This is a genomic window from Paenibacillus sp. MMS20-IR301 (genome assembly GCF_032302195.1).
In the GTDB taxonomy this organism is placed as follows: domain Bacteria; phylum Bacillota; class Bacilli; order Paenibacillales; family Paenibacillaceae; genus Paenibacillus_AQ.
On record NZ_CP135275.1, the window covers coordinates 7,368,701 to 7,426,371 of the forward strand.

Genomic DNA, 57,671 nt, shown 5'->3' on the forward strand with positions numbered 1-57,671 from the left:
CGCTCCGATATGCGGGAGCTGCCGCTTGCCGGCGGTTTTGATGCGGTGGTCAATCTGTTCACCTCCTTCGGCTATTTCGAAGAGGATGAGGAGCAGATTAAGGTGCTGCGCGAAATCTTCAGGATGCTGAAGCCGGGCGGCAAATTTATTATAGATTTTCTTAATCCGGCCTATGTCATCCGTCACCTCGTACCGCACTCCACCCGCATAGACGGGGATATTCTGATTGATGAGTCCCGGAGCATCGAAGACGGCTATGTCAAAAAGGATATCGTCCTCACCTCCAAAGGGGATGATACGCCACGCAAATATCATGAGCGGGTAAAGCTCTACCCGCTGGATACGTTCAAACAGCTGCTTGCCGCCGCCGGGCTGCAGCTTGAGGCTGTTCACGGCAGCTATGATGAAGAAGAATATGACGAGGAGCATTCCAAGCGGATGATCTTTGTCGGTATCCGTCCGTAGATGGTATCAGGCAGAAGACTTGGAAGAGGCGGTGACGGCATTATGCGCAAGGCGGAGATTAAGGATTGGGAGGGCGGCATCCTGCAGGTGAGCGTGCCGATGGACCCGCCGCTGCGCTGGGTGAACAGCTATTTTGTCACAGAGCCGGAGGGCGGCATTACAGTCATCGACCCCGGCCCGCATACACTGGAGGCGGAGCTGGCCTGGCAGGGGGTGCTGGATGAGCTGGATCTCTCCTGGGATCATGTCCGGCAGATCATAGTGACCCATCACCATCCCGACCACTACGGGCTGGCGGGCTGGATGCAGGCCCGCAGCGGCAGCCGGGTCTGGATGTCGGAGCGGGCCCATGCAGAGGCCCGCATGTCCTGGGGGGCGGAGGCGACGCTCAATGAGTCGCTGCCGCTCTTGTTCCTCCGGCACGGCATGCCGGAGGAGCTGGTCCAGGGGGTCAGGGAGCATCTGGAGAGCTTCCTGGCCCAGGTCACTCCGCAGGCGGAGGTCAGCTATATCGACGCTGCGGTGCCTTTGGTGCTGGGCGGCCGGGAGTGGACGCCCGTGCTGACCGGCGGGCATGCGCCGGGCCATGTGTCTTTGTATGAGGCCGGCAGCGGGCTCCTGATCTGCGGCGATGCTGTGCTGCCGCAGATCTCGCCCAATGTCGGCCTGCAGCCCGGCAGCGATCCGCAGCCGCTGCAGACCTTTCTTGAGGGGCTGCGTATGCTGCGCAGCCTGCCTGTGCGCCGTGCGTTCCCGGGGCACCGGGAGCCGTTCACGGCGTGGGCGGAGCGGGCGGACAGCCTGCTCCGGCACCATGAGGAGCGGCTGGACACCGCCGCTCAGCTGCTGGCCGGCGGACCGCGAAGCGGGTTCGCCGTGTGCGAGGCGCTGTTCCGCGGCCGCGTGGCCAGCGCGCATCAGCTGCGCTTCGCCATGAGCGAGGCGCTCGCGCACCTGGAGGAGCTGGTGCGCCGCGGCCGGGCGGCTGTGCTGGCGGCAGAGCCGGGCGGGCCGCTGCTGTTCGCGGCGGCGGGGCATAACTGATGAGAGGGTTGGACCTGGGTTTTTCTGGCAGAAAGAGAACCACTCCGTTATAAACAGTAGTTGGATTTTCTATACTTAATTCTCATCAGCCAATTTGCGTCGAATTAAGTGTTGGTTATCCAACTGAAATAGATGTCATTTATCCAACTAAAATCACATATACAAACTATGAACCGAAAAGAAGGAGCAGCACATGGACAGAAGAATCGGTAAAACGCGGGAGGCTATTTTCACGTCTTTTATCAGCCTGATGGCCGGAAAAAATTTCGAGCAGATTACCATTAATGAAATTGCCGAACGGGCTAACGTGAGCAGGGGGACGGTCTATCTGCATTTCGTGGACAAATATGATCTGCTGGACCAATGCATTGAAACCCAGATGCAGCAGCTGTGTGAGAGCTGTCTGGCTGCCGGGGAGGATGAGCAGTTTGCCTCAGGGGAGGCGCTGCTGCGGACGGCCGAATACCTGGAGCGGCATGCGTTTGTATTCACAACTCTGCTGAATAATAAAGGGGTGCCTGCCTTCAGAACCCGTCTGCACGCGATTCTGCTGCAGGGGCTGAGCGGGCAAATCGAGATGGACGGGCTGAACAGGGGAATGAACAAGGAGCTGCTGCTGCAGTTTCTGGCTTCGGCTGTAGTGGGGGTCATGGAGTGGTGGATCACCCATTCGATGCCGTATCCTGCCAAGGATATGATTGCCGACATCCTGAATCTGATGGAGCGTAACCAGATGGTGCCCCGGCAGCCGGTCCCCTGATCCAGCCTGGAAGCCGGATCATTAGGGGCACTTCGTGCGTACTCACAGCCGGGGCCGCCGGACACGGTTCACTGCTTGCATGCTTCCGGATGCTGCAGCCTTTTTTATGAGGAAGGGTCTGTTTTTTTCATTTTGGAAGGGTTGTTAATTTTATATTTTACCGGATGCTGGGTCAGCTTCTTGGCGACAATCTTGGCTTCGAACGAAACTTTGTCGCCTACGTTCAGCTCAAGCTTCTTCAGCGTAGCGCTGTGGCTTGACCAGACCTCTTCTATACCCAGATCATGGCCCTCCACCACAACAGCCTCATATATAATAACCTCGTCATCATTATCCGAGAAATGATTGGGCACGGTGGTGAACTCTTTGATAACGGCGGTAACTGCAAGCTTGTCTTCAGGCAGCTGGACGGCTGGCTTTTTTTTGGAGGCGGCGGCCTTTTTCTGCGGAGGCTCCGGCGTTACCGTCTCTGCTGCAGCATTAGCCTCCGGCACAGCCGGAATTTCCCCGCTTATGGCTCCGCTGTCTGTTCCAGTTGTCTTATGAGGCAGTTCCTCCGGCGGATTCTCTGCAGCTGCAGGCTCATCCGGAAGCTCCGGTGAGTCATCAGTCCGGGCATCCGCTGCTGAAGCGCGCTGCCCGAAGCCTGCGGTCTGCATTTCTTTGAGATAAGCGGGATGAATGCAGTGCTGCTGCTTATTCTCGAACTGGATAACCACAGTCACATTATCCACGAATCCGACAATTTCGCAAGGCAGAATCAGGCCCTGGCGCTTGTACTGATAAGTCTTAACCCGGGTTGCTGTGGCGGGCAGAAGATTCCATTCCTTGCACCGCTCAATCAGCTCGTCCTCACTCTCAAACTCCTGTACGGCTACAGGTTCAATGATAAACGAATAAGTCATTTACGCTTCGCACCCTTCAAATCAAATGTAATCACGGCTCATTTCAACCCGTGTTTTATTCCGGTCTTGCCTTCTCCTCTGCCCTCCGCCGGGCTGCTTCCTCCACATCCTCAGGGGCGTGCGGCAATCCGAGCTCCTGCTCGCGTTCAGCCTGCTTGCGGTGGGCAATACGGCTGCTGGCGGCTGCGGCCACGGCACCGACGATATCGTCCAGGTAGGTGTGGATCTGGCCGGTTGTTTTGTCATTCAGCCGCTCCAGCACGCCGGGTTTCAGCTTGTCTACATAGCCGTAATTGGTGAACCCGATGCTGCCGTATACATTCACGATGGAGAATGCCAGAATCTCATCCACGCCGTACAGCCCTTCATCATTCTCAATCATATCCTGCAGCGGTGCAAACAGCTTGCCCTCTTCGGCCAGCACATCAAGCTGGATGCCAGTCAATACTGCGTTTTGTACCTCGCGTTTGCTCAGCACCATTTCCACGTTATGGACACATTCCTCCATAGTCAGGCCCGGGTAGTATTTCTTCTGCAGCAGCATGACGAGCTCGGCAATCTCAAGGATCGTTACCCCGCGTTTCTGCAGCCAGAACCGGGTGGCTTCGGCGACGGCTTTGCTGTTGAGGCTGTAAGGGATTTTGGCATCTGACATGGGAAGTCCTCCATTTATGAATTATTGGTGTAGTCGTCTATTCAAATTGTACGCAAGCAGCGGACAGAAGTCCAGAAACAGCCCGCTTGCCGTTCCGGGAGCAGCTGCAACAAATTTAGGATAAGCTGTTGTTATTTTTTGGACAAAGGGCTCGTATACATAGCAGTACAAACTGATCATAGCGTTGAAAGGGGTAATGATGCTTGAAGAAACCGATGAAACACCTCCGCGGGATGTCTGCGGCTTGTATGCTGGCCATTCCGCTTTTGCTCTCCGGCTGCAGCCTGTTTGGTTCCGAATCCGCTGCAGTAGATCCGCCGCCAAGTGAGGTTGAAGCGCAAATGCTGCGGATCAGCGGGGAAGGCGGACTGGACACGGGAGTTTTCGGCCCTGTCTCGGCGGATGAGGGTGCTCTGGCAGCGGGAGAAGAAGAGGCTGGAGCAGCTGCGGCGGCCGGAGAACGGACAACTGTCTTCCTGGAGGATCAGCATGGCCTGCTGGCTCCGGTATCGCTGGCTTTGCCGCAAGGGGACAGCATGGTCATGGTGAAGGATTCGCTTACCGCACTGGTCAGCAAGGGAGCGTATGCTTCAGTGCTGCCTGATGGCTTCCAGGGGGTATTGCCGGCCGGGACAGAAGTGAAAAGTGTATCGGTAGGCCAGGATAAGCTGGCGGTTGTTGAATTCAATGCCGCATTTAATGACTATGAGCCTGCGAATGAACGCAAAATCCTTGAGGCGCTCACCTGGACGCTCACCGGACAGGAGGATATCCAGGGTGTGCAGCTGTGGGTGGACGGCAAAAAGCTGACCGAAATGCCGCTGCAGGGCACACCGCTGGACCGGCCGCTCTCCCGCACAATGGGGATCAACCTGGCAAAATCGAATGCGCTCAAGATGAACTCTAGCGCGGTGACAGTCTACTTCTCGGCAGCTTCACCTGACGGTATTCACCAGTATTATGTTCCGGTTACCCGGTTTGTACCCGCCGGGGGGGACCGTGTTGAAGCGGCCTTGAATGAGCTCATAGCCGGCCCGCAGTCGGAGAACGGCCTGGAGATGGTAATGACGCAGGGGACCGTGCTTGATGCGGTGGAGGCCGGACAGAACGGGGTGGTTACAGTCTCCCTGACGGATGATATGTTCGAAGGCAGTACTACCATTCCTGAAGAAATGCTCGAATCCGTGGTGCTGACGGTTGCCCAGAATACGGATGATGCGCTGGTGCAGATCCGGCTGAACGGCAAGAGTACGGTGACAGGAACCAATGATGTAGATTACGGCCAGCCGGTCTCGGCACCGGAATATGTGAACGAGCTGCCGCTGTAGAATGCTTTTGCAAGGGCAAAAAGATGCTTTTGTGCCTACTCTTTGATAGAATGAAGTATCAATCATCCGGATATCGGGACAGAAACCGGCGGTGCCGTTCTCTTACATAGAGGATGGCACCACTTTCTGCGTAAGGAATGCGGATGAGTTCAAGGATACCCCAACTTAGGGCTATACAATGTAGGAGGCAGACAAAGATGAGATCAAACGGGCGCAACGAAGACCAGCTCCGGCCGCTGACAATAACGACCCAGACCAACAAATATGCAGAGGGCTCTGTCATCATTGAGATGGGAGATACCAAGGTCATCTGCACGGCAACCGTGGACGAGAAGGTTCCGCCGTTTCTGAAGGGGCAAGGCAAGGGCTGGGTGACCGCCGAATATTCCATGCTTCCCCGGGCTACCCAGACCCGTAACCAGCGTGAAGCGGCACGCGGCAAGCTTACCGGGCGGACGATGGAGATTCAGCGTCTGATCGGCCGGGCACTCCGTTCTGTCGTGAATCTGCAGGCGCTTGGCGAACGCAGCATCACCCTGGACTGCGATGTAATCCAGGCGGACGGGGGAACGCGGACGGCTTCGATTACCGGCGCTTTTGTAGCGATGGCCTTTGCGATCAACCGGATTGCGCTGCAGCATAAGCTGGCTGTATTTCCGATTACGGACTTCTTAGGTGCGATCAGTGTCGGTGTAGTCGGCGACCAGACGCTGCTCGATCTGAATTATGAAGAGGATTCCAAAGCGAAGGTTGATATGAACGTGGTTATGACCGGCGGCGGTGCTTTTGTTGAGGTTCAAGGCACAGGTGAGGATCGTCCGTTTACCCGCCAGGAGCTGGATCAGCTGCTGGGACTGGGAGAGAAGGGAATCTATGAGCTGATCGCTGTGCAAAAGGAAGTCCTTGGCACAATTGCGCTCAAAATCCCTTCCGGCCAGCCCGGACAGGAGGTATAGGATGGAGTCCGGCAGCGCTATCCTGATTGTTGCAACGAAGAACAAGGGCAAGGTGCGCGAATTTCAGCACGCGTTCGCACCGCTGGGGCTAACCGTCAAGAGCATGTTTGACTACCCGGACCTGCCGGATGTGGTCGAGGACGGGGTGACCTTTGCCGAGAATGCGTTCAAGAAATCCAAGGCGGTCGGGGATGCACTCGGATATCCGGTGCTTGCGGATGATTCCGGTCTATGCGTAGAAGCGCTGGACGGAAGCCCGGGAGTCTACTCGGCCCGCTACGCCGGTGAGCCGGCTGATGATGAAGCGAATAACCTGAAGCTGCTGAGCGAGCTGGAGGGGCTGAAGCAGGGTGAGGATACCGGCCAGCCGCTGCTGAGTCCGGCCCGGTTCGTCTGCGCGTTGTCGTTATATGATCCGGCGGATGGCCGGGAGCTGACGGCGGAAGGAACGGTGGAGGGCTGGATTACCTCTGAGCCGGCCGGTGCGGGCGGATTCGGCTACGATCCGCTGTTCTATCTTCCGCAGTTCGAGAAGACCATGGCAGAGCTGACGCTGGAAGAGAAGCAGGCGGTCAGCCACCGGGGAACGGCACTGCGGCTGCTGACCGGGAAGCTGGCTGAACGCCAGCATGGCAAAGAATAGGAAATGAAACCATACAAAAAGGCGCCCTTTCTGCAGGGCGCCTTTTTTGCAGAAAAAAGAGAGTCCGCGGCAGAGGGATATGTAGGGGCACTAGCTGCCGCGCAGGCAAGCGGGTTAAATGGGCCCTCCGTTAAGCAAAGCAGCCAGCCACGCAACGTTTGTTCAAGGGACTAGCTTAGCGTTACGGACATGAGAGACGTTAAGCTTGCGGAAAGGTACCTGAGTGCCGGTCTTACGGACATCAGCGCCGTTATTTCACCTCAAAAGCGGAGTTTATCCATGAAAAGCGGCGGATAAGGGCCGTCATGTCCGTAAGCCCGCCCAAATGACCTTTTTTGAGCGAATAAAGGCTGTGGTGTCCGTCCCTCGTATTTAGGGGATTTTCTCACAAATACTCACTCCTTCGCAGGATTTCATCGTAAAGAAACGGGAGTGAAAGTGGGGGGCGATAGAGAGGGCCCCGCCGAGCGGCTTACGGGCATGCAGGAACAAAAGCAGCGTAAGACGTGCTTTTAAATCCTCGCTATCCTGCACACTCCACTTGTCCCACGGAGGTTCACCCTCCCAGATCTCAACGGGTCTATGCCCTTTCATTCCTTCGTTTCACCTGTCCATGGCGTGGAGATCGATCGCGTTAAGGTAACGGGTCAAAGCCCTTCCGGACACCACCTTCGATTCTCTTGTGCACGTAATACGGTACGTTCCTGCGAATGAGTCAACTTTCGTGATTGCGGTTTATGCGGCTACGGGGGAGAAATCAGCACCACGGTAGGTTTCCCCTCGCTGCACCATGCCAATTAGGATGCGAGCCAGTTTGCCAATGAGCTTAAACAGCGAAGCTTGCTTCTTCAGGCCTCGTGCCTGGTTGTTTGCGTGCCAGCGCTTGAAGTCGGGGTTTTGCCGCAACAGACTCAGCATCCCCCAGTATAAGTGTTTGCGTAGCGTACTGTCGCCGCGTTTGGAGAGCTTGATTTTCCCTTTGGATGTACCGGAAGTGCACTCCGCCAAGTTCAGGCCGGCGCGCCTTAGCAATTGTCGGCCATGCGCATAAAGGCGCAAATCCCCGGCTCCGGCCAAAATGGCAGCCACCGTCAGATCTCCCAGCCCGCGGATGCTTCGCAACTGCTCAGCCAAGGGGATTTCCTCCAGCAGCGATTGGAGGGCTTCGTCCATTTCGTCGAGCATGGCCATGACGTTGTCGTAGGTTTGGAGGAGGTGGCCGAGGTCTTGCCTGGCTTCCTCCACCGCCCGGGTATCGCCAATACTGCGCGCGGCCGTCGCCAGCAAGACCGCCGCTTTCGCACGGCCGCTGACACCTGCCGCCCGTTTCATGCCTTGTTTGCGCCACAGGTCCATGACTTCCTCGACGCTGCGTCCCTTGAGGTCACACGGCAAAGGGCAGGCGCGAAGTGACGCCAGCGAGCGAAGCGTCGTCCAGTCCGGAAAGACTTGGCGGAATTCGGGGAAGTACAGGTCGATCCAGCGGACGATGCGATTGCCCAGGCTTATCCCTTGCTTGACCCAATACTCCCGGTTGCTCATTAGCGTCTTCAGCCGGTCGAAGACCGCCGCCTGAGCGAGGTAGTCGGTGTAATAGCCACGGCTGACGACATCCGCAATGACAAGCGCATCCTTAGGGTCGTTCTTCGATGGACTATTATCCCGGTTTTCCTTGTTGCGGTGGGTCGTCACCGGATTGACCAGTACCACCTCGATCCCTTGTTCAAGTAACCAGTTCGCGAAGTTAAACCAGTAATGACCGGTGGGCTCCAGACCAATGAGCAGGGAGGTCAGACGATGCTTCGACTGAGCTTCCCTTGCCCAGCGCAAGAACTTTTCGAAGCCTTCCAGCGTGTTGGAGAACGACAAGTGACGGGGCGTGAGTGAACGCCCGCGAAAGTCGGTCATCTGTGCGGCATGCACATCCTTGGCAATGTCGATTCCGACTACGGCATGCTGCATGGTAATTCGTTCAATGCGTTGATTCGTTATATCTTTTCGGTTAGACTTCATAGTAAGCGCCTCCTGATGGGTTTTAGGGCTCCAGACCCCGTACATCCCCATCTTAAGAGGCGCCCTTGTTTTTGTCTAAGTCCAAATCTTAGCGTATACAGGAATGTTAAGGGTCAGATTGGGACTGTATTTGAACCAGACAGATGGGATTGGCCCTCTATAACCTGCTCCACCCTGAATACATTAGAATGTATTTTGGCCGTTCAGCAAGAAGTTTCAGGACGGCGCAGCGTTTCTGTTTGTGTTTACTGATTTTCAAGCAGCATGGCATCCACTTTGCTTTGGAAATTATCCCGATATTGACGGAATGATTCGGTATCAAAATCAGTATTCGGATCTTTAGGCTTGGGCGGGTTCTCGAGGAGCTGGGCATACAAGCGGTCGATTTCTGCGGATAGCGGTGCCCATAATTGCTTCACTTCGTCGTATCCGTCATCCAGGCCTGCGATATAGCTGTCGGATTCTTGCTTATGTTTCATTGTAACGGCCAATTGATCCATGCTGGCCTGGACATCCATTTTTTCGCCGACACTGTTTTTGCCGTCTTTGGAATAATAATGGAAATCAGCGAAACCGTTGTTCCATACATCGACAATGATGAAATTGACCAAATCGTCCAACACGGTAAGGGGCGGCACCGTCACGGCAGGAACCGGCGCCTTGAACTTGCTGCGGATGTTGTCAAATCTGGCTTTTTCCACAGATTCCATGGCCCGGATCACTTTGTTGTCTGTAATCAATACGATGACCTCATTGTACAGTTTGTAACGTGTCTCACCTTGGATCAGCACCGCTTCCATCTGTGCCCCGTTTTCATCCGTGTAATCCACGGATTCGATGACATGGGGCCTGCGCACTTTAAGCTCGGGCTCGGTCTCAGACAGTTGGGCTGTTTTGAATAAAGACTGCACATCGGGATGGAGATGTTCGGCAACAAACTGTTTTTTCGCCTCCAAATCCGAGTTGTTCACATATGTAATGATATAGTCCAAAGCCAGTGCTTCCGCCGCAGACGGCTCCTGGGATTCTGCCGCAGGGGTTGCGGCGGGCACCGCTGCCGGGGTGGCGGCAGCCGTTGCAGTTGCCGTTGCCGTTGTACTGGACGGGGAGCTGGAAGGCCCGGCCGTATCGGTGTCAGAAGCGCAGCCCGATAGCACGGCACAAGCCACAATAAGGCTGAGCGCCAGTTGTTTGTTCATGTGATATTCCTCCTTTTATGGGTTGTATATGTCAGGGCTTATTCTTTCTATACCCGCCAGATGAGGGCTTAAAGCCGTAAAATTACCCGCAATGAATAATCAGGCCGTCTTGTAACAGTGATTCTAGGCTATTGCCAGTATAAGCGTCTGCTTTGCTAATAATGCCAGGCATCATTAGCGGTGTAACCTTAAGTATCCCGGGAGCATGACCCGAAAATGGAAAATGGATAATATTACCCCTTTATTATGGAAATTTATCCCTGGTCTACCGGTGTATTATGTATGAGAATAGAAGTTGACTCCACCCCTTCTGCAAGCAAATCTTCTTCCTTCCGCCAATTCATCCCTTCCACAGGTTCTGTGAACAGCGGCTGTCAGCCGGGCCTGCCACATAACTTACCGCACAAGTACATACAGGAATTGTAACATCCGGCAAGTAGCCTGCATGCAGGTGAACTGTGCCTTTTTGCGCTCCATCAATCTAGCAGTCTGCCAGCTATGAAATTAGTAGTTTTACAGGGGGAAGGTCAATCGGGTCAGGGAGGTGAATGCTGAGGCTTTCGGCATTTCTGTTCATGGCAGGAGTATGGGTTACGCATTGAACCGGGGAGGTAACAATGAAATGGCCTTTATGAAAAGCAAATCCCGTAAAACCTTTGTGCTTGGCCTCATAACCGTTCTTATCCTGACGCTATTTCCGGCTCTGGGGGCAAATACCAGAACGGCTAATGCAGCCGGAGATTACAAGCTGGTAGGATACTATGCCTCATGGGCCGCATACGGCCGGGCATTTAATGTCACAGATATTGATCCGGCGAAAATGAATGTCATCAACTATGCCTTTGCCGACATCTGCTGGAACGGGATCCATGGCAATCCGGACCCGACCGGGCCGAATCCGGTAACCTGGTCCTGCCAGAATGAGCAGGGGCAGACGATCAGTGTCCCGAACGGGACCATTGTCCTGGGTGATCCCTGGATTGATGCCCAGAAGAGCTTCGGCGACGATAAATGGGATGATCCGATCAAGGGCAATCTGAAGCAGCTCTGGAAGCTGAAGGAGAAGAATCCGAACCTGAAGACAGTTATCTCCGTCGGCGGCTGGACGTGGTCAAACCGCTTCTCGGATGTGGCGGCTACTGCCGCGACCCGTGAGGTGTTCGCGAATTCCGCTGTTGATTTCATCCGCAAATATAAGATGGACGGCGTAGATCTGGACTGGGAATATCCGGTCAGCGGCGGACTTGCCGGCAACAGCTACCGTCCTGAGGATAAGCAGAACTATATCCTGCTGCTCCAGACAATCCGGGAGAAGCTGAACGCCGCCGGAACCGCAGACGGGAAGAGCTATCTGCTGACCATCGCATCCGGTGCAGGACCGGCTTATATCCAGAATAACAATCTTAGCGGAATTGCTTCTGTGGTCGACTGGATTAACATTATGACCTACGATTTCAACGGAAGCTGGAATACGACTACCGGACATAACGCGCCGCTCTACTATGACCCTGCGGCAGCTTCATCGGGACTTACAGAGCCGGCGAATTACAATATCGATAAAGCGGTCACCAGCTATTTAAATGCCGGAGTGCCGGCCAATAAACTGGTGCTCGGCATGCCGTTCTACGGCCGGGGCTGGGGCGGCGCGCCAAGCAGCGGCAACGGGCAATACCAGGTATCCGCCGGAATCTCCTCAACCGGAACCTGGGAGAAGGGCAACTATGATTTCAGTGACCTGGAAGCCAATTACATCAACAAGAACGGCTACACCCGATACTGGAACAACACTTCCAAGGTGCCTTATCTTTATAACCCGTCCAACCAGACGTTCATCAGCTATGATGATGCGGAATCCATTGGCTACAAGGCAAGCTATGTGAAAAGCAAAGGCCTGGCCGGGGCCATGTTCTGGGAGACCAGCGGCGACCGTAACAAAACGCTGCAGAATAAATTGAGTGCCGAGCTTGGCGGCGGAGTTGTAACTCCAACCGCTACACCAACCGCAACCCCTGCGGCCACGCCAAGCCCTACACCAACGGCCATAGTGAAGCCGACTGCTACACCGTCGGCAACGCCAACCGCTACACCGACAGCTACGGTCAAACCATCGGCTACTCCAACGGCCACCCCGACCGCAACCGTCACGCCGACACCGACTCCGGGCCAATGTACGGCAGCGGCATGGAGTTCATCTGCCGTCTACACGCAAGGGCAGCAGGCCTCCTATGGCGGAGTGCTCTATGAAGCCAAATGGTGGACGCAAGGCGAGCGGCCGGATCTCAGCGGCGCGTATGGGGCCTGGAAGGTTATAGGCAGCTGCGGCAATACTACACCTCAGCCTTCAGTATCCCCGACCGCTACAGTAGCCCCTTCGGCTACGCCGACAGCGACACCGGTGCCGACAGTGACACCGGGAACCCAGGCCTGGGCGGCTGGAGTTGCCTATAAAGCTGGTGATGTTGTCACCTACAGCGGCAAATCCTACACTTGCCTGCAGGCACATACCTCGCTGGCAGGCTGGGAGCCGTCTGCTGCAGCTGCACTCTGGAAGCTGAATTGAACTGATCTATATTCAATTAACGGTGCCGGTATATTGCCGGCGCCGTTTTTTGGCGTGCTGCCCCTGTCCTTTGGACTGAAATTTATTTATGAAAAAACCGGATGAGCGCCGAGATCTCTTCCAGGCTTTCCTTCTGTCCATTTTTGATCCACATCACCCAAATTTCAAAGACCCCCGCACTCATAAAGTCAATCCAATAGCTGCGTTTCGGGCCCGTCCAGTCCGGGAAAGGAATGAGCTCATCATAAAATTGCGTAATATGCGACTTGAAAATCTGATAGAACAGCTCTTTATATTCACTTTCAAAGGCCAGATGAAAATCACCCGATAAGGCAAGGAAAAAATTCGTCAAATCAGCCACCTTCTGTTCGTGGCTCTGCTGATGGGCAATTTTATTAAATATATCTGCAAATTTGGGTTCGTAATATTCCTTCAATACCTGTTCGAGGCTTTCGTAATTTCTGTAGAAGGCCATCCGGCTGACGCCTGCTTTTTTGACGACCTCTGAAATGGTTAATTTGGATAATTGCTTTGTCTGCAGCAGCTCCAGCAGGGCCAAAGAAATCCATTCTCTTGTATCTTTTTTTATGCTTTGGGCATGTTCAGTTGCTGCCATAACAGTTCCTCCATTGTGTCACAGATGTTTGTCAGCCCCTTGTTTTGGGTCAGGCCAGGTTTTAATATAATGTACATCCGTTACACATGTAACGTCAACGGGAAGGAGTTTTCATTATGCCGGATAATAATAATCCTCTAGTGCTTGTGACCGGAGGTTCAGGATTTATCGCTGTTCATATCATATTGAAGCTGCTTGAGCAAGGCTATCTGGTGCGGACAACGCTGCGTACAATGAGCAGACAGGATGAAGTAAAGGGCATGTTACGTTCTGGCGGGGTTCATCAGCTCGAAGGCTTGTCTTTTATTGAAGCTGACTTATCCTCTGATACTAACTGGGAGGCAGCTGCTGAAGGAGCGGATTATGTAATTCATGTCGCCTCTCCAACACCCAATAAAGTATATAAACATGAGGATGAAATGATCAGGCCCGCACGTGAAGGCGTTCTGCGGGTGTTAAGGGCGGCTCGTGATGCAGGGGTCAAACGTGTTGTGCTAACCTCCGCCTTCGGAGCGATTGGTGTGGGGCATAAGCATCATAAGGGGCCCTATACGGAGAAAGACTGGTCCAATACTGACGCTGACATTCATCCTTATCAGAAATCTAAAACCATCGCCGAGAAAGCTGCCTGGGAGTTCATCCGCCGGGAAGGAAACAGGTTAGAGCTGGCAACCGTAAATCCTGTCGGTGTAATGGGACCAATCCTCGGTAATGATTATTCCCATTCTAACGGCAGTGTCCGCCAGATGCTGGAGAGCAATCAAAAGTATGTCCCGAAAATCTACTCTGATTATGTCGATGTCCGGGATGTGGCGGATTTGCATATTTTAGCTATGCTGCGGCCTGAAGCAAACGGAGAGCGGTTTATAGCATCGAGTGCGGAGAATCTTTCCATGTTAGATATTGCCGCTATTCTAAGGAAACATTTAGGGGAAGACGCGAAAAATGTACCCAAAGCCGAATTTCCCAATTTTATTGTTCGTGCCATAGCGGTTGTTAATCCCAAGCTAAGAATGGTTGCCTCACTCCTGGGACAGGATATGTCAACGAGTAATCAAAAGGCCAGGCAATTGCTTGGCTGGACTCCGCGTCCGGCAGAAGAGGCCATTGCTGCAACAGGGAAGAGCATGATAGATATTATTAAAGGGCCCTCCGTTTAGGAGGGTTCTTTAGTTTACTGCTGCATCCGAACCTGCTTCGCCGGAATGTGTTAATGTGTGAACTACTCCCACCTATAGAGGTGTGAGCTTCTTGGGAACAGCCCATACTTGCTCTGGAGACTACCTTCCGAAGCAGCGGTTAGGCTTATACACCAAGCGATCCCCGCAGTCCCTGCGGTTCCCTTCAGCGTTAGATTTAGGCGGTTCCATTGAGCAGACGCAGCCCTTCTGTCCGGATGTTCCTGCTTGCATTTACGTCCCGGTCATGCGTGGTTCCGCAGCTTGGACAGCTCCATTCCCGGATGTGGAGTTCTTTTTTTCCTTCCCGGTGCCCACAGGTCGAGCAGAGCTGGCTGGAAGGGAACCAGCGTCCCACCCGGATCACTTGTTTCCCATACCACTCTGCTTTGTAGGTCAGTTTGGACAGAAAGGCGGACCACGCGACATCATGAAGACTACGGGCAATCCTGTGGTTTCGAACCAGCCCCGTGACATTCAGGGTCTCCACACAGATCACGTCGTGGTTGTTGACGAGTTCCGTACTGAGTTTGTTCTGAAAGTCGTTCCGCTGATTGGCTATTTTTTCATGCAGCTTAGCCACCAGGATGCGCTGCTTCTGGTAATTACGGCTACCTGCGAGGAGGCGCCCCTCCTTCTGGGCCTGCAGCGCTCGGCGCGACAATTTACGCTGGGCCTTGGAGAGCCGGTCTGCAGTTTTCATCAGATGCTTCGGATTTTGGACTTTCGTTCCATCGGAGAAGGCGGCAAACGAAGTGACCCCGAGATCCATCCCGATGACCGAGCCGGTTAATGCCTTCGCTTCCACCTTCGTTTCGCACAGAATGGACACAAAATACTTACCGGTAGCCGTACGGGAGATGGTGGCCGATTTGATCTGGCCCTGAAGCTGCCGATGCAGCTTGATCCGCACAGGTTCCATCTTGGGCAGTTTCAAATAACGTCCTGCCACAATCGCGATGGTTCCATTCTGATTGTTTGTGGTGTAGGACTGGACCGGATGTTTACGGGATTTCCACTTTGGAAAACCGGAGGAAGGATGTCTGAAAAAGTGGTTATAGGCGGCCTTCAGATGAAGCTGGGCATTGCATAGGGCCAAGCTGTCGACTTCTTTAAGAAAAGGATATTCTTTTTTGTATTGGGCGGGTGTAGGAAGCTTGATGGGTTCACCGGTTTCCTGGTGTTTTTTGTAGGCTTCGATGCGATCATTCAGCATGAGGTTGTAGACTTTACGCACACAGCCGAAGCTTCTCACCAAGAAATCAGCCTGCGGAGCACTTGGATATAACCGAAATTTGAAAGCTTTGAGCACGAAGCGTCACCTCAACTTCTATGAATCAAAACAGGAATATATGTTCTTGTTTCGATTTTACCAAAGATCTTCTGAAAAGCAAAGACAAACCGTTATCATTCATCTCGCCACTTTAGAAGTGGGGGAATTCTGACAACGATTTGTTAAATATAAATTAGGGAGCTTCGATATTCATAAGCTTCCGCAAGCTGAAATATAATAAAGGGGCAGGCCGCTTGCTTTGCCGCAAATATTTTATGAAACGTGATACCGTTTATTACGTTATAGTAGTATATAGCGGAAGGTGGTGGGTTCACCGATGGAAATTTGGGCACTTTGGCTGATTGCCGCTGGCGTTTTGTTCGTGGTGGAAATGTTTACGAATACATTTTATTTGTTATGGCTCAGTATCGGTGCTTTGGCGGCCGGTGTAGTTGCACTGTTGCTGCCTGATGTATTGTTGCTGCAGGTTGTAGTGGGTTCACTGGTGGCTTTGGCGCTGACGGTATTATCCAAACCGCTGGTAGCGAAATTCCGTAATTCCCGGGGTTTCAAGGATACGGGGACGGATATTGTCGGCAGACAGGGGCTGGTGGTGGAACCGATTGAGCCTGGCCGTTACGGGCAGGTTAAGGTAGGCGGTGATACCTGGAGCGCAACCTCGCTGCAGGCGCTGGGCAAGGATCAGCAGGTTAGGGTAATCCGTAGGGGCACCACAATCATTGAAGTAGAACGATGGGGGGAAACGTATTAATGGAATTAGCTATTATCGGAATTATTGTTGCTGTAGTCGTAGTATTCATCGCACTTACGATCAAGATTGTCCCGCAGCAAAGAGTTGGCGTGGTGGAACGCCTTGGTAAATTCAACCGCCTGCTGACACCGGGCCTGAACATTCTGATTCCGGTCATCGATCAGGTGCGGGTCTATCATGACCTGCGGATTCAACAGGCCAATGTGCCTCCACAGACAGTAATTACGAAGGATAACGTGCAGGTGCAGATCGACACGATTATCTTCTATCAGGTAGTAGGACCGGAAGAAGCGACTTACGGCATTTCCGATTATGTGTATGGGGTACGCAATATCTCCACCGCCACCATGCGGCAGATTATCGGTAAGCTGGAACTGGATGAGACCTTGTCCGGCCGGGAAAAAATCTCCTCCGATATCCGTCTCGCGCTGGATGAAGCGACTGAGAAGTGGGGCGTGCGGATTGAGCGCGTTGAGGTCATCGACATCAAGCCGCCGCTCGATATCCAGGAAGCCATGGACAAACAGATGAAAGCGGAACGCAGCAAGCGTGCGATCGTCCTCGAAGCGGAAGCTGCCAAGCAGGATATGATCCTCCGTGCTGAAGGGGATAAGCAGAGTAAGATCCTGAAGGCTGAAGGGGATAAGGAAGCACGTATCCGTCAGGCGGAAGGTCTCCGCCAGGCGCAGGAGCTGGAAGCGCTTGGTGAAGCCAAAGCGATTGAAGCAGTCGCAGAAGCTGAGAAGCAGCGGATTGCCTTGATTGCAAGTGCGGGTCTGGATGAAAGAGTACTGGCTTATCAGTCCTTCGAAGCATTGACCAATATCTCCAAGGGACCGGCAAACAAAGTGTTCCTGCCGACCAGTGCTGTTGAAACACTGGGAAGCCTGGGAGCGATTGCTGAAGTGTTCAAAGCGAGCAAGGACGGCAAATAAGCACCGGACTATTTTACAATTGCGGCACATTCCGTTAAAGTTAATAGCAAAACTAAGTATAGGCTCAGGTAGCGTGTTACGCTAACCTGAGCCTATACTTATGAAGCCAGTTTTGCTGCACAAAACTCAGCGTATGCTTACGAAGCCAGTTTTGCTTCACAAAACTCTAAGGAGAAGATAATATGACGCAAAAAGAAATTTCCCCGCTCGTAGAATCGCTGGGGCTGCTGCCTCACGTGGAAGGCGGATGGTACAAGAGAATCTGGAATTCATCCTTTGAGATTTCCCGGGAGGCGCTGGGGGAAAGGTATTCGGGGCCGCGTGCCTCGGCTTCCTCGATTTATTTCCTGCTGCATGCAGATGAAGCTTCGGAATGGCATACGGTGCTGTCCGCTGAAATCTGGCTGCATCATACCGGCAGCCCGGTTGTGCTGAGCCTGGGCGGCAGCGGTGCGCAGCCGGAGAATGTCACGGAAGTGATTCTCGGTTCCGATATCGCCGCCGGCCAGCAGCCGCAGGTGGTCATCCCGGCCGGTGTCTGGCAGGCTGCCCGCCCGCTTGGTGAAGAGCCGGTGCTGGTCTCCTGTATCGTGTCCCCGGAGTTCCACTTCGATGATTTCAAGCTGATTGAGAAGAACTAAGCTGATTCTGATTTCGGGTGATTACGCAGCCGGATTTAAGGTTAAGGATGCTTGATGAACTCAAATTAGGCTTGGAGGGTAAAATTATGAGTCAATTAAACGCACCATTTACAGGCGGGCCTACCTTGAATGACGGAGTGACCATGCCGTGGCTGGGCCTTGGCGTCTGGCAGACCAAGGACGGTGAAGAGGTCATTCATGCCGTGAAATCTGCCGTGGAGACCGGTTACCGCAGTATTGATACAGCCGCCGGCTACAACAACGAAGAAGGGGTCGGACAAGCAATCCGTGAATGCGGAGTGCCCCGGGAAGAACTGTTTATTACTACCAAGGTACGCAATCCGGATCAAGGCTACGAATCCACGCTGAAGGCGTTTGAAGTCAGCCGGAAGAAGCTGGGGCTGGAACAGATTGACCTGTATCTCGTTCACTGGCCGGTTGCCGGGAAGTATAAAGAGACCTGGAAAGCGCTGATCCATCTGCAAAAGGAAGGGCTGGTCAAGTCCATTGGCGTCAGCAACTTCCAGATCCATCACCTGCAGGACATTATTGAGGATAGCGGAGTGGTGCCGGTGGTGGATCAGGTGGAATTCCATCCGCTGCTGACTCAGCGCGAACTGCTGAAGTATGCGCGGGAGCATGATATTCAGCTCGAAGCCTGGAGCCCGCTGATGCAGGGCAACCTGGATGTGCCGCTGCTGAAGGAGCTGGCTGAGCGGTACGGCAAGACCGTAGCGCAAATTGTGCTCCGCTGGGATCTGCAGCAGGGTGTAATTACGATTCCGAAATCTGTGCATACTGAGCGGATCATTGAGAATGCCGGCTTCTTTGATTTCACGCTGAGCGATGAGGATGTTCAGGCGATCGAGGACCTTAATCAGAACCGCCGCTTCGGCCCGGACCCGGATAATTTCAACTTTTGAGAATGAAACTTTCATCCTATATGTCTATATTCTCAGTTCAATCTATAGGTGGAGGCGTATACAAAAAGCAGGCTCCCTTCGTGGGCCTGCTTTTTGCTTTGCCGCAAAGCCCCGTTAATTAGGCAGCAAAGCTCATCGACATCCGCTGCCGCAGCTTTTATGATTAAGGCAAATGGAATGAAATGGGAGGGTGTGTCCCCTTGAAACTGATTAGAGAGGTCCCGGAGAAGCACGGGTTATCTTCACAGGCATTGAGCCGCTTCTTTACAGCGGTCAGGGAGCAGGGGCTCGAGGTGAACAGCTTCATGCTGCTGCAGCAGGGGCAGGTCACTGCAGAGTTTATCCGGAAGCCGTACCGCCCGGGCACGCCGCAGCTGCTCTATTCGCTTAGCAAAAGCTTCACCTCCATAGCGGCAGGAATCGCCTGGGACGAGGGGCTGCTGAAGCTGGATGATCCGGTAATCTCCTTCTTTCCGGACAAGCTGCCGGAGGCGGTATCGCCGCACCTGGCCCGTATGACGGTACACCATCTGCTCTCGATGAATGCCGGCCATGAAGAGGATATTTATCCGGCAGTGGTCCGGGAGCAGGACTGGGTCAGCGCTTTTCTCGCCCAAAAGGTAGAACATGAACCAGGCAGCCGCTACCGGTACAGCACCCCGTCGACTTATATGGTTGCGGCCATCATCGAGCGGGTGAGCGGCGAGCCGTTAGTCCGGTACCTGATGCCGCGCCTGTTCGGGCCGCTCGGCATTCCGGAGCCATCGTGGGAGAGTTGCCCGCAGGGTATTACGGCCGGCGGGATGGGCCTCAGCCTGTCTACAGAAAGTATAGCCAAGTTCGGACAGATGCTGCTGCAGCAAGGTATGTATAACGGGCAGAGGATCGTATCCGCGGAGTACCTTGCAAAGGCGGTACAGGAGCAGAGTGATAACCGGGCCGGGGTGCAGGGGCGGATCGATTCCGCGCAGGGCTATGGCTACCAGTTCCATCTCTGCCGGAGAGGCTGTTACCGGGGCGACGGCTCTTTTGGCCAGCTCTGCCTGGTTGCGCCGGAGCAGCATATGGTCATAGCCGTCACTGCCGGCTTCAAGAGCATGAGCCGCTTGCAGAGCCTGCTGGATCTGATTTTTGAATATATTATGGATGCGCTTGACACGGACAGTCTGCCTGAGGAACCCGGGCATCATGCCAGTCTGCTGAAGCAATTAACGGAATGGGGGGCTTCCGGCTTGCCGGCGGCGCAGCTGTCCTTGCCGGAGAAGTGGCCTGCGGCTGCCCGCAGCAGCCGTTACCGGATCAGCGGGAATCCGCACGGGCTGCAGAGCATTGCTTTTTCCCCGAATCAAACGCTCTTGGAGCTTCATATGGTATACGGGGATGAGCGGGATCAGACCCTGCCCTTTGACTATACGAAGCCGAGCGCAGCAGAAGGCGTATTCTATAAGGATCTTGCGCTGCACCGCCAGCAGATCATCACCTGTGCCGCTATACCGGCCGGCGATACGCTTAAGCTTACGCTATATTATATTGAAACTCCCTATATCGTCACTTACACCATAAAATTTCAGGAGGAAAGCCTGGAATTCAGCTTCAGCATTAACGTTTCGCTCAATATTCCGGAGTTTACGGCTGCGGGCAGGCAGATATGTTAATATTCCGTTTATAAATTGTTAAGAGGGTTTTAATAATAGTGTAGTACAATGTAAATAACCAAAAAAAGGAAGGTTTATTGCCGGGCTTGCTTCAGCTTGCAATGAAAGCAGAGGAGTGTTACGTATGAGAATCCTTATAACGACTGATTGGTATGAGCCTGTTGTAAATGGAGTTGTAACCTCCGTAGTGAATCTGCGCAGAGAGCTGCTGCAGCTGGGGCATGAGGTGCGTGTGCTGACCCTGTCCGGGAACGGAGTATCCTTTTACAAGGACGGAGTTACTTACATCGGCTCGCTCGGCGCCGGAGTCATCTATCCGGGAGCGCGGATCAGAACCGCTCTGGCAAGCAAGTATATCGATGAGCTGCTGGAGTGGAAGCCGGATATTATTCACTCCCAGTGTGAATTCAGTACTTTTTTTATGGCACGGCGTATCGGCAAAAAACTCGGCATCCCCATCATCCATACCTACCACACCGTGTACGCGGATTATACGCATTATTTCCTCCTGAATGAGAAATGGGGCAGATCGCTGGTTGCGGCATTCTCCAGAAACATCCTGAACAAAACCCAGGGAGTCATTGCCCCGACCGGGAAGGTTGCCGACCTGCTCAGCGGTTATGGGGTTACCCAGGACATCAAAGTGGTGCCTACAGGCATAGACCTCTGCCGGTTCGGCTTGCCTGTGCAGCAGGCGGAGCGGGCCTCAGCCAAGCAAAAGCTTAATATTCCAGAGACTGATACGGTGCTGCTGTTTGTCGGCAGGCTGGCGCAGGAGAAGAATCTGGAAGAAATTATTGAGTTTTTGGCCAAAATGAATAATACAGCCGTCACGCTGCTGATTGTGGGAGATGGACCGAACCGCGCAAGCCTGGAGCAGCTGGCCCGGACGCTGAAGGTGGCGCATAAGATAGTGTTTGCGGGAATGGTCCCGCCGAAGGAAGTGGCGGAATACTACCGCATGGGCGATATTTTTGTAAGTGCCTCACAAAGCGAGACCCAAGGGCTGACTTACGTAGAGGCTTTGGCGAGCGGGCTGCCGGCACTATGCAGGAAGGACCCGTGTCTTGATCAGGTGATCATTGATGGGGTGAACGGCTGGCAGTATACGTCCTTTGAACAGTTTCATGCCCAGTTCACGGCAATTATCCAGAACGGAGAAGATTACCGGGAGCTGTCGGCGGGGGCCAGGGCTCATGCTGTCAGCAATTATTCCTCTGCCGCTTTTGCGGCCCGGATTGAGGAAACCTACATCAAGACAATCGCAGAAATGCAGGGAATGCCGGAGGGGCATTATGTAATGTCGCCGGTTCGATAAATCCAGTCTGCCGAGGTGCATACATGACAAAAGGAAATTTGCGCAGCAAGATGAATCTGCTGACGGTGCTTGGTCTGCTGGGTTGTCTGATTTTTATTGCTTACGGTTTGCAGACACGGATCTTTTATTCGGAATCTGCACTGCAGCAGTTTCTTGCCCGGTTTGGCCCCTGGGCACCGATCCTGTTTATAGTGTTCCAGGCGGTGCAAGTGATCGTGCCCATTCTTCCCGGCGGCATCGGCTGTCTTGCCGGTGTGCTGATCTTCGGCCCCCTGCTGGGCTTCGCTTATAACTATATCGGTATCTGCCTGGGGTCAATCTGCGCTTTTCTCATAGCCAAGAGATACGGTACACCGATTGTCAGGAGCATGTTTCCCCCGAAGCTATACCGGAAATATGTGGCCTGGACGGAGACCAATAATAACTTCGACAAAATGTTCACCATAGCCATCTTCCTGCCCGTGGCACCGGATGATTTCTTGTGTTATCTGGCAGGAACCACCAAGATGACTCTGCAAAAATTCACGGCAGTGATCCTGTTCGGGAAACCAATGGCTATTGCGCTGTACAGCTTCGGGCTGAGTCTGGTATTCCAGAACATTGTGGCGCTGCTGCAGCGATGAGGGATACGGACATGAGAATTCTAATCTATTCAGGCCTGATGAGGATTGTAGCCAAAAGCGGGATCGGACAAGCTATGCGCCAGCAGCAAGAAACGCTTGCGCTGATGAACATGCCGAGCACAATGGATGCCAGGGAGAGCTATGATGCTGTCCATCTGAATACGATTTTTCCCGATTCCCTGCTGATATGCTGGCGGGCGAAGCGGCAAGGGAAAAAGGTTGTCTATTATGCGCACTCTACCATGGAGGATTTCCGTAACTCCTTCCGCGGGTCCAATGTGGTGGCGCCGCTGTTCAAGCGCTGGATTACGTACTGCTACAATAGCGGGGATATCATCATTACACCTACCGGCTATTCGAAAAAACTGCTGGAAGGCTACAACCTGAAGCGGCCCGTCTATAGCCTGTCCAACGGCATAGATACGGAATTCTTCAGGCCGGAGGAGTCGGCAAGGCAAAGATTCCGCAGCAAATACGGGCTGCAGCCGGGTGACAAAGCAGTAATCTCAGTCGGGCATTACATTCAGCGCAAAGGCATCACCGATTTCGTTACGCTTGCCGGACTGCTGCCAGAATACCAGTTCTACTGGTTCGGTTATACCAACCCGAACCTCATTCCCCGGGAGGTGAAGCAGGCGATCTCCCGGAAGCTGCCTAATCTTCACTTCCCAGGATATGTGGACCGGCAGGAGCTGCGTGATGCTTACTCCGGCAGTGACCTGTTCCTCTTCCTGAGCCATGAGGAGACGGAGGGGATTGTCCTCCTGGAAGCGCTGGCCAGTCAGGTTCCGGTCCTTCTGCGCGATATCCCCATCTATGCTGAATGGCTGAAAGAGGGCGAGACCGTGTATAAGGGGAGGACAATCAGCGAGTTCCGGGAGAAGATTGCCGCCATGCTGGAGCGGAGACTTCCGGATCTGACGGAGCGGGGTTATCAGGAGGTACTGGATAATGACCTCAAGGAGGTTGGCCGGAGGCTGCTGGCGATCTATGAAAAGGAACTGAATTGAACAGCAGCCCAGACTCCCGGGGTTATCCCCGGAGCCTGGGCTGCCTGATTGCTGTTACGGTTAAATCCCGCAGAAACGGAGATGAAGCCCGGATCTTTACCCGATGGACACATTATATTTCCGCAGCCACAGATCCACCTGGGCCAGATAAGCGAATAACTGCGGGCCGGACATCAGCTGGCCGAACCACGGCAGGTTGCTGGAGGACTCCGGTGATGCGGCAATTTCCCGGATTTTGGCGGGATCGATCAGCGGCAGGAGCGGTGAGGAGGGGTCATCCAGAATGCTCAGCACCTGCGAACGCACCTTGTTCAGATAGGCCGGGTTATGGGTTTTGGGATACGGGCTTTTTTTGCGGTAGAGTACATCATCCGGCAATACGCCCTCAAGCGCCTTGCGGAGAATACCTTTCTCGCGATTGCCGACCGTCTTGATCTCCCAAGGGATATTAAATACATATTGCACCAGCCGGTGGTCACAATAAGGAACGCGGACCTCCAGGCCCACTCCCATACTCATCCGGTCCTTGCGGTCCAGCAGCGTAGGCATGAAGCGGGTAATGTTGAGATAGGACATCACGCGCATCTGCGCCTGCTTACCGGTCTCGCCGTCCAGCCGCGGCACTTCGGCTACAGCATCGCTGTAACGGTCACCCAAATATTCCAGCGGGCGTATCCACTCATTGATTTCCGGCGACAATAGGCTTGCACGCATCTTAGGAGCTACAGACCAGGGGAAGGTGCCGGAAGAGAGCATCTCTTCGCGGTGAAACCAGGGGTAGCCGCCGAAGATTTCATCTGCTGCTTCTCCTGAAATCGCAACCGTGGCCTTCTTCTTAATCTCCTGGCAGAACAGGTAGAGGGATGAATCTACATCGGTCATTCCCGGCAGATCGCGGGAGTAAAGGGCGTTATCGAGTGCTGCTACCAGCTCCGGAGTATCGAATGCAATAAAATGATGATTCGTATTCAGCTCGTCAATCATCCGCCGAATCCAGGGGCCGTCTGCTCCGGGCTGGAAGGTATGGCTCTTGAAATGCTTATCATTGTCTACGTAATCGACAGAGAAGGTATCAACCCGGCCCTGGCCGGTCCGGTTGTAATAATCTACGGCGAGTGCCGTCAAGGCGCTGGAATCAAGCCCGCCGGAGAGCAGGGAGCAGACCGGCACATCCGAGACCAGCTGGCGCTCCAGCGTATCCTGCAGCAATTCGCGTACACGGGCGGCGGTTTCATCTATGGTTTCTGTATGCTGGACACTCTCCAGCTGCCAGTAGGCATAGATGCGGGTTCCGCTGCGGCTGTAAATCATGGCATGACCCGGGCGAAGCTCGAATATATCTTTGTATACACCCTGTCCCGGTGTCCGGGCCGGACCGATGATGAAGATTTCGGCCAGTCCTTCCGGTCCGACCTTCGGCTGAACCTTAGGGTGCTGGAGCAGCGCCTTTGGTTCGGAGCCGAATACGAAGACATCGTCTACCTGGCTGTAGAATAAAGGCTTCACTCCCAGACGGTCACGGGCCAGAAATACCTGGTCACGCAGACTGTCCCAGACGGCAAAAGCGAAGATACCGTTAAGCTTCTCCGTGCAGTCCGGCCCCCATTCGATATAGGCATGCAGCAGAACCTCGGTATCGCATTCGGTGAGGAAATGGTGCCCGCGCTGCTTGAGCTCTTTTTTCAGCTCCGGGGCGTTATATAGCTCGCCGTTATACACAATTGCGTACACCTTATCATCTTGGCGGGCAATCATCGGCTGTGCGCCGTTCTCAGGATCGATGACGCTGAGTCTGCGGTGTCCAAAAGCAATGGGACCCGAAATCCAGGTGCCGGCTGCATCCGGTCCGCGGTTTGCTAAAGTTTCAGTCATTCTGACAAGCAGTTGCGAGTGCCCTGTAAGATCACCGCGCCACTGGACGAATCCGGTTATTCCGCACATGCTGGTTCATCCTCTCTTTTTGTGCGATTGTTGTCTGTCCTTTCTTTTTTGCCAAGTAATACAGATATATGCCGATTGAAGGGATAAAATGTATGTCCTTATCCGAACACTAGAGGAGAGGGAAATTTGCCAGGAGGGATGGATGACAAGTGTATTACATTAAAGACGCCAAAATCCGCAGAATGACTGAGTATGACGGTGCACCTTGTGCAGAAGTTGGCGTATTGCCCGGGGCAGTCGGCGATTCCGCACTGCTGGTGTATATTGTGGAGGACCGGCGCGAGGAAGGTTACGAAATTGTCCGGATTCTGACGAATGATGCGGATACCGCCACCGACTGGTTTGACAACAATCTGCATGATGCCTTCAAGGATGTTACGGTTACCGGCTTCACCGGCAGCATCGTAATGAGCCCGGAGGATGAACGCTCCAAATTCCAGCGCGAGCTGCTGATCTTCGGTAATCTGAAGAAACAGCTGGGCGAGCACTTCCGGCAATACGGCTAGCCGCAGCCTCGCGTAGCAAGGAATCGCATAAAACGATAATAATCTATAGGCTGAACAATAGAGCAGGAAGCTTGTTGTACCGCAGGTACGGAGGCTTCTTTTTTTTTTGCCGGATGCCGTGTTCCCGGTAAAAAGAGGTTGGCAGCTGCTGCCGATTTGCCCTCCGGGAGAGTTAAGTCTTGATTTTTTCTGTGAATCAGGTATAATAAATAACGTTGCGTTATTACATAGTACTGATTTCATATATGTCCCGGTAGCTCAGCCGGATAGAGCATGCGCCTTCTAAGCGCACGGTCGGGGGTTCGAATCCCTTCCGGGACGTAAGCAAACAGCCTTCCTTCGGGAAGGCTGTTTTGCGTCCGGGGGGATGAGAAGCCTGGGCGGCAGCCGGGTACGTTGGAGCATCCGCTTCGATAGGAACACTTCGCAATCAGCCCAAATGGGCTGTATCCCTTCCGGGACGTAAGTAAACAGCCTTCCTTCGGGAAGGCTGTTTTGCGTCCGGGGGGATGAGAAGCCGGCGCGTCAGCGAGGGTACGTTGGAGCATCCGCTTCGATAGGAATACTTCGCAATCAGCCCGAATGGGCTGTATCCCTTCCGGGACGTAAGTAAACAGCCTTCCTTCGGGAAGGCTGTTTTGCGCCCGGGGGATGAGAAGCCGGCGCGTCAGCGAGGGTACGTTGGAGCATCCGCTTCGATAGGAACACTTCGCAATCAGCCCAAATGGGCTGTATCCCTTCCGGGACGTAAGTAAACAGCCTTCCTTCGGGAAGGCTGTTTTTGCGCCCGGGGGATGAGAAGCCGGGGCGTCAGCCGAGGAACGCCTGAGCATCCGCTTCGTTAGCACCAGCTTCGCAATCAGCCCGCCGCCATAGCCGCTAAGTTACTCAACCCCCGCAAGCCGACAGCGATCATCCAAGTAACAAGCATCTACACGTCACCAGGCTGTATCCTTGCGGACATGAGAGACCTTATTTGGGCAGAACACAGCTTTTCGCAGGCTATGCGGACACAGATGCCGTTAAGTAACCCGTTTACCTTCATTCGGAGCTGAAATGAGCCAAATAACGCCTCCTGTGTCCGCAAGAATTAGAAAAGCTGGTTTTACCGCTAAATAACGTCCTCTGTGTCCGCATGGATAGCGGATGGTACTCTCATCCCGCACTCTGCCGCATATTGGGACTTTCCCGCCCACCCTGCATCTAGCCACTCCGCACTTTTATGCTATTCCACACTTCATGTCACTCCACGCCACACGCCACCCTAGCCAAATATTACTCAACCCCCGTAAGCCTGCGTCGATCATCAGAGTAACTATCATATACGTCACCAGGCAGCATCCTTGCTGACAGGCAGGCCTGTGTTCGTGGCGGATGTCAACTTACATCCGCTCGGGCTTAGGCAGGCCCAGCACATCAAGCGCCTCGCCTAAGGTGGCGGCGAAACGCCGGGTGAGCCAGAGGCGGAAGGCAATGCTGCCAGGCTCACCCTTGAGAATCGGGCAGGCGGAGTAGAAGTTACTGAACAGGGATGCCAGACTATGCGCATAGTTGCAGACCGTATTCGGTGTGAGCTCCCGGCTGGCCGTGTACAGCGTATCCTGCCATAAGCTAAGCTGTCTCAGCAAGGCTAGCTCGGCTGCCTCAAGCTGGGGCGGGAAAGGTGGCAGGCTGCTGCCTCCGCTGCAAACAGCATTGCCGTCAACGCCTCCGCTGCTGCCATTCCCGCTGTCGCTATCATAACCGCCGTTGCCGCTATCCGCCCGTGCGTGGCCGTAAGCCGCCAAGCCCTCACCCTTGCTAAGCACACGGCTGGCCCGGGCATAAGCATACATCAGATAGACGCCGGTGTTGCCGGAGACTTCCATTGCCTGCTTGAAATCAAATACAATCTCCGTACCGAGATTGAAGCGCAGCAGGTAGTAGCGGATGGCAGCGGTGGCGATGAGCCGGCTGGACAGGCCGTTTTTATCCGAACGGGTGGCTTCGATTGTATTCTCCATGAGCCGGACCAGCTCGGTCACCTTAATGCCGATTCCCTGGCGCCCGGAAATGGCGTAGGAGCTTTTGGCGCTGGACGTATCAATGCCAAGCCCGGCAGCGGAAGCCGGACTCAACGACACCACTCCATAGCTGACATGATGCAGCTGTTCCGCCTGACTGGTGTACCCCAGCGCCTGGAAGGCCTGCTTAACCATCGCCTGCGGATATTCCTGCCTGTAATCGATGACGTTAACTACCTTGTCCGCCTGTCCAAAAGGCCGCGCCTCACCCGTAAGTCCGGTCGTCCACAGCCCGCTGTTAAACTCGCTGTAGGCGAAGTCCTTATCCAGCAGGCCGAATTTCCACAGGTGATAAGCAATATCCTTGGCGGTATAGGTCAAAATTCCGTTCGAACGCACCAGTACCTTATCCTTCTGATGTTCTTCTTCCAGGTCCTGTGCGGTACCATCACCAGCGGCAGATTGCTTCAGTATCCAGCAGCCGGCGAGCTTGCCTTCCGTCTCCCGGACAAACACATCCGTCTGTGACAGAAGGTCGAATGCCGAAGCCCAGAAGCCTTCCTTCACGATACTGCTCTCCCACACCAGCAGATCGTAATGAATGCCGAAGCCGCGCATCTCCTCCACATGCTCTTTTACAATCTTCTCGGCGACCAGGGTACCGATCCAGGCGGTGTTTCCGTCTCCTTGCTCCAGCGCATGAAGAATCTCCGTCCGTTTCTGCACCGTCTCCGGATGCTGCGCATATTCTTTATTAATCTCGGCATAGATGTCCCAGCAGTAATCCCCGAAACGGACATGCTCCCCCGCAAGCGGAACGTTAAGCAGGCCGGCCACCGTATCTGCAAGCTGGTTACCGAGATCGTCCACGTAGTTGTGTACCTCGACGGTGTGCCCGGTGTGCCGCAGAATTCTAACCAGCGCATCCCCGATACAGGAGTTTCTCAAGTGCCCGATATGCATACTTTTATTAGGATTAACGCTGGTATGTTCCACAATCACCTTCTCGCCGGCTGCCTGCGGCAGTGTGAAGTCTGCGGAGGCCCATTTCGCCCAGTCGATATACATATTAATGAACCCGGGCGGCGCAACCTCAATTCTCTGCAGCAGCCCGTTCACAGCACCTGAAGCGGTAAGCTCATGAGCGATTAGTCCGGCGATGGCCACCGGGGCCTTGCGCAGGGTACGGGCCAGCTGCATGGCAATATTGCTGGAGAAGTCTCCATGATCCGCACTCGCAGGCTGCTCCAGAGCCACGTTTACCGGAGTGATACCGGGGATTTCCAGATTTCCCGCTACCTTTTGAATACATTGCTCCAGACTGTCTTTGATGATTTGGCTTAATGTTGACATGAATAAGTACCTCCCATACATTTGTGAAAAAAAATCAGACAAAAAAAGCCTTCGTCTCTAAAAGAGACGAGGCTTATGCGCTCGCGGTACCACTCTCGTTGCCGAACCTGCAGTTCAGCCACCTCACAGGTTAACGGTCCTTAGCCGGGGCTTCCTACTTTCAGGTTCAGAAGTCCATCTCACGGGTGCGCTTCATGCTCAGGATCTGTACCGGCTTACACTCTCCCGGCTCGCTGGGGACTAGATCTCATGGACATTACTCTCCCGGTCATCGATTGAATATTGATTTTAATCAGTATAGCGAATTTCTGGAAGAAAGCAAGAGGTAACTAATCCGCAGTCGGCGCGCCTGTCAGATCCTTGATGTCTGTTGAGCCATAAATCAATAGCGCAATAACTATAACCAGCAGTAGCCCTCCGGCAAAGCCTTCTCCGTCAAAACTGTCCATATCCCGTACCCCGCTTTCACTTCTTAGTAGGTGATCAGGAGTTTTCGGCTTTCTTTTTCAAGGCGGCCATAATCTCATTCAGCGTCAGACTGCTGTTGTCATCGAGGAAGCTGACCAGCTTGTCGACATTGCTGCTGCTTAAATCACTGAGCGTTTTATATTTGCCCACCAGACTGACGAACAGTGAGGCATCCGTATACATCTGGACAGAGTCAACCTTCAGCTTGCCGGACAAAAGAAGGGCAGCCACTGCAAATTCCAGCCCTTTGGGGATCTGGGTTTTGGAATTGTCCGGTGTTTTTTTGGCGCCGGCGGCGGTCTTTTTTCCTTTTCCAGGAGGGGGCATAGGACTCCCTTCTTCCACGTAGCATTCATGCAGAATAGCGGCACAGAGGCGGTCTTACCTTAACTAAATAATATGCATTTCTGCAGATTTTGGTGAATAGGACCAGTCCCATGTCCACACCGATAAGCGCCAGCGCGAATATGAATATAGTGTGCGATTAATCATCAATCGTTGCTAGTAAGAGAGTTTCACAGGCAACAATGCTAGACAGGAAGGAGGGATAGGGCGGTATGCCGATTTTATCAACAGGACCGATTGAGAATAATGCCGTATCGGGAGTGAGACCCACGCAGACCGTTACGGTCAGGCTGGTGAAGCGGGATGCCATGGGCGTGTCCGCAGTCAGTATTCAGGGCTATTTGCTTAATGGAACAAGAACGCTGTATGTAAGTGAGGTTATTACTATTGCTCCGAATGAAGTGGTGACCAGGGATTATTTTGCCGATCTGGATGCCTTTGAATTTATTTTTACAACTGGAGAAGCAGCAGTGGAGGAGCTCGGAATTTCCATATGGGGCAAAAACGCTGCCGGTGAGCTGGTAGATGCCCATCGTGTGGTTTCGCAGGAGATTTTAAACCCGGAAGTATAACGAGTACACAACATTATATTATGTAAAGGAGTGCTTGAAACGATGGGGTTTTTATCCACGGGACCGATAGAAAATAATATGGTTAGCGGCGTAAGACCGACCACCCAGGTTACGGTCAGAATTGATAACCGCAGTCCCTTTGCTGCTTCAACGATATCGGTTCAGGGATATTATATGAGCGGCGGAGTAAGGGTGCTGTATGTTAGCGAAGCCATTACCGTAGATCCGGATCAAGCGATCACGACTACCTATTTTGCGGATTTAGATGCTTTTGAATTTACGTTCACAACACCGGCTGCAGCAGATGATCCGATTCAGGTATCCGTGTGGGGTAAGAGCAGCACGGGTGAGCTGGTTACCGCACATCGTCTGGTTTCTGCAGAATTGCTGAGCGATCTCACCGGTGTTACCGGGGCCACGGGACCTATGGGGCCAACGGGAGCGACGGGCGATACAGGCGCGACAGGAGGTACTGGAGCGGCAGGTGCGACCGGAGATACTGGAGCGACAGGTGCAACTGGAGCGACCGGGGGTACTGGAGCGACCGGGGGTACTGGAGCGACCGGGGGTACTGGAGCGACCGGGGGTACTGGAGCGACTGGAGGTACTGGAGCGACCGGGGGTACTGGAGCGACCGGAGGTACTGGAGCGACCGGAGGTACCGGAGCGACCGGGGGTACTGGAGCGACTGGAGGTACTGGAGCGACCGGAGGTACCGGAGCGACCGGTGCAACAGGAACGAACGGAGTAACGGGGGCGACAGGTGCCACCGGGTCAGGAGCGGTGATTCCTTATGCTTCCGGGCTTCCTGCGGCACTCACAACCGTGCTTGGCGGGCTGCTGAATACTTCCAGCCTGGTTGGTTTCGGCAACAGTGCTGGAGGTGTCAGCGTAAATGGCGGAGTAATTGACTTGACAGGTGCGGCGGGAACGCTGCTGAACTTCGCCTTCTCGGTTCCGCGTGCCGGAACGATTACTTCACTGGCAGCTTATTTCAGTACGACTGCTGCTCTTACCCTTGTAGGTTCAACCGTGAGCATAACAGCGCAGCTGTTCCAGTCCACGACCCCGAATAACAGCTTCACCGCTGTTCCCGGAGCGTCGGTAACGCTGGCACCTCCGCTGACAGGTATTCTTGCCCTTGGCACGATCAGCAGCGGCTTAACTTCAGGACTCAGCATACCGGTAGCAGCCGGAACCCGTCTGCTGATGGTCTTCTCAGCAGGTGTAACTGCCGGTCTGGATGTAGCATCTACTGTGGCCGGTTATGCCAGCGGCGGTCTTACCATTGCCTAGAACCGTTAGTGGATTCTAGTATAAAAGGATAATTTACAAGCACAAAGGGACCTCCGAGCCGATGGCTGACGGACGTCCCTTTGTGTGTTTTATCTGATGCGCAGCTGCACGGCCAACGATTTTGTTATGCCTCTGCAAAAAATCCTAATATTACCTTTTAAGATGGAAAAATCACCTTTTAGGAGCAAAGACTTAAAAAAAGGCGATTGAGCTACTATATTGTTGTAAAAGAGAAGAGGAAAGAGGAGCTGGAAATGAATCTGATTGCGGCAATCTTGGATAGGATTGAAACAGGTTGTCCCAATAATTCCATTTCTGACTTATATCTGCGGATTTCGGGGATGTCTGTATTCATCTCACTTACCGGTAAAGAAATTGAGTTGCACCGCAAAGTTGATGTTTGTGTTGCTGTCGGGCATTCCAAACTGTATGTATTTCCACTGAAGCCGCAAGGGGGAAATTGTGTAAACAGCTTTTTAAGCAGGCTGAATTTATATTATGAAAGCTTCTTTATCTCTAATTCTAATACCCGGCTCTTTGAAACTATAAAGAGAATCAAGGGGGAACTGTTGAATAGGACGATTGATTTTCCCCCGCATAAATCAAGTAGGGGTGAATCTTTAAGTTACTTGTCCGTTACTTATGATCCATGGAGCATTAAACAAGAGGTGTTTGTTCAAGGACATGGATGCCCCGGGTGTACAAGTGCAAATGTCAATCAGATCCGGCAAGAGGAATTTCAATATATAGCTCCCGTAAAAGCAGCAAATAATTATTATCAAACCCCGCCCTCAGACAAATTATTAGAGATGATCTGTTCAGAGTTGCCGATATTCATGAGCAGACAAGAGTACAAGGAGGGGTTATATAAAAGTGATGTTTTCTTCTTTAATCATCATTTTGGCCAATATATGAATGCTTCCAGTCTTAAAGGAAATTCTGAGCAAAGCATGAAGCTAGCGATCTTAGAAGCTGTTGAAAGATATTCCGGTACATGTAAACCCAGCAATCAGGTTACTTACCGTGGAAGTTACGACAAACTCATTGAAGAAAAGAAAAAGATTGTGAATGTACAAGAGTTTGGTTTAGAAGGACAAAACAAAACTGTTGTTGACTGGATTGAGGTGTTCTCATGGAAAGCACAGAATCAAGTATTAATTCCGGAGGAACTGGTGTATTACAAACACCGCAGGAATAATAATTTACCTATTATTGGAAATTCAAATGGAAATTCAGTAGGCACAAACCTTATAGAATCTGTTTTTTATGGTGTGCTTGAAGTAATAGAAAGAGATGCATTTCTGAATCACTGGTATTTGAGGAGAAGGCCCAAGCGAATAGACTTATCTTCTGTAAAAAGTAAAGGAACAATAGCTGCAATCAATAGAATCCAGGAGCTTGGATATAGTTTGCACTGCTTCGATATAACTACCGAACTTGGAATTCCAACAATATGGTTATTTGCAGAGGGTTGTGTGGAACCTTCATTTGCCACCTACACGACAACAGGGATAAGCATAGATCCAGCGAAGGCTTTGGATAAAGCCCTTGAAGAAATGCTATATGCATTCCTTACCTATACAGATTTTGACACAATTAAAGAACAAGCCTTGAGGGTATTAAGCGGTAAAGTTAGTGTTATGCAGGATCATCCGTTATTGTACGCTTTACCACAAATGCGGGGAGAATTCGACTTTTTGTTTGGGGATACGATAGAGGAACAAGACTTTGACGATAATTTTCCTGAGTTTATCCCCGCCGAAATCAACCTTACTGCGAAGTTGCAGCATTTGCTAACGCAAATCGGGCAGCTCTATGGAAATGTGTATATTGCAGATCTTACTCCAAAAGGGTTCATAGATTACAACATTAAAGCGGTCAAAGTAGTGATTCCTGGCCTCCAGCAACTTTGGTTTGGAGCAGATTACATAAGTATTTCTGAGCAGAGATTAAGGCAGATTGCGAATTATTGGAAAATGGTAACATATGAAGTAAACGTGGGCATGCATCCTTATCCGTAAAAGGAGAACTTTAAAATGACTATTTCACCAGTGTTTATCCGTAGAGATACTAGTTTCTCAATTAGTTCAATGCATTTTCTAATGGAAGACAATCTGCTTGTACTGCTGAAGAGAAAGAATGAAGTAGGCGACCGGTTTAAAGAAACCCAGGATAACGTCATAAAGCTAATGGAGCAAGAAATATACACGGCCGACGAATATGCACGAAAAAAACTGCTTAAACTTAAAAGAAAAATCATTAAAGGTGAATTTCCCGATTTATCGATAGTAGAGACTGCTGAATTAAAGCATGCGCTTGATTGTTATATTGATATTTTTGAAAAATACAAGTCCGCTCAGCAAAGACTCGAAGAAGAATTCATTCAAGCTTTTAAGAATGAGCGAAAAAGTCTGCAACAGGTTTTTAAGAACAGAGAGCTTCAGAACGCAGTGGGTATTACTATCGGGGAAGAAGTATATAACAAATTAAATAATTATCTAGATACAAATACTGAAGAACATAATAGAAATCTGCGTAAACTGGATAATTTCCTGCTGAAATTTCTAACTAGGGCGTCATTGAAAACAAGTCCCTTAGCCAACCTGACAATTACCGGCGTTTTTGATGGTACAGAAAAAAAGTCGGTTAATAAATTGTACACTAAGTTAAATTATGCCGTTCTTTTTAATCTTATAAATTCCATTTGTCTTGAAGAATCTATATTGCCCTCTTTTGAATATGTTATAAACGATACGTTCATTGAATCCGGGGATTTCTATTATGTTACAACTACAACAAGCAGCAAGCAGGCACAATTAAATCTGTATAATAATGCACAGCAGTTAGGTTCAATTAAAAGGAATGCTCTTATCGATTACATTTTTAAAGAACTGAGAAGCCGGCAATTTTCTTATTCAGATTTCCATAAGCTTTTCCGGGAGAGCATTTCCGATGAGAAGCAAAGAAATAATATCCTGATAAAATTGATGAAAAGCGGATTTATTTTAAGAGTGGATTACTTTATGGAGACAGACAAAGATTTATTGGAAAACCTGATTCAGTTTCTGTATCAAGTAAATTACAGAATGGATATTATCGGTAAATTCGAGAGATTACATGAATTATGTTCCCCAACGGAAGTAATCATGGAGTTTGCCACAGCCAAAGAAATCTACTTGATTATAGAAGAATTATCAGATTTATATCAGGTGGATAAAGTAAATCGTAAAAATATGCTGTACATAGATTATATAAAGCATGATCAACAAACGGACAGCAATCATATTGCAGACCTAAAACCGCTGTTGGAGGAGTATCAATATTTAACATTAGCTTTTGATCCTACCCAGAGAAGCCGGTATGTGGTAAGCCGGAAATTTAATGAAAAGTTCGGAGAAACCTATATACCGGGAAATAATAAGGAGCTCTCAGAGGTTCTAAGATTTATTGGCGAATCTATACAGCAGACAGAGGAAGCTAATATTTTCAACGGGATCTATCCTTGGAACAAGATTTACGAGGAGCCGGTATTAAACCAATATAATCAAGCAGCCAAAAGCTTTATGAAATCTATCGAAGATAGGGAACCGTATGCTGAAATTATTTTCACATTAAATGAACTCAAGCATTTTACCGGTCCAATCCGTGAGATAACGAAGCTGGATCTGATTTCACACTCGTTTTTTTATCAGCACAGCCAAGAGTTCCAAATTATAATACTTAACCATATCTACAGGGGATACAGTAACTTTATGGCCAGATTCATGAAGTACGGGCAGGTAAACCCGGATTTCAGAACGTATATCTCAGAATTCTTTGATTCCAAAAATATAATGGATCTTCAATATTCATACGGATTCAACGCAAATATTCGTGATCCGATTGTCTCCAGAAATTTCATCTTACCCTATGACAACGGTCAAATGCATTGTGCAGATTGGAACGATGTTTATATGTATTTCAATAAGCAGAATGGACTTCTTGAATACCGGGATAAAAAGACTGATGAGCAGATAAGACCGCTCTTCTTGGGAACGCTCATATCTGCCTTTTGTCCGCCTATTCAAAATGTCTTTGATCTTATGTCATCTCACGGGACCATCTATTCTGATTTTGGTGAAATCGCCCTTAGAATGAAGATAGCGGAGAAGAAATTGAATGATATTGTGATTATTCCAAGAATCAGTATTGGTGACGTTGGGGAGTGTACAATTTCAAGGAAAAAGTGGCTGATAAAAACCAGTGTAATAAAAATTGAGGATGAACATGATGATTTTCATATTTGGGAAAAACTTAATGACTTTCTGGAAAAACAAGGGATAGGCGGCCGTTTTTATGTCCGGAATTTCTTGATGGATCTGTTGCAGGAAACCAGCAAGGTGACAGATGCCAAACCGCAATTTATTAATATGTCATCGGTATCTCTTTTTAGGCTTCTGAAAAGTATTATCAACAATACAGCCTATATATTAATAGAAGAGGAACATCCGGTTGCCGAAGGTGATTATATCTCGGAATACATTATTGAGAACACTATAAAGGATGATATTGTTCTATGCTGACAACAATTAAATGCTTTTTATATGACAATATTAGACTGAACACCTTTTTGAAAGAAATTTTTAATTATCTGTCTATACATGAATGCCCGGGAGTTTCATTGAAAAAGGGTTATGCTCAAGGTTTCCATATTTCAATCCGGATTGAAGAGGAAAATGAACCCTTCATTGATTTCATTAAAGAGCAGTATATCTTGTATACAGCTCCCGGAGCGGTAGACTATGAGAAAGCCGAGCGGCTGATTAAAGCAGTAGCAAGAATGGAAGAGAATGGGGAGGTTATGCTCCCGTTACTCCAGGACGGCAGCTTGCTTATATCTGGCGATCTTAATTTTAGTCCGAGAAAAAAGGTTTATAGCATACAAACTCAAGCAGCTATTGAAAAAATTCAAACAGAATTCCTCACCGGCATATATGCATATTGGTCGAATATTGATGAAAATCAGCAAAACTATATAATGGCATATTTATTTATGCTGCTGGGTTCGTATAGCCCCGATGGACTCAAATCAGGCTATTTGGCTATGCGTTCGAATTATGAATACTTTGTTGAGCAGTTAAAAGATATCGGCCATGAGGATAAACGCAAGGAGTGGAAACACTATATTTCATTCCGGAATGAACAAGATCTTTACTTTATTCAAAATGGAGTAGCAGATTTTTTTGAGAAAAAATGCCCGGTTGAAAAGGAAGCAGAAAAATATCTTGAGAAGCTGCGGGAGCTCCTAAGAGATTCATATAACAACGGAGGAGTTAATACACAGGCTCTTTATTCGGCAGCTACCTTTTTTGAGCGGCATGAGCATTCCAGCAGTTTTCATCAATTATTTTATAAGAATAATGAATTCCTGGAAAATTATGAAGAAAAGAATTTTACTTTGTACCGGTTAATTCTGGGAGAAATATATTCTCTATTCCCGGAATTAAATATGAGCAATCTTAGGAAGCAGAAGATTACTGGACTGACTGCCGAGGCTGTTGAAGCTTACTATAAAATTTCATGGAAGGATGTTTATGACGGGTGGCTCAAAACGAATCGGGATATCTAATTGCGGACGCTCAGAACCTATTTCTATTTCACAACGGCGGATTGAAGGAGCTGAAATTACCTTCTTCGAACAAAGAGCATCTTCTTGCACAATTTGAAGCGCCAGAGGAAGTTATATTCTTGAACAGCGAAACTATAGCAAAGCTTATACCAGATCGTCCTGAATTTATAAGCTCTGAGGTGACGTGGAAGGATGTAGCCTTAAATTCTAATACTATTTTATATATCAGGGAAGACTGGTATTCAAATGATAGAGTGAAAAATGAAATAAATCTTGTGAAAACAGCAAGCGGTAATTATACAGATGTTAATGATATATACAGAGAAATATTTTATAGCCATGTGCAGAAGAATTCTGAGTTAGCCTATTTGTTCGAGGGCGAAGCTGATGGATCGTTAATTAGTGAAAAGTTGCTCATGGCTGTATTGGATTTTGAAGTGAAGAGCTTTACTGACATGTATCCGGCTGGCCGGGACAGGGATTTACTTCAATCAATCGATACACTGTTAACGCTAAACGGCAGGCTCATTTTTGATATCACGGTGAAGGATACGACTATTATTGAGGTTCCGTACCGGGTATCTGAGAGTTTAGATCAAACCTACAGCATTAGTGAGGATGTACAAACCTCTTTTTTTGATACGATGATCAATAATTTCCAGTATTTTATTAAAAAAATATACGGCAGCAATTATATCGTATTCACCTCTTACGATCATATGTTAAAGAGGCTTGTGCGGCACTGCTTTGAACAACAGCTCTTTGCGCTTGAGACTTATCAGCTGAGTTATTCGGATTCCATTCATGAGCAAGCCGTTGCAGAACTGTTTTCTTTTAACGGGATCGATCATAGTCAAGTCACTTACGAATTAACAAGGGATACCAAATTCAATGCTATTTGTGTCAAGGCGCATCTTGATAATAAAGGCTCATCCTGTTGTTATTATGGGACTCACTTAACGGAGCTTGTAGAACAGGCAGATAAAGAATTGATTGTGAAATATATACAGAATAATTTCGCGGAGATCTCTTCTTCTTCTGAGGCTGTAGCCGGAAGTTCTGATGAGCAAAGAAATCATCCGGCTTTGGAATTTAAGTTTGAGGAGTTTAATCGTTTTATTTCTGATCATTTCATGTTGAGGATAGCTAAGCTGCCTCAGTTAGCGGATATTGATGTATATATAGCAGGGATCGGTGATTTTGATGATTAACTTAATCAGGAATGATTCGGCAGCCTTTATGCACATGAAAACTCTTTTGAGCCAGGAACAGATTCCTTACCGCATAGCGGATTGCTTTGAGGCATCTACAGTACTCTATGTAACAGATGTTCTTGGAGATTACCTGGAAGAAACAACAAATAGAGTGATGTCAATTTTCTACTTTGAAAATCTTTTAATGATGGGCCCATTCAATAGTCAGCATGACCCCGGCAAGCTAAGTGCAGCTATTATTGAAATGAGGAATCAAGGATTGAAGAATCTTCCGGTGATTCTTTTCGGTAAAAAAATCCCGTTCCGGGCAGATGAGGCAAGTGATTCATTTCTTGTGAACTTTATAAAAGCTTTTGATCAGAAGGAAGAGCTGCTGCACGAATATTCAGACTCCTTATTTGTATTGAGCTGGAAGCATAATGAGTTTCTCCGATATAAATTAATCGATAAGAAACCTAAAGCTGCAGCTGATCTCAAACAAAATCATAACGATGATCAGAGAGTGCATAAAATTGGCTACTATGACCATTTATACGATACGTACACTGCCAACTCAGGAGGCGTATTTATCCACCGCTATTTGGATCTGATGTCTAAGCATATTCCTGCATTCGGAACACAGCTGAAGGTATCAAGTAATTATACAGAATCAGGTTATGGACGTGGTTATAGCCGGGCGATAGCCAAGACCTTAAGTACAGTAGAAGCTTTTGAAAGATATGCAGGCATGTTCAATAAGACGGATGCGGAAACGGTATGCTCTACTTATAGGCAGATCAAGGATCAAGCCTTAGATCCCCGGAAGTTGATTTTGCATTCAGAGGAAGAGTATTCCAATCCAAACTTCAAATTAAAGCGTTATGACGATAATCTCAAATTCAACTGGATCAGGGCGACTTCTTTAAAGAATGGAAAGGAAGTGTTTATACCTGAACAGGCGGTTTTTTTTGGTTCAAAAGAAAAGAAAGAAAAGGAAAATTATTTCTTGTATGAAACCTCAAATGGCGCTGCAGTAGGGGGAAGTATTAAAGAAGCCATCCTCTATGGTTTATATGAAGTCATTGAAAGACATAATTTTCTTTCCACTTGGTATAGCAGGGCTAAGTGTACAGAAATAGCTCTGGAGTCTGCTGGAATTAAGGAAATCAATAACTTAAATGTACTTCTAAAACGCGATAACAAAGAGATAAAACTGTATGATATTTCAGCAGATCTAGGTATCCCAAGCATATGGGCGTTAGTCCGGTCTAAAGACCAAAATGCAGTAATGGCGGCATATAACGCAGCAGGCACTAATCTCTCACCGGTCAAAGCCGCGGAATCGGCCCTGCTGGAGGTTTGTACTTCTTATCCTATTTATGAGTACCTGTTGAGGCACGATTCCAAGATTATGGACAGGGCCAAATATGTTATTCAATCAGCAGAGCGTGTAACAGAATTTCAAGATCATGTATTGTATTACTCTTCATCCCGAAATTCGAAATACTTACAATTTGCTGATAACGGAGAATCCGCGAAAGACATCAGAGATGTATATAAAAATGCCGGGGAGCCCTCCTCCAAGGGTACCGAGGAATATTTAAGAATAGTTCTTGCAAAGTTGCTGTCTTGTTTTGAAGATGTTCTTTATTTAGATATCACTCCTGATTTCTTAAGGAATGAAGAATTATTTTGTGTGAAGATTATTGTTCCGGGAATGTTGCCAATGACGTTCGGACAACAGTATAAGAGAACGATATATGCAACTCACAAAGAGCCCCACCCCTTTCCATAATATGCTCTATTGAAAGAAGGGATAGACATGATCTGGCATTCCTATCATATCTACTACTACGATCAACTAAAACAGGATTCTTTAATATTGTATATATGTAATCAGATGGAACAAGCAGCCTTAAATAATACCATTAGCAAATGGTTTTATATTAGGTACTGGGAGGGAGGGCCTCATATAAGATTAAGGTATCTGTCTGAATTTGAGCATTCTGAAATAATTGAGGCGATCAATGATTTTGTACAAGCCAATAAATCCGGAATTAGGATAAGCAAACAAGCTTACTATGAATCAATAAATCTAAACAGTGAAGGTGATACCCGGCAGCTGGAGCAGCTTCCCTGGTATCCTGAAGGTGAAATAGTGAACATTCTATACAAGCCTGAATATGAGCGGTATGGCGGAAATGAAGCAATCGGCATGTCCGAAACTTTATTTATGTACTCAAGTCTTCTGGCTGCTGAAATTATCAGTAAATTAAAATCAAGCAGCTTCATAATAAGATGGCTGACTGCCCTGAATTTTATGAATGAATTACTGTCTTATCTAGATAATCACCAGTATTTGAATATACCCGCAATAGATTTCCTGAACAACTGTACTCAATTCTGGAGGAATTCATCTGGGGAGCTACCGGATTCTGTCCGGAAAATGTTGAAGCTAAACTATGAGAAAAGTAATAAAGATATTCAAATCAGACTTGAACAGGTTTTATTTGTTGAATGCGCAGCGCTGTTTCAGCAAATAGCAGCCGGAATTTCAACACTATATTGTGTTATAAATGACGATACAGCTTTCAGAAAGATTATATTTTCTCATATGCATATGTTTAATAATCGGCTGGGAGTAGAGCCGCTTTATGAAAATGAACTCTATTCAACCTTAATCGGAGGGGTTTGAGCTGGACAATCCATCTAACATTTCTCAAATCGATTTTTTCAACTACTCTGAGTTATTCAATCAAATCAATGATCAGGAGATGAGAGCGGCCGGATGGTTCATTAATTATAAGCCTAATGATGATTATCTGCTGCCGCCAAGCATCTATACACCGGCAGCCTATGACGATGTGTATGAATTGCAGTACAAGTGTCCTGAGGAAGGTGATTTATTTGATATTATCCGGGCCAGGAAGTCGTCGCGATTAAATCATCTGAATAAACCATGGACTCTTGAAGAATTGAGTGTGCTGCTTGAGGAAGGACTTGGATTACGAGGAGAATCCCGCCTGGTAATGAAAGAAAATAAAAAAGAAAAGATAGAATTCAGGATGTATCCATCAGGAGGCTCGCTCTACCCTATTCATGTATTTCTTTATATTAACAAACTGCAGTCAGTGCAGCCGGGGTTTTATTATTATGCTGTGACTGAGAAAAAATTGTATAGAATCCATAAAGAAATTAAGGATTCGGACTATGAAAAACTGTTCCCGATGAGTAAATACAAACTCGACCAAGATAATTGTGATGTTTTACAAAGTGCGTTCTCCCTATTCTTCATCGCAGATTATTATTATGCATTCAATAAATATGGAAAGCTCTCTAATAAGCTCTGTCTGCTAGAATGTGGTCATATGGCGCAAAACTTGCTGCTAATCTCAACTTTGCTGAAGAAGAACAGTCTGCCGATCTGCGGTTACTTCCGTGATAAGGTCGAGCATTACTTGGGGCTTGCTAATGATCCGTACAAGTTTTGTCACTACTCTATTATCTTCGGATAAAATGCCAAGGAAGTGAGCATTGTACTATGTTGAATCCGTTCTATATAACGAAGGAAGACCAGAATACCTCGATTGAGTTATGCAGTGTCTATGATGAGAGTTTTACTGCAGCTACATTCAGGAAGGTTGCGGATCAAACTGCAGTTCTCGCCTTAATACATGAACAGGATGAGGCTGCTGTGGAATCCGGCCATACCTTGCACCAATTAAGAAAGCAATTGATTCTAATTAGTAAAGAAAAAAGTGAAATCCTTCACAAGATTAAGGCGATATTTGATGACTCAACCTCCATTTACAACAGAGCGTATACCTCTGCCTTGACTTTGAATTTTTTTAAGAAAGCCAGATTTGTGCCTGTAAACGGGTTATGTGAAGAGTTAAATCCACTTTTCTCATGGAACCGGGGGAATAAAGAGGCTGACGAAGAACATCTATTGATATTCTATCAAACCATCCAGGAATTGACTTCATTATTGGAGGAAATCAGGCTGTCAGGCAGAAACAGGACGGTCTGCTTCGTACAGATGGATGGGGCGAGGATGCTTTCCATTGGACCTGTGTATGAGCTAACCAGCAATAACCTGCTATCGTTTTCATATATTCTCCCGGAGCAAAGATCCAGAATTCAAATCAAAAGTATGCAGTCTATAGAACCTGTTAATCAATACTTTGCTGAAGAATATCTTAAAGCGTGTGTGGACATCAGCACAGATTATTTAACGTATGAGTCATGTTTGCTTGAGCGGCGCCTATTTATTGAGGGGGATTCTGTCTGTTTATCAAGACTTATTCCGCAGGACTACAGCCTAAAGGTGGGAGAGTATGTTTGAATTCAGAGACGTGGCAAAGTCCTTTAATAACAAGGCAGTGCTGAATGAATTTAATGTTTGTGTGGAACGTGGAGAGTGTGTGGCGCTGCTGGGGCCAAATGGAGCTGGGAAGACGGTTTTTTTAGAAATTTTATTAGATTTTTTGCATCCTGAGAAGGGCGAAGTTTTAAGGGGATTTGATTTAATCAGGGATATTGGTTTTATGCCGCAAAAGGATTTGTTCCCGGATAATCTGAAAACACACGAGATTCTTCAGACACAACAGGCCTATTTTGGGAAGAAAAACAATGAAGCAATAGACCGGTTATTAAATGAACTGGAATTGTCCGCCAGCAGGAACGTCTTCACAAAACAGTTATCAGGTGGACAAAAAAGAAAATTGACATTTATTAAAGCAATAATAAATCATCCAAGACTGCTACTGCTTGATGAGCCTACAGTTGGAATGGATCTGGAAGGATGTATTCAGTTCTGGGATAAAATCAATGAAATGAAAAAATCAGGACTAACCACAATCATTACCCTGCACCATTTTGATGAATTAAATGAGTATTGTGACAGATTTCTGTTCCTGAAGGATGGAAGGATAGAAAAGGATTTGTCCAAAAGTGACATTGATAATTTGGAGATATATGAGATTGCCGGAGATGAAGCTCTATTGAAGGAGATTCAGCAAGTCACCGGCGGATTCGTTGAGCATAATAAATTAACTACTTGTTACCCGGAGAGATTAGCTGAATGGACAATCAACAGAGAAATAGTTGTCAATAAACGAAAAGCTTCATTGAAAGATTTCTACCAAGTCATATATAAAAGGTGAGATCGAATTGGGCACACTGATATCATTAGAATTTTTGAAAATAATCCGAAATAAGAGATTTCTTACGTTCACTATTTTATTCCCGGCAGTATTTTACTTAGGATTGTATTATTTAGGTCCCAGTGTATCAAGCACAATGGATGATAAAAGCTTAATCTTATTTATCACATGTTCCTTATACGGAACACTGGGCAACGGTGTAATCACATTAAGTACAAGAATTACCCGCGAAAAAGAGTATATGCTGACTGCAATTAAAACAACACCTTTTTCGATTGCTAAATATATATGCACTGCTTCCATAGTCCAGTTTGTGCTAAATGCGCTCATTATAGCGGTGCTTGCAATGATTGGGGTGGGCATTTGCGGGCTGCATATTAATGCCATCATGTTCAGGCAGAGCGGAATAATACTAATTTTAAGCCTTTACTTTATATTTGTCGGTATTATGCTAGGGTTCATCTTCGATGTGGTCACTTTACAGTCTATTTCCATGCCGTTGTACTTTATATTAATTCTGGCCAATATTACGAACAAGCTGATTCCGCAAATGCCCGAAGCTATTACAAAGGTTCAAATGCTGCTCCCTGGTTACTATGCGACGAATGTAATCCTAAAAGTGTACCAGCACTTGTCTTTTTCTAAAGAGCTTCTGATCCTGTTAAGTCATATTATATTCATGCTAATGGCGGTACTTATCATACTGAGTATCTACAAAAGAGGAAATATCAAGCGAGGGATATGATTAATGGAGGAGCTCGTTGGATTAAGAAGGAGTTTGCACAAACATCCGGAAATCGCTTTTCATGAGCTGGAGACCCGGGCCATCATAAAAGCCTTTGTTACAGAACGGGCGGGTTTATTCGAGCCATTCTATGATGGACAATGTGGATTGGTATTTGTGAAAAGATGTAAAGACAAACCTAAAAAGACGGTTGCTTTCCGTGCAGAAATGGACGGGCTGCCGGTTAAGGATGAGAAGAAAACGGATTATGCCAGCTTGAATCCAGGATATTGCCACAGCTGTGGTCATGATGCCCATATGGCCATGCTGCTAAGTGCGATGGAGAAAATAAATGATGCTGAACTGGAGAATGAGCTTGTCTGTATTTTTCAGGCGGGAGAGGAGGTCTTTGGCGGGGCTAAATATCTGATGGAAAAAATATCGAACTTATCCATTGATTATTTGTTTGGGATGCACATCACTCCTGATATGAAGGCGGGCTCCTTTTCAATCGCAGCAGGCGAGATGATGGCTTCCAGCTACACAGCTGAGGTTCAGTTGAATCTGGCATGCAGCCATGTCGGGCAAGGGGCAGATCGTCTGGAAATATTCAACTTGCTCTACGAGGCTGCTAATCAGTTCAATAATGATACTCAGCTGATGAAGATCCCGCATATCCGGGATAATGGCTATTATAACGTGAACGCTAGTGAAATAACGCTTTGCATTAATATTCGAAGCTTTCTGGAAAAGGATTGGAAGAGTGAAATTATTAAATTAGTTAAAAGAATTTCTGACAAAGCAGCATTAAACAATGCGACTTTCAAGGAAATTTCATATTACCCGATACTAATAAATACAGAATCAGCTACCAGAAAGGCAACAGAGATTATCGGAAAATGCGGCGGTAATCTGGTGGAAGCCCCAAGAAGCTATTCAAGTGATGATTTTGCATTTTATCGAAATAGGATTAAGGAAACTGCATATTTTTTTATAGGCTGCTATCTCGGACCTGAACATCAATGCCATACCGCGTCATTTGATTTGGATGAAAGCTGCCTGGCACACGGCGAAGGAGTTATAGTAGAGCTGTTCAATTCGACATTCTAGGTGAGAAGTATATTAAGTAAAGGAGGTGAAATATTTATGCAACCGACCAAACAAAGCGAAAGCATTACAGAAAATTTGTTCCGCGATATTGAAGTAGAGACTATTGAATTGGATAACGTACAGAATGTACCAAGCATCGCAGCATCAGGAGGCAGTAATTTCAGTTGCTCTACCTGTGGCTCATCATCTTCTTCAACCTGTTCTTCCAGCTGCGGATAAATTAAGAAGCATACCAAATAATTTAATTTGAGAGGATGGAATAATAATGAATAATGAACTTAAGGGAAAAGATGCTGTGAAGGATTTATTTAAGGATATCGTAGTAGAGACTATTGAACTGGATAATGTACAGAATGTACCAAGCATCGCAGCATCGGGAGGCAGTAATTTTAGCTGCTCCACCTGCGGGTCATCTTCGTCTTCCACCTGTTCCTCAAGCTGTGGTTAAGTTGTGCGGGATGGAGAAAAAAGCACAGGGTGAATTTAAATAATATGGGGGCTGCACCTGCCATTTCTAAAAATTCACCATGAGCTTATTTATTGTAGCATAGTAAAGCAGCTTACACATAATAATCAGAACTGTAAATAGGATAAAAACATTGAGAGGAAGTATTATTAATGGATAAAGAATTCAATAAAGAAACGCTGACGGATTTATTCCGTGATATCGAAGTTGAAACCATTGAGCTTGATAATGTGCAAAATGTTCCAAGCATTGCGGCATCCGGGGGGAGTAATTTCAGCTGTTCCACCTGCGGATCTTCTTCATCTTCGACTTGTTCCTCGAGTTGCGGCTGATAAAGATTAACAATATAGCTAACTCCTTTTTAAAGAACGAGAGAATTCTCTCGTTCTTTTTTTTGGATGGAATTAGCAATTTGTTTTTGATATAATAAAGGGATAAATTACCTTATTTTTTATATTTTACATCAGTGAGGAGTCTTTTGTTGGAGTATGATTATAATCCAATGTATTCAATTATTTTCTACTTTATTCATCTTTTTGTTAGTTTCAAATAAAAAAAATGGTTTTTTTGAAATAATGCTTTGCCAACTTGTATTCTTGTTGCTATCAATAATTTTAAAAGAAAATTTGAACTATTCATTTATAGAAATAATACTTGTAGTGTTGTTTAGTTTTTATAAATTTAAATGGAGAAAATATTTGTTACCGCTCTTTTTTTCAGTATGTGCTATTTTATTAAATTCTTTATTGAATTATCTATTAATTAACTATGCTTTTGATTTAATGAATGCTCTAGTTGACCAATGGTTCTCAGATAATGATTTTTACTTACAAGCCTTGTGTTCTTTTGCACCCATTATAGTAGTTTGGTCTATAAAACGTATGTTGATAATATCGAATACTAAATTATTTAGAAGAATTCATAGAGCTTTGTATCTTGAGCAAAAGAAAATTCTTATCGTCAGTATTAGCATGGTTACTACATTGTTAATTTTATTGCACGTTATCTTTTACTTTGAACAGATTGAAGGAGAAACCCAGCCTGAAAGAATACTCACTATAGTTTTATATACGTGTGCAGTAATGGGAATAATGTTGTTTATTAATAATCAATATATAAAAACTAAAAATTCTGAGCATCAAAAATTCAAGGAAACCCAGTTCCAGAATCTGGTCGCCTATGCTGAGCAAATGGAACTGCTGCATGATGAAATTAAGAGCTTTCGTCATGATTATGTCAACATTCTTACTAGTATTGAGCAAGCAATACTCATGCGGGATATTGATCTTGTAAAAGAAATCTACGAAAAAACAATTAGACCTACGGGCACTTTAATGGAAAGCAATCATTTCTGTTTTATTAAACTTAAGTATATTCTGGTAGCTGAACTAAAAAGTATATTAGCCTCGAAAATACTTTTTGCCGAAAAGACTAAAATTGATTTGCATTTAGAAATTGAAGATTTTATCGAAAAGATACATATGGATATAGTAGATTTTTGCCGTGTTCTCTCCATATTGCTAGACAATGCTATTGAGGCAGCGAAGGAAACGCAATCTCCCAAAATAATAATAGCCATTATTGAAGAAAAGGAAGCCCAGCGAGTTATTATTAAGAATACAACTGCAGGCCAGGATATTGATATATTGAAGATTTGGGAGAAAGGGTATTCTTCTAAATTCAACAATCATTCAGGTTTAGGATTATATGCTGTCAAGCAGCTGCTTGACCAAAACAGATATGTTACCTTGGAAACTTCCTACCATCAATGCTGGTTTTGTCAGAGCTTGATATTAATAAAAACGGGGTAATCAAATGATGAATATTTGTATTTTAGAGGATGATATTGTTCAGCAAAAGCGTCTGGAAAAAATTGTGGTAACATTGCTTGAAAAACACGGGATCTCTTGCAACCACTTATTTACAACCTCCAGAGCGGATAACTTATTATTAGAAATTGATACGAACTGCAGCAGTATTTATTTTCTGGACATTCAAATTAAGAAAATGAATTACAGAGGATTAGAAATTGCCAAAGAAATTAGGGATAGAGATCCTTACGGATCAATAGTTTTTGTAACGACACATTCTGAGTATGCTCCACTAACTTATTCATATAAGGTATCCGCTTTGGATTTTATTGATAAAACACAAGCTGAGCTTGATTTCGCAAAACAAATAGAAGAATGTTTATTGATAGCTAATCAAGAAAAATGTAAATTAAACTTACCAGATTATTTTATTTTTGATAATAATTATTCAAAGTTTAAAGTTCCATTATATGAAATTTTATATTTTGAATGTATGGAGATTCCACATAAATTGAGGCTCGTAACCAAAACAAAAGTGATGGAGTTTTATGGGGAATTATGTGACATCTCCCTTCACAATAATCAATTCTTCAGATGCCACCGCTCTTATATTGTTAATATTGCTAATATAGTATCCGTTCATAAAAGAGAGAAAAAAATAATATTGAAGGATGAAAAGCAATGTTATGTTTCTCGGAGACTGTTGAAGGATTTAATTCAAAGAATTGAAGAAGAAAGAATATTTTGCAATTACATATAAAAACGCTCTGAGACCATACAAATCCTTCGGTCGCTTGGAGCATTATCTATTTGCACTGCTGGTTCACCTTTGGCATGTACTTGCTCTAAAAGCAGTAGCCAAAGGTGAACCATTTCCTTTCCACGTTGTTCCTTCCCGGCACATTACCGTGCGCAAAACTAGGCTTACTCTTACCTGCTTACAGCCTGCCGCAGCTTATATCGCCAGAATCTCGCGGATATCCTGCTCGCTCAGGCTGGACAAAGCTTCTTGCCCCGGCTGAACTACTTCATCAATCAGGTTCTTTTTCTTCTGCTGCAGCTCGTACATCTTGTCTTCCACCGTTCCCTGCGCCACGAGACGGATTACCTGTACAACCTGCTTCTGCCCGATCCGGTGGGCACGGTCTGCCGCCTGCTGCTCGACAGCGGGGTTCCACCACAGGTCATAGAGAATGACCGTATCGGCACCGGTCAGATTGAGGCCGGTGCCGCCTGCTTTGAGCGAGATCAGGAACAGGTCGCGTTCACCTTCATTGAAGCGGCTGCAAAGCTCGACACGCTGGGCGGCAGGCGTCTGCCCGTCCAGGTAGAAGTGCGGAATGCCGAGCAGGGCCAGCTCGCGCCCGATCATCCCGAGCATCTGCGTGAACTGCGAGAAGACCAGCATCCGCTTGCCGGAGCTGCGGCATTCCTCAATAATCTCCAGCAGCTGCTCGAATTTGCCGGAGCCGCCGGAATACCCGTCTACGAACAGAGCAGGATGACAGCATAGCTGGCGCAGCCGGGTAAGCCCGGCGAGGACCTTGATCCGGCCGTGGCCGAAGCTGTCATTGTCCAAATGCTTGAGCGCTTCCTTGCGCAGTCTGGCCAGATAAGCAACGTAGAGTTTCTTCTGCTCAGGCAGCAGCTCCGAGGCCTGCAGCGTTTCGATTTTGTCCGGCAGCTCCTTCAGCACATCGCTCTTCAGGCGCCGCAGGAGGAAAGGACGGGCGCGCCTGGCAACCGCCTCCCGCTGCAGGTCGTGAAAAGCCTTCTTACCGGGGAACAGTCCCGGGAACACTACACCGAAGATTGACCACAGGTCCTCCAGCGCATTCTCGACCGGTGTTCCGGTCAAGGCGAAGCGGTAACGGGCCTGAAGAAGCTTAGCCGCCTGGGCAGTCTGTGTGGCCGCATTCTTGATCATTTGCGCCTCATCCAGAATAAGCGTATGGAAGGAGCGCTTGGCGTAATCCTCTGCATCTCTGCGCAGCAGCGGATACGAAGTGATGATCACGTCATTCCCGGCCGGATTCCGCAGAATGCGGCTGCGTTCATTAGCGTTGCCGTCAGCAATAACCGCTTGGATCTCCGGGGCGAAACGCTTCAGCTCATTGTGCCAGTTGTAGAGCAGCGATGCCGGAGCCACAATCAGCGCGGGGATGCCGCTGAGCCGGATGTCAGCAAGCTCCGACAGCAGGAACGCGATGCTTTGCAGTGTTTTGCCGAGGCCCATATCATCGGCCAGAATTCCGCCGAACCGGTAATGGGCCAGCGTCTTCATCCACTGGAAGCCGTATTGCTGATAGTCCCGCAGTACGGGAACGAGACTCTCCGGTACAGGGAAGTCCAGATTCTCGGGACTCGACATATTGGAGAGGAGCCGCCGGAAGGACCGGCCGAGCCGGATGGCATCGCCTTTGCCGGCATCACCCTGCAGCTGAAGGCCCCGGACCAAGGGCAGGGAGAATTCTGAGCCATGTATATCCACGGCATGGACACCAAGCTCATTCATCAGGGCGATGATTTCCTGAAATTCCGCTGTCTCAAGCGGCAGCAGCGCACCATCCGGCAGCCGGTAATATCTCCGCTTTTCCTGCAGCGACTTCAGCACCAGGACAATCTCCTTCTCCGGGATGCCGTCCATGGCAAATTTGAAATCGAGCCAGTCGGTCTTCTCATTCCAGCTCAGGTTGACCTTGGGCATAACCTGCCCGGTGAGCACCCTCTCCTTGACGGCAGTGGTGGCATAGACCTGCAGCAGCGGCTCCAGCAGCGGAATGGTATGATGGAGGAAATCGAATTCCCCCTCCTCATCCTGCATAATATAGCCGCTTTCTGTCCGCGCGAAGGATTCATGCGCCATCAGGTCCAGAATCCGCCGCTCAGCCTCTCCGTCACGCATCAGAATAACCTCGCTGCCCCGCGCATGTGCCTTCTCATCGAGCGGGTTAATAACAATCCCGCCATACTGGAATTCCAGTCCGGCCAGCAGCCGGTCCCGTACCCGGTCGAGGTACAGTCTTGCGTGAAGCTGTGCCTGCACGATCCGGTCCGCAATCGAATCGGCAATGAATACCTGGCCTAATTTTTTGAGACCGGGAACTACCCCCTCAAGGAACGGCTCCATCTGCTCCGGGGCAATAGATATTCCGTCTTGCTGTGAGCCGCTTAGCATTCGTCTCAAGCCGGTGAGCCGGCCGCATTCCTGCACCGGAAGCTTCAGCAGGCGGCCTTCGGACAAGACCAGCCCATAGTCTTCCAGGATGGTAAGCTGCCCGAGCCCCTGGACATCCAGGCGGTAACCTTCCCCTTGTGCCTGATCGAACCGGAAGCTCAGCGGAAGGGCTTCATCGCTGAGGATCAACTGGTCATGGAGCACCGTTCCTTGCTGTAACCGGACAGCAGGCGCTGCGGTGAGGGCGGGCAGGAGGCTCTCCCAGAAGAAGGGGGGAACCGGCAGCAGCCGTTCATTCCCCGCATTACCCGCACGCGGGGCGGAGGGAGTGCTGCTGCGGACCATTTGTTCATTCAGCATCACTTCAATCAGCTTCAGCACTACGTCATTATCTTCCTTGGTGAAGCTGTGCAGCGCAGGGTCATAGCGGAAATGCCTGGAGAATTCATACGGCTCCCCGCGGTGAACATGATCGAGAAATACTCTGATTCCGGATACGTTATAGAGACGGGTCTGGCCTACTCTGAGTTCAATACCAAGCAGCATGCTGCTGCCCCAGGACAAGGGCTTGCAGATGAACTCGGCCTGCAGCGGTGTCCGTACATCGCTGTAAATGCCGGCCCCGCTTGGACGCTGCCGCGCCCCGGTGAACATCCCGAGTATGCTGCTCACCAGCTGCCGGTCACTGCTGCCTTCTGTACGCCCGTCTCCGGCAGCTCCGGAACTGCGGGCGGACAGGATGCCGGTCTCTCCGGTGAAATCCTGCTGCTGCCGGCCTTCTGCATCCGCAAGCTGTTCAATTTCCCCGTGATTGCCAAGATAGAGGACAGCCACCAGGGCGGCCGCAATATGCTTGCAGAAGGGTCCGCCATGGTAATATGCCGGGCAGCTGCACTCCCCGTTCACATCCCCGTCATTATCTATAATCAGCGCTACCTCATGGCTCTCCAGCCCATGAACCATAGCGCGGTATTTGGAATATTCCCCGTCACCGCCATGCTCGGTATAGATAAGGTTAACTCTCTGTGCCTGATAATAGGCCAACCCCTGATCCCAGCCAGCTCTTCCGCACAGCAGCTTAATCACCCGTTCCGGTACATGTAAACCCAACGCGTATCACTTCCTTTTGTACCATAATAACAGAACAGGCGTACGCCTTCAAAAAAGAAAAACCCGGAGAAGCAGCATGATATGCCGCCTTCCCCGGGCTAAATGGTCCTGCCAACTATTCCGCTTTGCCGATACCATGCATAATGAAGCTCACCGTCTGCCTGATCTCTTCTTCGTCATTCCAGTCATGATCCGGCATCAGCAGCAGGCGGGCCAGCAGGAAGCCGACCACGGATGAGATAGTGAACCGGATGACCGCCGGGGTAGGCGCTTGAATGAGTTCCCCCTGCTCCTTGAAATGCTCAACAATGGCATTGACCCGTTCCAGCACATGGCTGAGGATATTCTCCATAATCTGCTCTCTGAGCGCAGGCTGGAAGGGGATCTCCTGGATAAGAATTCTGATGATCTTGAGATTCTTGCGGGCGAATTCAAGCCGGTTGGCTGTGAAGGCCTGCAGGAAGGCTTCAAAGCTCTCGAAGGGAACATCCAGTACGCCGCCGAAATTACGAATGACGAACGGAGCGAGCATCCGGCTCATTATAGGGACAACGATGGCCAGCAGCAGATCCTTTTTGGTTTTGTAGTACCGGAAAATCGTCCCCTCGGCAACTCCTGCCTTCTGGGCGATTTCGCTGGTGGCTGCTGCCGAGAACCCTTTCTCGGAGAAAATATCAATAGCCGCCTGCAGAATGGATATCTGCTTCTGAGTCATTTTGTCCCGCTCGCTGAGGGCCAGCAGCTCTTGAACCCACTGCTCCAGCTCCGGCTGCTCCAGCTTCCGGCCTTCTTGGCCTTGCTGCCCCGCAGCATTGTCTTTCTGCATGTATAGACCTCCAAATCTCTCGCTTTATATCCAAGTGTACCATAGCCCGCATGGCGGTTTCACGGTCTACATCTTCCGGTGCTTGCGCAAAGCGAGTACGTTCAGCAGCATGAAGAGCAGCGAGAAGCCGATCAGCATGAATACATCCAGGGCGATATCGCTCCAGCCCTTGCCGCGGATCATAATATCCATCAGCGCCTGGGCGCCGTAATAGATCGGCGTTGCCAGACCTACACGCTGCAGCCAGAGAGGGAGCGTATCCAGCGGAAACAGTCCGCTCAGGAAGATCTGCGGCACAATGACAAGCGGGATGAACTGGATCATCTGCAGCTCATTAGCGGCAAATGCGGATAATAGCGTGCCGAGCGTCAGCGCCGACATCGACAATAACAAGGTCATCAGCAGAACATAGCCGAAGCTGCCGGCCATCATTATACCGAGCACCTGAATCGAGAACCAGGAGATCAGGAGCGCCTGGAAGACGGTGAAGATCCCGAAGCCGCAGACATAACCAAGGACAATTTCCCAGCGTTTCAGCGGAGTCGACAGCAGGCGCTCCAGCGTGCCTGTAGTCCGCTCGCGCAGGAAGGAGACGCCGGCGATCAGGAAGACGAAGAAGAAAACGAAGACCCCGATCATAATCGGGCCGAAGCGGTCGATTGTCTTCATATCTTCCGCACCGTACAGATAGCTGATCTGCGGCTGGACTTGCCCGCCAGCGGCGGATGCAGGCTGCAGACTCTGTACCGCTTCCTGCAGCGCCATCATGACCGCGCGGTTAGCGGACGGGTTGCTGCCTTCCAGAACAACCTGGGGAGAGGTTCCTTGTAAAGTAATGTATGCATCAATATCTCCTGACCTCAGGGCAACATCGCCTGCTTCATCAGTAGCGTATTCCGTAATGTCAGCCTTCTGGGCTTCGAATGCGGTGCTTAATATGGTAGCGCCGGCGGATACTCCGATCTTAGGCTCATAGGCATCGCCGTTGAATACCAGACTCATCAGGCTGAGGACGAGCAGCGGGGCGATGAACATCAGCGCCATTGTTCTTTTATCATGAATGAATTGCTGCAGAATTCTTAGGGTAATTGCCCGGATTCTCATTTGCGCACACCTCCATAGTAGAGGAAGGCTTCCTCAAGCGCAGCTGAACCGGTAGCTTGGAGCAGTCCGGCGGGAGTGTCCACGGCCAGCAGCACGCCATCCCTGATCATTGCGAGCCGGTCACATTTCTCGGCCTCATCCATTACATGGGTGGTCAGGACAATCGTTGTTCCATTGCTGTTGAGCGCCTTGAGCTCCTTCCAGATGGACTGGCGCAGCACAGGGTCGATACCGACGGTAGGTTCATCCAGAATCAGCAGCGGCGGCTCATGCAGCAGGGCGATTGCCAGCGACAACCGCCGTTTCATGCCTCCGGAATACTGATCCACCCGTTTGCGCAGATGCTCCTGAAGATTGACGAGCTCCATCACATCCCTGATCCGGCGTGTGCGGTTGCCGCCTTTCAGGCCGTACAGGGAAGCGAAGAACTCCAGATTCTCCTTGGCGCTGAGCTCCGTATACAGGGCATCCGACTGGGCCATATAACCGATTTGCTGCAGCATGGCCAGCTTTGGCATGCGTACACCCAGTACGTTAACCTCGCCTGAGGTCACTTCATCGATGCCGGTAAGCAGCTTGACGAGGGTTGTTTTCCCGGAGCCGGAAGGGCCGAGAATCCCGAAGGTTTCCGCCTGGGCCACCTGAAGTGTAATATCCTTCAGTACAGTCTTACTCCCGAAAGCACGGTCCACATGATTGACCTCAATAACTGAACGGTTCTCTTTCATCTGTATCTCCCCAATTCTTGTCATCACTTAATGAGTGAGCACTCACTCATTATAATATGCCTTCCCCGGTTAAATGTAAATCTCTTTCTTGCAGCGGGATAGACCTGTTTAAATTTTATGGAATATCCGTTTCCATATGAGGGATATCCGTTTAATAAATAGTATAATCCAGCGGATTGCCGGTAAGCCGGACCCGCAATACCAAAGGCGGTGGGCAGATGACAGGATTTAAGCTGTTCCTTGCAGCGGGAGTCCTTCTGGCAGCGGCAGGACTCAGCGGCTGCAGCAGTAGCGGCGGGGAAGATAACGGCGGATATTTTCATACACTCGCGGAAGAGGATACGCAGACGCAGCAGTATTTTCCTGGCGACCTGCCGATTCCGCAAGGTGCGGGCATTACTTTTACCAAAGGTGAAGTAGCCGAAGGCAAGAAATCCTCCATGCTGATCTATGAGACCGAAGCCAGCATGGCTGCTCTTGGAACTACATATCAGAAGTATGTAAGAGAGAAGAAGCTGGAGCTTGAAACTGAAATTGTGGACAACCAAAACATCCTGATTAACGGTAAAGTGAGCGGCTCCTACTCGTATTCTATTATTGGCAGCAGCTCGGAATCAAAGCCCGGTGCCAGTGAGATTATTGTGACGTGGATAGTGAATTAACATAGATTTTACAAAAGGCCGGCCCCGGTTGAATTCCAGGGCCGGCCTTTCTAGGTTCACCCCTAATTGCTTTTCATTCTTAGATAGATTGAGCGTAAATACTTGAGTGGAAGAAAAGGAGCGGCGGAGGGGAATTTTGGAACTGGAGGAGCGGTAGCGTCCGCCTTTATCTGAAGATTTCTACCGCTAACAGCGGTATTCATCAGGAAATCTGCAGATAACAGCGGCTGGAAGTCCAAATATTCACCGGAGTGGCGACTGGTTTTATTCTCCCAAAGTTTTAAGTTCAATCTATTGTAGAGAGCAAAATGTATTTACTTTTACAATTAATATTTCCATAACATTCCTCTGCAACAGAATTCACATTCGTAGACGAAAATAACATTAGCAGTTACCTATAGGAAAAGGGTGAATCTAATTGACAAACAGTAAATGGATCGGCGCAGCTTTGGCTTCAGCACTTCTCGTAACAGGGGGAGCAGTAGGTGTTCTGGCTCCAAGCAGCAATGTCAGCGCCGCCGCCGTCAAGACAACCGCAGTGCAGGAGGGAAGCACTACTTGGAGCATTAACGGTACTCCAGTTGCACTCAGCACAATCAACAGCGGTGGTTACAAACTCTATTCGCTAAGCCAGGTTGCCGGAGAGCTTGGAGCAGGTCTAGTGCTCGGCAGCAACGGATTCCAATTAAATGACAGCAAAGGTCTACATACTGTACAAATTCAAGCAGGTGTAAAGAGCTATCAGGTTGATGGTGAAGCACAGCAGTTCACAGTAGCACCGGTAGTTCATAACAACAAAACCTATGTGGAATTGACCAAGCTGGTTACAGCACTTGGCGGTGAGCTTGAGGCTGATACAAGCAGCATCCTGAGCTTCGCTCGCCCAGTAGGCCAATTCGATACACTTCACTGGAGTGCGGACGGAAGCCTGATCGCTAACCAAAGCGACGCCGAATCCACACTGCTCTATAAATTCAGCCAGACCCCTGGCAACTTCGATCTGTTCTCTTCCAATAGCAGTGCAGTAGATTATGCGGTATCCGCAGATCATGAGTGGGGCGCGTTCAGCGATGAGACAGGCCTTCTGCAATTGATTAACCTGTCCTCCGGCGTAGTTACTCCTCTCGGCAAAGATACCAGCGTTAAGACTGATATCGTATGGTCGAATGACGGCAAGACAATCTATTTCGTTCAAGGTGACAAACAAGAGAAGCTGGCGCAGATCTCTGTAGAGACTGGCGCAGTTAAAGCAGTTCTTGAAGACAAGGTAGAGAACAAATCCGAACTGCGTGTATCCGCAGACGGCAAAACTGCAGTGTACATTGTCAATATCACAGGTACTGCGAAGAACGATGCAGACAGCACTGAAGATTCCCTCACAGTAGACTACAGTAAAGCCGGAGAACAGCTGTTCAAGCTGGATCTTGGAACTAAGGATGCTAAGCCTGTAGCGCTGACTACTGCTCTTGACAACAAGCTGTATCCGGAAATTCTTTCTAACGGAACTGTAGCTTACCTGAGCGCTGATCCGGAAGGCAAAACAGCCAACACACTCAAAATCATTGCGGCTGACGGCACTAGTACAGCAGTTACTTTGAGTGCAGAAGCTACCTGGTCTACTGGCGTAAACGGAGGTCTGGTTGTATCTGGTCTGACGGCAGACGGCAGCACAGTAATCTACTCTGTTGCTAACGGCGCTGCTCCGGTTGAACTTTACCGCACAGCAGAAGATGTATCTGAAGTATCCGTATCGAAGGACGGCAGCAGGCTGGCTGTAGTAAGCGACGGCAAAGTCCTGTTGATTCAAAGCGGCAAGGCTGTACAACTGACTAACTAAGACCAGCTTCGTAAGTATAACAACATTTATCGGCGATACCGCCGGGAGGAGAATTATTACATGAAGATTTTCAAAAAATTAACAGTTACAGCGCTGACTGCAGTTCTTGCAGTTACCGCATCATTTGCAGGGATTGCCGCTGCTGCGGACAATCTTTCCGGTAAAATCACCGTTAACGGCTCTACTGCACTGC

Annotated in this window: 51 protein-coding genes, 1 tRNA gene and 1 other annotated feature (2 of these 53 running past the window's edge); of the genes, 39 read left to right on the top strand and 13 right to left on the bottom strand. The window is 49.1% G+C overall.

Features of this window, described 5'->3' with window-relative positions:
• The 3 genes from LOS79_RS31690 to LOS79_RS31700 form a co-directional block, all read left to right on the top strand.
• On the top strand, nucleotides 1–465 hold the 3' portion of the coding sequence (locus tag LOS79_RS31690) for a class I SAM-dependent methyltransferase (RefSeq protein ID WP_315414997.1). Its footprint begins 270 nt before the window's first position; only the last 465 of its 735 coding nucleotides appear in the window; its start codon lies beyond the left edge, outside the window; its stop codon occupies nucleotides 463–465.
• The gene (locus LOS79_RS31695; protein ID WP_315414998.1) at nucleotides 466–1,509 is read left to right on the top strand and encodes an MBL fold metallo-hydrolase; all 1,044 of its coding nucleotides are present in this window, start codon (nucleotides 466–468) and stop codon (nucleotides 1,507–1,509) included. It abuts the gene before it with no gap.
• A gap of 193 nt (nucleotides 1,510–1,702) precedes the next feature.
• Complete coding sequence (locus LOS79_RS31700) at nucleotides 1,703–2,269, top strand: TetR/AcrR family transcriptional regulator (protein ID WP_315414999.1); 567 nt, start codon at nucleotides 1,703–1,705, stop codon at nucleotides 2,267–2,269.
• A gap of 104 nt (nucleotides 2,270–2,373) precedes the next feature.
• On the opposite strand, the gene LOS79_RS31705 is transcribed toward LOS79_RS31700, so the two are convergent.
• A complete protein-coding gene (locus tag LOS79_RS31705) occupies nucleotides 2,374–3,174 on the bottom strand; it encodes a hypothetical protein (RefSeq protein ID WP_315415000.1) in 801 nt (266 codons plus the stop codon).
• Nucleotides 3,175–3,229: 55 nt separating this feature from the next.
• Nucleotides 3,230–3,829 carry a phosphatidylglycerophosphatase A family protein gene (locus LOS79_RS31710; protein WP_315415002.1) on the bottom strand — a complete coding sequence of 200 codons (600 nt, stop codon included), beginning with the start codon at nucleotides 3,827–3,829 and terminating at the stop codon, nucleotides 3,230–3,232.
• Nucleotides 3,830–4,044: 215 nt separating this feature from the next.
• On the opposite strand from LOS79_RS31710, the gene LOS79_RS31715 reads away from it, so the two are divergent.
• The 3 genes from LOS79_RS31715 to LOS79_RS31725 all read left to right on the top strand — a co-directional run bounded on the left by LOS79_RS31715 (nucleotide 4,045) and on the right by LOS79_RS31725 (nucleotide 6,756).
• Complete coding sequence (locus LOS79_RS31715; protein WP_315422553.1) at nucleotides 4,045–5,157, top strand: GerMN domain-containing protein; 1,113 nt, start codon at nucleotides 4,045–4,047, stop codon at nucleotides 5,155–5,157.
• Nucleotides 5,158–5,354: 197 nt separating this feature from the next.
• Entirely contained in the window at nucleotides 5,355–6,113 is a 759-nt protein-coding gene (gene rph / locus LOS79_RS31720; protein WP_315415003.1) for a ribonuclease PH, read from the top strand.
• 1 nt (nucleotide 6,114) lies between these two features.
• Complete coding sequence (locus tag LOS79_RS31725) at nucleotides 6,115–6,756, top strand: XTP/dITP diphosphatase (protein WP_315415004.1); 642 nt, start codon at nucleotides 6,115–6,117, stop codon at nucleotides 6,754–6,756.
• Nucleotides 6,757–7,491: 735 nt separating this feature from the next.
• On the opposite strand, the gene LOS79_RS31730 is transcribed toward LOS79_RS31725, so the two are convergent.
• Together LOS79_RS31730 and LOS79_RS31735 are read right to left on the bottom strand one after the other, a co-directional pair.
• Nucleotides 7,492–8,769 carry an IS110 family RNA-guided transposase gene (locus LOS79_RS31730; RefSeq protein ID WP_315415005.1) on the bottom strand — a complete coding sequence of 426 codons (1,278 nt, stop codon included), beginning with the start codon at nucleotides 8,767–8,769 and terminating at the stop codon, nucleotides 7,492–7,494.
• 245 nt (nucleotides 8,770–9,014) lie between these two features.
• Nucleotides 9,015–9,968, bottom strand: coding sequence for a hypothetical protein (locus LOS79_RS31735; protein WP_315415006.1), 954 nt, complete (start codon nucleotides 9,966–9,968; stop codon nucleotides 9,015–9,017).
• Nucleotides 9,969–10,590: 622 nt separating this feature from the next.
• On the opposite strand from LOS79_RS31735, the gene LOS79_RS31740 reads away from it, so the two are divergent.
• Nucleotides 10,591–12,528 (top strand): glycosyl hydrolase family 18 protein, encoded by a 1,938-nt coding sequence (locus tag LOS79_RS31740; protein ID WP_315415007.1) that lies wholly within the window; start codon nucleotides 10,591–10,593, stop codon nucleotides 12,526–12,528.
• A gap of 82 nt (nucleotides 12,529–12,610) precedes the next feature.
• Here LOS79_RS31740 and LOS79_RS31745 read toward each other — a convergent pair whose 3' ends face one another.
• Nucleotides 12,611–13,144: a TetR/AcrR family transcriptional regulator gene (locus LOS79_RS31745; RefSeq protein ID WP_315415009.1), complete on the bottom strand. Its 534-nt coding sequence runs from the start codon at nucleotides 13,142–13,144 to the stop codon at nucleotides 12,611–12,613.
• Nucleotides 13,145–13,260: 116 nt separating this feature from the next.
• On the opposite strand from LOS79_RS31745, the gene LOS79_RS31750 reads away from it, so the two are divergent.
• On the top strand, nucleotides 13,261–14,304 hold the full coding sequence (locus LOS79_RS31750) for an SDR family oxidoreductase (protein ID WP_315415010.1): 1,044 nt from the start codon (nucleotides 13,261–13,263) through the stop codon (nucleotides 14,302–14,304).
• 196 nt (nucleotides 14,305–14,500) lie between these two features.
• Here LOS79_RS31750 and tnpB read toward each other — a convergent pair whose 3' ends face one another.
• Nucleotides 14,501–15,634, bottom strand: coding sequence for an IS200/IS605 family element RNA-guided endonuclease TnpB (gene tnpB / locus LOS79_RS31755; RefSeq protein WP_315415011.1), 1,134 nt, complete (start codon nucleotides 15,632–15,634; stop codon nucleotides 14,501–14,503).
• Nucleotides 15,635–15,932: 298 nt separating this feature from the next.
• Between tnpB and LOS79_RS31760 the strand changes: the two genes are divergently transcribed.
• From LOS79_RS31760 to LOS79_RS31795, 8 genes are all read left to right on the top strand, one after another.
• Nucleotides 15,933–16,367 (top strand): NfeD family protein, encoded by a 435-nt coding sequence (locus LOS79_RS31760; RefSeq protein ID WP_315415013.1) that lies wholly within the window; start codon nucleotides 15,933–15,935, stop codon nucleotides 16,365–16,367.
• Nucleotides 16,367–17,302, top strand: a complete 936-nt coding sequence (locus tag LOS79_RS31765; RefSeq protein WP_315415015.1) for an SPFH domain-containing protein — start codon at nucleotides 16,367–16,369, stop codon at nucleotides 17,300–17,302. Before LOS79_RS31760 ends, LOS79_RS31765 begins: the two co-directional genes overlap by 1 nt.
• 182 nt (nucleotides 17,303–17,484) lie before the next feature.
• Nucleotides 17,485–17,943, top strand: coding sequence for a cupin domain-containing protein (locus LOS79_RS31770; RefSeq protein ID WP_315415016.1), 459 nt, complete (start codon nucleotides 17,485–17,487; stop codon nucleotides 17,941–17,943).
• 86 nt (nucleotides 17,944–18,029) lie between these two features.
• Complete coding sequence (locus LOS79_RS31775) at nucleotides 18,030–18,866, top strand: aldo/keto reductase (protein WP_315415017.1); 837 nt, start codon at nucleotides 18,030–18,032, stop codon at nucleotides 18,864–18,866.
• A gap of 200 nt (nucleotides 18,867–19,066) precedes the next feature.
• A complete protein-coding gene (locus LOS79_RS31780; RefSeq protein WP_315415018.1) occupies nucleotides 19,067–20,521 on the top strand; it encodes a serine hydrolase domain-containing protein in 1,455 nt (484 codons plus the stop codon).
• Between the two features lie 124 nt (nucleotides 20,522–20,645).
• On the top strand, nucleotides 20,646–21,839 hold the full coding sequence (locus LOS79_RS31785) for a glycosyltransferase family 4 protein (RefSeq protein WP_315415019.1): 1,194 nt from the start codon (nucleotides 20,646–20,648) through the stop codon (nucleotides 21,837–21,839).
• Nucleotides 21,840–21,862: 23 nt separating this feature from the next.
• Nucleotides 21,863–22,462 (top strand): TVP38/TMEM64 family protein, encoded by a 600-nt coding sequence (locus LOS79_RS31790; protein ID WP_315415020.1) that lies wholly within the window; start codon nucleotides 21,863–21,865, stop codon nucleotides 22,460–22,462.
• Nucleotides 22,463–22,473: 11 nt separating this feature from the next.
• Entirely contained in the window at nucleotides 22,474–23,472 is a 999-nt protein-coding gene (locus LOS79_RS31795) for an LTA glycolipid anchor biosynthesis glycosyltransferase, IagA/BgsA family (protein ID WP_315415021.1), read from the top strand.
• A gap of 96 nt (nucleotides 23,473–23,568) precedes the next feature.
• On the opposite strand, the gene asnB is transcribed toward LOS79_RS31795, so the two are convergent.
• The gene (asnB, locus tag LOS79_RS31800; protein WP_315415023.1) at nucleotides 23,569–25,413 is read right to left on the bottom strand and encodes an asparagine synthase (glutamine-hydrolyzing); all 1,845 of its coding nucleotides are present in this window, start codon (nucleotides 25,411–25,413) and stop codon (nucleotides 23,569–23,571) included.
• Between the two features lie 149 nt (nucleotides 25,414–25,562).
• Here asnB and LOS79_RS31805 point away from each other — a divergent pair, with 149 nt between their 5' ends.
• Nucleotides 25,563–25,919 carry a hypothetical protein gene (locus tag LOS79_RS31805; RefSeq protein ID WP_315415024.1) on the top strand — a complete coding sequence of 119 codons (357 nt, stop codon included), beginning with the start codon at nucleotides 25,563–25,565 and terminating at the stop codon, nucleotides 25,917–25,919.
• Between the two features lie 247 nt (nucleotides 25,920–26,166).
• A tRNA-Arg gene (locus tag LOS79_RS31810) sits at nucleotides 26,167–26,240 on the top strand.
• Between the two features lie 1,061 nt (nucleotides 26,241–27,301).
• Here the strand turns inward: LOS79_RS31810 and LOS79_RS31815 are convergent.
• Nucleotides 27,302–29,275 carry an arginine--tRNA ligase gene (locus LOS79_RS31815; protein ID WP_315415026.1) on the bottom strand — a complete coding sequence of 658 codons (1,974 nt, stop codon included), beginning with the start codon at nucleotides 29,273–29,275 and terminating at the stop codon, nucleotides 27,302–27,304.
• A 59-nt stretch (nucleotides 29,276–29,334) separates the two neighbouring features.
• Nucleotides 29,335–29,556, bottom strand: a binding site (T-box leader).
• A gap of 202 nt (nucleotides 29,557–29,758) precedes the next feature.
• Entirely contained in the window at nucleotides 29,759–30,070 is a 312-nt protein-coding gene (locus LOS79_RS31820) for a hypothetical protein (protein ID WP_315415027.1), read from the bottom strand.
• A gap of 230 nt (nucleotides 30,071–30,300) precedes the next feature.
• Between LOS79_RS31820 and LOS79_RS31825 the strand changes: the two genes are divergently transcribed.
• The 18 genes from LOS79_RS31825 (at nucleotide 30,301) to LOS79_RS31910 (ending at nucleotide 48,793) form a co-directional block, all read left to right on the top strand.
• Entirely contained in the window at nucleotides 30,301–30,660 is a 360-nt protein-coding gene (locus LOS79_RS31825; RefSeq protein ID WP_315415028.1) for a hypothetical protein, read from the top strand.
• A 42-nt stretch (nucleotides 30,661–30,702) separates the two neighbouring features.
• Nucleotides 30,703–31,956, top strand: a complete 1,254-nt coding sequence (locus tag LOS79_RS31830; RefSeq protein WP_315415029.1) for an exosporium glycoprotein BclB-related protein — start codon at nucleotides 30,703–30,705, stop codon at nucleotides 31,954–31,956.
• Nucleotides 31,957–32,162: 206 nt separating this feature from the next.
• The gene (locus tag LOS79_RS31835) at nucleotides 32,163–33,977 is read left to right on the top strand and encodes a YcaO-like family protein (protein WP_315415030.1); all 1,815 of its coding nucleotides are present in this window, start codon (nucleotides 32,163–32,165) and stop codon (nucleotides 33,975–33,977) included.
• 15 nt (nucleotides 33,978–33,992) lie between these two features.
• The gene (locus LOS79_RS31840; protein ID WP_315415031.1) at nucleotides 33,993–36,518 is read left to right on the top strand and encodes a lantibiotic dehydratase; all 2,526 of its coding nucleotides are present in this window, start codon (nucleotides 33,993–33,995) and stop codon (nucleotides 36,516–36,518) included.
• Complete coding sequence (locus LOS79_RS31845) at nucleotides 36,512–37,564, top strand: hypothetical protein (RefSeq protein ID WP_315415032.1); 1,053 nt, start codon at nucleotides 36,512–36,514, stop codon at nucleotides 37,562–37,564. Before LOS79_RS31840 ends, LOS79_RS31845 begins: the two co-directional genes overlap by 7 nt.
• Nucleotides 37,537–38,775 carry a hypothetical protein gene (locus LOS79_RS31850; protein WP_315415033.1) on the top strand — a complete coding sequence of 413 codons (1,239 nt, stop codon included), beginning with the start codon at nucleotides 37,537–37,539 and terminating at the stop codon, nucleotides 38,773–38,775. Before LOS79_RS31845 ends, LOS79_RS31850 begins: the two co-directional genes overlap by 28 nt.
• Entirely contained in the window at nucleotides 38,768–40,552 is a 1,785-nt protein-coding gene (locus LOS79_RS31855) for a YcaO-like family protein (RefSeq protein ID WP_315415034.1), read from the top strand. The genes LOS79_RS31850 and LOS79_RS31855 overlap by 8 nt, the downstream gene beginning before the upstream one ends.
• Nucleotides 40,553–40,579: 27 nt before the next feature.
• Nucleotides 40,580–41,452, top strand: a complete 873-nt coding sequence (locus LOS79_RS31860; RefSeq protein WP_315415035.1) for a thiopeptide-type bacteriocin biosynthesis protein — start codon at nucleotides 40,580–40,582, stop codon at nucleotides 41,450–41,452.
• A 79-nt stretch (nucleotides 41,453–41,531) separates the two neighbouring features.
• Nucleotides 41,532–42,272, top strand: a complete 741-nt coding sequence (locus LOS79_RS31865) for a SagB/ThcOx family dehydrogenase (RefSeq protein ID WP_315415037.1) — start codon at nucleotides 41,532–41,534, stop codon at nucleotides 42,270–42,272.
• 26 nt (nucleotides 42,273–42,298) lie between these two features.
• Complete coding sequence (locus LOS79_RS31870) at nucleotides 42,299–43,102, top strand: hypothetical protein (protein WP_315415038.1); 804 nt, start codon at nucleotides 42,299–42,301, stop codon at nucleotides 43,100–43,102.
• Nucleotides 43,095–43,922 carry an ABC transporter ATP-binding protein gene (locus LOS79_RS31875; protein WP_315415040.1) on the top strand — a complete coding sequence of 276 codons (828 nt, stop codon included), beginning with the start codon at nucleotides 43,095–43,097 and terminating at the stop codon, nucleotides 43,920–43,922. Before LOS79_RS31870 ends, LOS79_RS31875 begins: the two co-directional genes overlap by 8 nt.
• Nucleotides 43,923–44,058: 136 nt before the next feature.
• Nucleotides 44,059–44,667: a hypothetical protein gene (locus tag LOS79_RS31880; RefSeq protein WP_397386715.1), complete on the top strand. Its 609-nt coding sequence runs from the start codon at nucleotides 44,059–44,061 to the stop codon at nucleotides 44,665–44,667.
• A 3-nt stretch (nucleotides 44,668–44,670) separates the two neighbouring features.
• On the top strand, nucleotides 44,671–45,756 hold the full coding sequence (locus LOS79_RS31885) for an amidohydrolase (protein ID WP_315415043.1): 1,086 nt from the start codon (nucleotides 44,671–44,673) through the stop codon (nucleotides 45,754–45,756).
• A gap of 36 nt (nucleotides 45,757–45,792) precedes the next feature.
• On the top strand, nucleotides 45,793–45,975 hold the full coding sequence (locus LOS79_RS31890) for a thiazolylpeptide-type bacteriocin (protein ID WP_315415045.1): 183 nt from the start codon (nucleotides 45,793–45,795) through the stop codon (nucleotides 45,973–45,975).
• Between the two features lie 46 nt (nucleotides 45,976–46,021).
• Nucleotides 46,022–46,204, top strand: coding sequence for a thiopeptide-type bacteriocin (locus tag LOS79_RS31895; RefSeq protein ID WP_315415047.1), 183 nt, complete (start codon nucleotides 46,022–46,024; stop codon nucleotides 46,202–46,204).
• Between the two features lie 170 nt (nucleotides 46,205–46,374).
• Nucleotides 46,375–46,554, top strand: a complete 180-nt coding sequence (locus LOS79_RS31900) for a thiazolylpeptide-type bacteriocin (RefSeq protein ID WP_315415048.1) — start codon at nucleotides 46,375–46,377, stop codon at nucleotides 46,552–46,554.
• A gap of 156 nt (nucleotides 46,555–46,710) precedes the next feature.
• Complete coding sequence (locus LOS79_RS31905; protein WP_315415049.1) at nucleotides 46,711–48,033, top strand: sensor histidine kinase; 1,323 nt, start codon at nucleotides 46,711–46,713, stop codon at nucleotides 48,031–48,033.
• 7 nt (nucleotides 48,034–48,040) lie between these two features.
• Nucleotides 48,041–48,793 carry a LytR/AlgR family response regulator transcription factor gene (locus LOS79_RS31910; RefSeq protein WP_315422555.1) on the top strand — a complete coding sequence of 251 codons (753 nt, stop codon included), beginning with the start codon at nucleotides 48,041–48,043 and terminating at the stop codon, nucleotides 48,791–48,793.
• Nucleotides 48,794–48,988: 195 nt separating this feature from the next.
• Here LOS79_RS31910 and LOS79_RS31915 read toward each other — a convergent pair whose 3' ends face one another.
• The 4 genes from LOS79_RS31915 to LOS79_RS31930 all read right to left on the bottom strand — a co-directional run bounded on the left by LOS79_RS31915 (nucleotide 48,989) and on the right by LOS79_RS31930 (nucleotide 55,003).
• On the bottom strand, nucleotides 48,989–52,321 hold the full coding sequence (locus LOS79_RS31915) for a DEAD/DEAH box helicase (protein ID WP_315415050.1): 3,333 nt from the start codon (nucleotides 52,319–52,321) through the stop codon (nucleotides 48,989–48,991).
• 115 nt (nucleotides 52,322–52,436) lie between these two features.
• Nucleotides 52,437–53,147 (bottom strand): TetR/AcrR family transcriptional regulator, encoded by a 711-nt coding sequence (locus LOS79_RS31920; protein WP_315415051.1) that lies wholly within the window; start codon nucleotides 53,145–53,147, stop codon nucleotides 52,437–52,439.
• 66 nt (nucleotides 53,148–53,213) lie between these two features.
• Nucleotides 53,214–54,251 carry an ABC transporter permease gene (locus LOS79_RS31925; RefSeq protein ID WP_315415052.1) on the bottom strand — a complete coding sequence of 346 codons (1,038 nt, stop codon included), beginning with the start codon at nucleotides 54,249–54,251 and terminating at the stop codon, nucleotides 53,214–53,216.
• Nucleotides 54,248–55,003, bottom strand: coding sequence for an ABC transporter ATP-binding protein (locus LOS79_RS31930; protein WP_315422557.1), 756 nt, complete (start codon nucleotides 55,001–55,003; stop codon nucleotides 54,248–54,250). The genes LOS79_RS31925 and LOS79_RS31930 overlap by 4 nt, the downstream gene beginning before the upstream one ends.
• Before the next feature lie 194 nt (nucleotides 55,004–55,197).
• On the opposite strand from LOS79_RS31930, the gene LOS79_RS31935 reads away from it, so the two are divergent.
• The 3 genes from LOS79_RS31935 to LOS79_RS31945 form a co-directional block, all read left to right on the top strand.
• Nucleotides 55,198–55,641, top strand: a complete 444-nt coding sequence (locus LOS79_RS31935; protein WP_315415053.1) for a hypothetical protein — start codon at nucleotides 55,198–55,200, stop codon at nucleotides 55,639–55,641.
• Nucleotides 55,642–56,059: 418 nt separating this feature from the next.
• Nucleotides 56,060–57,478: a stalk domain-containing protein gene (locus LOS79_RS31940; RefSeq protein WP_315415055.1), complete on the top strand. Its 1,419-nt coding sequence runs from the start codon at nucleotides 56,060–56,062 to the stop codon at nucleotides 57,476–57,478.
• A gap of 60 nt (nucleotides 57,479–57,538) precedes the next feature.
• Nucleotides 57,539–57,671, top strand: the beginning of a protein-coding gene (locus LOS79_RS31945) for a phosphate ABC transporter substrate-binding protein (protein ID WP_315415056.1). It continues 731 nt past the right edge of the window; the window shows 133 of its 864 coding nt (coding positions 1–133); its start codon is at nucleotides 57,539–57,541; its stop codon lies beyond the right edge, outside the window.

Excerpts from the sequence above, each read along its gene's own strand:
- LOS79_RS31695 (WP_315414998.1), top strand. The coding sequence starts at position 466 with ATGGTATCAGGCAGAAGACTTGGAAGAGGCGGTGACGGCATTATGCGC.
- LOS79_RS31700 (WP_315414999.1), top strand. The coding sequence starts at position 1,703 with ATGGACAGAAGAATCGGTAAAACGCGGGAGGCTATTTTCACGTCTTTT.
- LOS79_RS31705 (WP_315415000.1), bottom strand. The coding sequence starts at position 3,174 with ATGACTTATTCGTTTATCATTGAACCTGTAGCCGTACAGGAGTTTGAG.
- LOS79_RS31710 (WP_315415002.1), bottom strand. The coding sequence starts at position 3,829 with ATGTCAGATGCCAAAATCCCTTACAGCCTCAACAGCAAAGCCGTCGCC.
- LOS79_RS31715 (WP_315422553.1), top strand. The coding sequence starts at position 4,045 with ATGAAACACCTCCGCGGGATGTCTGCGGCTTGTATGCTGGCCATTCCG.
- rph (WP_315415003.1), top strand. The coding sequence starts at position 5,355 with ATGAGATCAAACGGGCGCAACGAAGACCAGCTCCGGCCGCTGACAATA.
- LOS79_RS31725 (WP_315415004.1), top strand. The coding sequence starts at position 6,115 with ATGGAGTCCGGCAGCGCTATCCTGATTGTTGCAACGAAGAACAAGGGC.
- LOS79_RS31730 (WP_315415005.1), bottom strand. The coding sequence starts at position 8,769 with ATGAAGTCTAACCGAAAAGATATAACGAATCAACGCATTGAACGAATT.
- LOS79_RS31735 (WP_315415006.1), bottom strand. The coding sequence starts at position 9,968 with ATGAACAAACAACTGGCGCTCAGCCTTATTGTGGCTTGTGCCGTGCTA.
- LOS79_RS31740 (WP_315415007.1), top strand. The coding sequence starts at position 10,591 with ATGGCCTTTATGAAAAGCAAATCCCGTAAAACCTTTGTGCTTGGCCTC.
- LOS79_RS31745 (WP_315415009.1), bottom strand. The coding sequence starts at position 13,144 with ATGGCAGCAACTGAACATGCCCAAAGCATAAAAAAAGATACAAGAGAA.
- LOS79_RS31750 (WP_315415010.1), top strand. The coding sequence starts at position 13,261 with ATGCCGGATAATAATAATCCTCTAGTGCTTGTGACCGGAGGTTCAGGA.
- LOS79_RS31760 (WP_315415013.1), top strand. The coding sequence starts at position 15,933 with ATGGAAATTTGGGCACTTTGGCTGATTGCCGCTGGCGTTTTGTTCGTG.
- LOS79_RS31765 (WP_315415015.1), top strand. The coding sequence starts at position 16,367 with ATGGAATTAGCTATTATCGGAATTATTGTTGCTGTAGTCGTAGTATTC.
- LOS79_RS31770 (WP_315415016.1), top strand. The coding sequence starts at position 17,485 with ATGACGCAAAAAGAAATTTCCCCGCTCGTAGAATCGCTGGGGCTGCTG.
- LOS79_RS31775 (WP_315415017.1), top strand. The coding sequence starts at position 18,030 with ATGAGTCAATTAAACGCACCATTTACAGGCGGGCCTACCTTGAATGAC.
- LOS79_RS31785 (WP_315415019.1), top strand. The coding sequence starts at position 20,646 with ATGAGAATCCTTATAACGACTGATTGGTATGAGCCTGTTGTAAATGGA.
- LOS79_RS31790 (WP_315415020.1), top strand. The coding sequence starts at position 21,863 with ATGACAAAAGGAAATTTGCGCAGCAAGATGAATCTGCTGACGGTGCTT.
- LOS79_RS31795 (WP_315415021.1), top strand. The coding sequence starts at position 22,474 with ATGAGAATTCTAATCTATTCAGGCCTGATGAGGATTGTAGCCAAAAGC.
- asnB (WP_315415023.1), bottom strand. The coding sequence starts at position 25,413 with ATGTGCGGAATAACCGGATTCGTCCAGTGGCGCGGTGATCTTACAGGG.
- LOS79_RS31815 (WP_315415026.1), bottom strand. The coding sequence starts at position 29,275 with ATGTCAACATTAAGCCAAATCATCAAAGACAGTCTGGAGCAATGTATT.
- LOS79_RS31820 (WP_315415027.1), bottom strand. The coding sequence starts at position 30,070 with ATGCCCCCTCCTGGAAAAGGAAAAAAGACCGCCGCCGGCGCCAAAAAA.
- LOS79_RS31825 (WP_315415028.1), top strand. The coding sequence starts at position 30,301 with ATGCCGATTTTATCAACAGGACCGATTGAGAATAATGCCGTATCGGGA.
- LOS79_RS31830 (WP_315415029.1), top strand. The coding sequence starts at position 30,703 with ATGGGGTTTTTATCCACGGGACCGATAGAAAATAATATGGTTAGCGGC.
- LOS79_RS31840 (WP_315415031.1), top strand. The coding sequence starts at position 33,993 with ATGACTATTTCACCAGTGTTTATCCGTAGAGATACTAGTTTCTCAATT.
- LOS79_RS31845 (WP_315415032.1), top strand. The coding sequence starts at position 36,512 with ATGCTGACAACAATTAAATGCTTTTTATATGACAATATTAGACTGAAC.
- LOS79_RS31855 (WP_315415034.1), top strand. The coding sequence starts at position 38,768 with ATGATTAACTTAATCAGGAATGATTCGGCAGCCTTTATGCACATGAAA.
- LOS79_RS31860 (WP_315415035.1), top strand. The coding sequence starts at position 40,580 with ATGATCTGGCATTCCTATCATATCTACTACTACGATCAACTAAAACAG.
- LOS79_RS31865 (WP_315415037.1), top strand. The coding sequence starts at position 41,532 with ATGAGAGCGGCCGGATGGTTCATTAATTATAAGCCTAATGATGATTAT.
- LOS79_RS31870 (WP_315415038.1), top strand. The coding sequence starts at position 42,299 with ATGTTGAATCCGTTCTATATAACGAAGGAAGACCAGAATACCTCGATT.
- LOS79_RS31875 (WP_315415040.1), top strand. The coding sequence starts at position 43,095 with ATGTTTGAATTCAGAGACGTGGCAAAGTCCTTTAATAACAAGGCAGTG.
- LOS79_RS31880 (WP_397386715.1), top strand. The coding sequence starts at position 44,059 with ATGGATGATAAAAGCTTAATCTTATTTATCACATGTTCCTTATACGGA.
- LOS79_RS31885 (WP_315415043.1), top strand. The coding sequence starts at position 44,671 with ATGGAGGAGCTCGTTGGATTAAGAAGGAGTTTGCACAAACATCCGGAA.
- LOS79_RS31890 (WP_315415045.1), top strand. The coding sequence starts at position 45,793 with ATGCAACCGACCAAACAAAGCGAAAGCATTACAGAAAATTTGTTCCGC.
- LOS79_RS31895 (WP_315415047.1), top strand. The coding sequence starts at position 46,022 with ATGAATAATGAACTTAAGGGAAAAGATGCTGTGAAGGATTTATTTAAG.
- LOS79_RS31900 (WP_315415048.1), top strand. The coding sequence starts at position 46,375 with ATGGATAAAGAATTCAATAAAGAAACGCTGACGGATTTATTCCGTGAT.
- LOS79_RS31905 (WP_315415049.1), top strand. The coding sequence starts at position 46,711 with ATGATTATAATCCAATGTATTCAATTATTTTCTACTTTATTCATCTTT.
- LOS79_RS31910 (WP_315422555.1), top strand. The coding sequence starts at position 48,041 with ATGAATATTTGTATTTTAGAGGATGATATTGTTCAGCAAAAGCGTCTG.
- LOS79_RS31920 (WP_315415051.1), bottom strand. The coding sequence starts at position 53,147 with ATGCAGAAAGACAATGCTGCGGGGCAGCAAGGCCAAGAAGGCCGGAAG.
- LOS79_RS31925 (WP_315415052.1), bottom strand. The coding sequence starts at position 54,251 with ATGAGAATCCGGGCAATTACCCTAAGAATTCTGCAGCAATTCATTCAT.
- LOS79_RS31930 (WP_315422557.1), bottom strand. The coding sequence starts at position 55,003 with ATGACAAGAATTGGGGAGATACAGATGAAAGAGAACCGTTCAGTTATT.
- LOS79_RS31935 (WP_315415053.1), top strand. The coding sequence starts at position 55,198 with ATGACAGGATTTAAGCTGTTCCTTGCAGCGGGAGTCCTTCTGGCAGCG.